General features: G+C 44.4%; 49 protein-coding genes, 5 tRNA genes, 1 pseudogene and 1 riboswitch (1 of these 56 running past the window's edge). Of the genes and pseudogenes, 25 read left to right on the top strand and 30 right to left on the bottom strand.

All coding sequences use genetic code 11. From position 1 onward, the window contains the following. From thrC to xerD, 4 genes are all read right to left on the bottom strand, one after another. Positions 1-1,070: the 5' portion of a threonine synthase gene (thrC, locus tag B3Q46_RS00330; protein ID WP_286712754.1), read on the bottom strand. 70 nt of this gene lie to the left of the window's left edge; 1,070 of the gene's 1,140 nt are visible here — the first part of the coding sequence; its start codon is at positions 1,068-1,070; its stop codon lies beyond the left edge, outside the window. A 57-nt stretch (positions 1,071-1,127) separates the two neighbouring features. Beyond that, the gene (locus B3Q46_RS00325; RefSeq protein WP_286712752.1) at positions 1,128-2,432 is read right to left on the bottom strand and encodes a homoserine dehydrogenase; all 1,305 of its coding nucleotides are present in this window, start codon (positions 2,430-2,432) and stop codon (positions 1,128-1,130) included. Between the two features lie 127 nt (positions 2,433-2,559). Beyond that, positions 2,560-3,372 carry a DsbC family protein gene (locus B3Q46_RS00320; protein WP_034169775.1) on the bottom strand — a complete coding sequence of 271 codons (813 nt, stop codon included), beginning with the start codon at positions 3,370-3,372 and terminating at the stop codon, positions 2,560-2,562. A 98-nt stretch (positions 3,373-3,470) separates the two neighbouring features. Further along, a complete protein-coding gene (gene xerD / locus B3Q46_RS00315) occupies positions 3,471-4,388 on the bottom strand; it encodes a site-specific tyrosine recombinase XerD (RefSeq protein ID WP_005233484.1) in 918 nt (305 codons plus the stop codon). 176 nt (positions 4,389-4,564) lie between these two features. On the opposite strand from xerD, the gene B3Q46_RS00310 reads away from it, so the two are divergent. The 5 genes from B3Q46_RS00310 (at position 4,565) to ftsW (ending at position 9,931) form a co-directional block, all read left to right on the top strand. Then, positions 4,565-4,825, top strand: a complete 261-nt coding sequence (locus B3Q46_RS00310; protein WP_004787267.1) for a FeoA family protein — start codon at positions 4,565-4,567, stop codon at positions 4,823-4,825. Then, a complete protein-coding gene (feoB, locus tag B3Q46_RS00305) occupies positions 4,822-6,678 on the top strand; it encodes a ferrous iron transporter B (RefSeq protein WP_125279504.1) in 1,857 nt (618 codons plus the stop codon). The genes B3Q46_RS00310 and feoB overlap by 4 nt, the downstream gene beginning before the upstream one ends. Before the next feature lie 57 nt (positions 6,679-6,735). Further along, positions 6,736-6,987 carry a DUF6587 family protein gene (locus B3Q46_RS00300; protein ID WP_286712746.1) on the top strand — a complete coding sequence of 84 codons (252 nt, stop codon included), beginning with the start codon at positions 6,736-6,738 and terminating at the stop codon, positions 6,985-6,987. Positions 6,988-7,367: 380 nt separating this feature from the next. Beyond that, positions 7,368-8,714: a UDP-N-acetylmuramoyl-L-alanine--D-glutamate ligase gene (gene murD, locus B3Q46_RS00295; protein WP_286712744.1), complete on the top strand. Its 1,347-nt coding sequence runs from the start codon at positions 7,368-7,370 to the stop codon at positions 8,712-8,714. A 20-nt stretch (positions 8,715-8,734) separates the two neighbouring features. Then, entirely contained in the window at positions 8,735-9,931 is a 1,197-nt protein-coding gene (ftsW, locus tag B3Q46_RS00290) for a putative lipid II flippase FtsW (protein WP_286712742.1), read from the top strand. Here the strand turns inward: ftsW and B3Q46_RS00285 are convergent. The 7 genes and pseudogenes from B3Q46_RS00285 to B3Q46_RS00255 all read right to left on the bottom strand — a co-directional run bounded on the left by B3Q46_RS00285 (position 9,920) and on the right by B3Q46_RS00255 (position 16,666). After that, a pseudogene (locus B3Q46_RS00285) lies at positions 9,920-10,178 on the bottom strand (zinc ribbon domain-containing protein). The gene ftsW and the pseudogene B3Q46_RS00285 overlap by 12 nt on opposite strands. 56 nt (positions 10,179-10,234) lie before the next feature. Beyond that, the gene (gene gluQRS, locus B3Q46_RS00280; protein ID WP_286712740.1) at positions 10,235-11,155 is read right to left on the bottom strand and encodes a tRNA glutamyl-Q(34) synthetase GluQRS; all 921 of its coding nucleotides are present in this window, start codon (positions 11,153-11,155) and stop codon (positions 10,235-10,237) included. Between the two features lie 2 nt (positions 11,156-11,157). Beyond that, positions 11,158-11,685 (bottom strand): RNA polymerase-binding protein DksA, encoded by a 528-nt coding sequence (gene dksA / locus B3Q46_RS00275; protein ID WP_004787252.1) that lies wholly within the window; start codon positions 11,683-11,685, stop codon positions 11,158-11,160. 208 nt (positions 11,686-11,893) lie between these two features. Continuing rightward, a complete protein-coding gene (locus B3Q46_RS00270) occupies positions 11,894-12,706 on the bottom strand; it encodes a metallophosphoesterase (RefSeq protein ID WP_286712738.1) in 813 nt (270 codons plus the stop codon). Beyond that, positions 12,703-13,338: an NUDIX domain-containing protein gene (locus B3Q46_RS00265; RefSeq protein ID WP_286712736.1), complete on the bottom strand. Its 636-nt coding sequence runs from the start codon at positions 13,336-13,338 to the stop codon at positions 12,703-12,705. The genes B3Q46_RS00270 and B3Q46_RS00265 overlap by 4 nt, the downstream gene beginning before the upstream one ends. A gap of 79 nt (positions 13,339-13,417) precedes the next feature. Beyond that, positions 13,418-15,313, bottom strand: a complete 1,896-nt coding sequence (gene thiC / locus B3Q46_RS00260; protein WP_286712735.1) for a phosphomethylpyrimidine synthase ThiC — start codon at positions 15,311-15,313, stop codon at positions 13,418-13,420. Positions 15,314-15,403: 90 nt separating this feature from the next. Further along, positions 15,404-15,532: riboswitch (TPP riboswitch) on the bottom strand. 96 nt (positions 15,533-15,628) lie between these two features. Next, positions 15,629-16,666 carry a hypothetical protein gene (locus B3Q46_RS00255; RefSeq protein ID WP_349677413.1) on the bottom strand — a complete coding sequence of 346 codons (1,038 nt, stop codon included), beginning with the start codon at positions 16,664-16,666 and terminating at the stop codon, positions 15,629-15,631. 290 nt (positions 16,667-16,956) lie between these two features. Here B3Q46_RS00255 and B3Q46_RS00250 point away from each other — a divergent pair, with 290 nt between their 5' ends. The 4 genes from B3Q46_RS00250 to B3Q46_RS00235 all read left to right on the top strand — a co-directional run bounded on the left by B3Q46_RS00250 (position 16,957) and on the right by B3Q46_RS00235 (position 21,814). Beyond that, a complete protein-coding gene (locus B3Q46_RS00250) occupies positions 16,957-18,306 on the top strand; it encodes a TolC family outer membrane protein (protein ID WP_286712731.1) in 1,350 nt (449 codons plus the stop codon). Positions 18,307-18,404: 98 nt separating this feature from the next. Then, positions 18,405-19,124: a phosphate signaling complex protein PhoU gene (phoU, locus tag B3Q46_RS00245; RefSeq protein WP_034705351.1), complete on the top strand. Its 720-nt coding sequence runs from the start codon at positions 18,405-18,407 to the stop codon at positions 19,122-19,124. Between the two features lie 402 nt (positions 19,125-19,526). Continuing rightward, entirely contained in the window at positions 19,527-20,864 is a 1,338-nt protein-coding gene (locus B3Q46_RS00240; protein WP_286712728.1) for a glycosyltransferase, read from the top strand. Beyond that, positions 20,861-21,814 (top strand): hypothetical protein, encoded by a 954-nt coding sequence (locus tag B3Q46_RS00235; RefSeq protein WP_286712726.1) that lies wholly within the window; start codon positions 20,861-20,863, stop codon positions 21,812-21,814. Before B3Q46_RS00240 ends, B3Q46_RS00235 begins: the two co-directional genes overlap by 4 nt. 75 nt (positions 21,815-21,889) lie before the next feature. On the opposite strand, the gene B3Q46_RS00230 is transcribed toward B3Q46_RS00235, so the two are convergent. Then, entirely contained in the window at positions 21,890-23,692 is a 1,803-nt protein-coding gene (locus tag B3Q46_RS00230) for an ABC transporter ATP-binding protein (RefSeq protein ID WP_286712724.1), read from the bottom strand. A gap of 160 nt (positions 23,693-23,852) precedes the next feature. Between B3Q46_RS00230 and B3Q46_RS00225 the strand changes: the two genes are divergently transcribed. Continuing rightward, on the top strand, positions 23,853-24,473 hold the full coding sequence (locus B3Q46_RS00225) for an alpha-ketoglutarate-dependent dioxygenase AlkB family protein (RefSeq protein ID WP_286712722.1): 621 nt from the start codon (positions 23,853-23,855) through the stop codon (positions 24,471-24,473). 240 nt (positions 24,474-24,713) lie between these two features. On the opposite strand, the gene ruvX is transcribed toward B3Q46_RS00225, so the two are convergent. The 3 genes from ruvX to recN form a co-directional block, all read right to left on the bottom strand. Beyond that, entirely contained in the window at positions 24,714-25,157 is a 444-nt protein-coding gene (gene ruvX, locus B3Q46_RS00220; RefSeq protein ID WP_034169762.1) for a Holliday junction resolvase RuvX, read from the bottom strand. Beyond that, positions 25,150-25,704, bottom strand: a complete 555-nt coding sequence (locus tag B3Q46_RS00215; RefSeq protein ID WP_004787233.1) for a YqgE/AlgH family protein — start codon at positions 25,702-25,704, stop codon at positions 25,150-25,152. The genes ruvX and B3Q46_RS00215 overlap by 8 nt, the downstream gene beginning before the upstream one ends. Positions 25,705-26,172: 468 nt before the next feature. After that, complete coding sequence (gene recN / locus B3Q46_RS00210; RefSeq protein ID WP_180002783.1) at positions 26,173-27,834, bottom strand: DNA repair protein RecN; 1,662 nt, start codon at positions 27,832-27,834, stop codon at positions 26,173-26,175. Between the two features lie 437 nt (positions 27,835-28,271). Here recN and B3Q46_RS00205 point away from each other — a divergent pair, with 437 nt between their 5' ends. The 3 genes from B3Q46_RS00205 (at position 28,272) to B3Q46_RS00195 (ending at position 30,448) form a co-directional block, all read left to right on the top strand. Then, positions 28,272-28,595 carry a pyrimidine/purine nucleoside phosphorylase gene (locus tag B3Q46_RS00205; RefSeq protein ID WP_004787221.1) on the top strand — a complete coding sequence of 108 codons (324 nt, stop codon included), beginning with the start codon at positions 28,272-28,274 and terminating at the stop codon, positions 28,593-28,595. Positions 28,596-28,737: 142 nt separating this feature from the next. Further along, a complete protein-coding gene (rlmB, locus tag B3Q46_RS00200; RefSeq protein WP_005233526.1) occupies positions 28,738-29,487 on the top strand; it encodes a 23S rRNA (guanosine(2251)-2'-O)-methyltransferase RlmB in 750 nt (249 codons plus the stop codon). Between the two features lie 43 nt (positions 29,488-29,530). Next, positions 29,531-30,448, top strand: a complete 918-nt coding sequence (locus tag B3Q46_RS00195) for a DMT family transporter (protein ID WP_180031292.1) — start codon at positions 29,531-29,533, stop codon at positions 30,446-30,448. A gap of 38 nt (positions 30,449-30,486) precedes the next feature. Here B3Q46_RS00195 and coaE read toward each other — a convergent pair whose 3' ends face one another. Genes coaE through pilB form a run of 4 tightly spaced genes read right to left on the bottom strand, consistent with a single transcriptional unit; the run spans position 30,487 to position 34,947 of the window. Continuing rightward, the gene (coaE, locus tag B3Q46_RS00190; protein WP_286712714.1) at positions 30,487-31,092 is read right to left on the bottom strand and encodes a dephospho-CoA kinase; all 606 of its coding nucleotides are present in this window, start codon (positions 31,090-31,092) and stop codon (positions 30,487-30,489) included. 1 nt (position 31,093) lies between these two features. Continuing rightward, the gene (locus B3Q46_RS00185) at positions 31,094-31,957 is read right to left on the bottom strand and encodes a prepilin peptidase (RefSeq protein ID WP_286712712.1); all 864 of its coding nucleotides are present in this window, start codon (positions 31,955-31,957) and stop codon (positions 31,094-31,096) included. A gap of 17 nt (positions 31,958-31,974) precedes the next feature. Beyond that, a complete protein-coding gene (locus B3Q46_RS00180) occupies positions 31,975-33,207 on the bottom strand; it encodes a type II secretion system F family protein (RefSeq protein WP_286712710.1) in 1,233 nt (410 codons plus the stop codon). Between the two features lie 30 nt (positions 33,208-33,237). After that, on the bottom strand, positions 33,238-34,947 hold the full coding sequence (gene pilB, locus B3Q46_RS00175) for a type IV-A pilus assembly ATPase PilB (RefSeq protein WP_159122714.1): 1,710 nt from the start codon (positions 34,945-34,947) through the stop codon (positions 33,238-33,240). Positions 34,948-35,225: 278 nt separating this feature from the next. Here pilB and tpiA point away from each other — a divergent pair, with 278 nt between their 5' ends. From tpiA to B3Q46_RS00120, 11 genes are all read left to right on the top strand, one after another. Next, complete coding sequence (gene tpiA / locus B3Q46_RS00170) at positions 35,226-36,017, top strand: triose-phosphate isomerase (protein WP_159122713.1); 792 nt, start codon at positions 35,226-35,228, stop codon at positions 36,015-36,017. Between the two features lie 13 nt (positions 36,018-36,030). Then, positions 36,031-36,360 (top strand): preprotein translocase subunit SecG, encoded by a 330-nt coding sequence (secG, locus tag B3Q46_RS00165; RefSeq protein WP_159122712.1) that lies wholly within the window; start codon positions 36,031-36,033, stop codon positions 36,358-36,360. Between the two features lie 53 nt (positions 36,361-36,413). After that, positions 36,414-36,498: transfer RNA gene (locus B3Q46_RS00160), tRNA-Leu, on the top strand. A gap of 53 nt (positions 36,499-36,551) precedes the next feature. Next, positions 36,552-36,628: transfer RNA gene (locus tag B3Q46_RS00155), tRNA-Met, on the top strand. An 81-nt stretch (positions 36,629-36,709) separates the two neighbouring features. Continuing rightward, positions 36,710-36,786, top strand: a tRNA-Met gene (locus tag B3Q46_RS00150). 72 nt (positions 36,787-36,858) lie between these two features. Then, positions 36,859-36,935: transfer RNA gene (locus tag B3Q46_RS00145), tRNA-Met, on the top strand. Positions 36,936-37,023: 88 nt separating this feature from the next. Then, a tRNA-Met gene (locus B3Q46_RS00140) sits at positions 37,024-37,100 on the top strand. Positions 37,101-37,324: 224 nt separating this feature from the next. Continuing rightward, on the top strand, positions 37,325-37,849 hold the full coding sequence (rimP, locus tag B3Q46_RS00135; protein WP_179992192.1) for a ribosome maturation factor RimP: 525 nt from the start codon (positions 37,325-37,327) through the stop codon (positions 37,847-37,849). Between the two features lie 35 nt (positions 37,850-37,884). Beyond that, positions 37,885-39,369 carry a transcription termination factor NusA gene (gene nusA / locus B3Q46_RS00130; protein WP_004787201.1) on the top strand — a complete coding sequence of 495 codons (1,485 nt, stop codon included), beginning with the start codon at positions 37,885-37,887 and terminating at the stop codon, positions 39,367-39,369. Between the two features lie 10 nt (positions 39,370-39,379). After that, positions 39,380-42,091, top strand: a complete 2,712-nt coding sequence (gene infB / locus B3Q46_RS00125) for a translation initiation factor IF-2 (protein WP_286712705.1) — start codon at positions 39,380-39,382, stop codon at positions 42,089-42,091. After that, entirely contained in the window at positions 42,091-42,495 is a 405-nt protein-coding gene (locus B3Q46_RS00120; protein ID WP_004810065.1) for a ribosome-binding factor A, read from the top strand. Before infB ends, B3Q46_RS00120 begins: the two co-directional genes overlap by 1 nt. Before the next feature lie 79 nt (positions 42,496-42,574). Here B3Q46_RS00120 and B3Q46_RS00115 read toward each other — a convergent pair whose 3' ends face one another. The 11 genes from B3Q46_RS00115 to B3Q46_RS00065 form a co-directional block, all read right to left on the bottom strand. Next, positions 42,575-42,973 (bottom strand): Na+/H+ antiporter subunit G, encoded by a 399-nt coding sequence (locus tag B3Q46_RS00115; RefSeq protein ID WP_005233541.1) that lies wholly within the window; start codon positions 42,971-42,973, stop codon positions 42,575-42,577. A 10-nt stretch (positions 42,974-42,983) separates the two neighbouring features. Then, the gene (locus B3Q46_RS00110) at positions 42,984-43,259 is read right to left on the bottom strand and encodes a monovalent cation/H+ antiporter subunit F (protein WP_004787192.1); all 276 of its coding nucleotides are present in this window, start codon (positions 43,257-43,259) and stop codon (positions 42,984-42,986) included. Further along, positions 43,256-43,774, bottom strand: coding sequence for a Na+/H+ antiporter subunit E (locus B3Q46_RS00105; RefSeq protein ID WP_125278899.1), 519 nt, complete (start codon positions 43,772-43,774; stop codon positions 43,256-43,258). The genes B3Q46_RS00110 and B3Q46_RS00105 overlap by 4 nt, the downstream gene beginning before the upstream one ends. Then, positions 43,774-45,582, bottom strand: a complete 1,809-nt coding sequence (locus B3Q46_RS00100) for a monovalent cation/H+ antiporter subunit D (protein ID WP_286712698.1) — start codon at positions 45,580-45,582, stop codon at positions 43,774-43,776. Before B3Q46_RS00100 ends, B3Q46_RS00105 begins: the two co-directional genes overlap by 1 nt. Then, the gene (locus tag B3Q46_RS00095) at positions 45,582-45,947 is read right to left on the bottom strand and encodes a Na+/H+ antiporter subunit C (protein WP_004787185.1); all 366 of its coding nucleotides are present in this window, start codon (positions 45,945-45,947) and stop codon (positions 45,582-45,584) included. The genes B3Q46_RS00100 and B3Q46_RS00095 overlap by 1 nt, the downstream gene beginning before the upstream one ends. Before the next feature lie 4 nt (positions 45,948-45,951). Beyond that, complete coding sequence (locus B3Q46_RS00090) at positions 45,952-48,789, bottom strand: monovalent cation/H+ antiporter subunit A (protein WP_286712695.1); 2,838 nt, start codon at positions 48,787-48,789, stop codon at positions 45,952-45,954. Positions 48,790-49,226: 437 nt separating this feature from the next. Continuing rightward, positions 49,227-50,621 (bottom strand): AAA family ATPase, encoded by a 1,395-nt coding sequence (locus B3Q46_RS00085; protein ID WP_286712693.1) that lies wholly within the window; start codon positions 50,619-50,621, stop codon positions 49,227-49,229. Between the two features lie 39 nt (positions 50,622-50,660). Beyond that, positions 50,661-52,163: an AAA family ATPase gene (locus B3Q46_RS00080; RefSeq protein ID WP_034590271.1), complete on the bottom strand. Its 1,503-nt coding sequence runs from the start codon at positions 52,161-52,163 to the stop codon at positions 50,661-50,663. Positions 52,164-52,182: 19 nt separating this feature from the next. After that, positions 52,183-52,965, bottom strand: coding sequence for a bifunctional phosphoribosyl-AMP cyclohydrolase/phosphoribosyl-ATP diphosphatase HisIE (gene hisIE, locus B3Q46_RS00075; RefSeq protein WP_286712690.1), 783 nt, complete (start codon positions 52,963-52,965; stop codon positions 52,183-52,185). A gap of 215 nt (positions 52,966-53,180) precedes the next feature. Beyond that, positions 53,181-54,068, bottom strand: a complete 888-nt coding sequence (locus B3Q46_RS00070; RefSeq protein WP_166136366.1) for an SDR family NAD(P)-dependent oxidoreductase — start codon at positions 54,066-54,068, stop codon at positions 53,181-53,183. Between the two features lie 295 nt (positions 54,069-54,363). Beyond that, a complete protein-coding gene (locus tag B3Q46_RS00065; RefSeq protein ID WP_286712687.1) occupies positions 54,364-55,641 on the bottom strand; it encodes an O-acetylhomoserine aminocarboxypropyltransferase/cysteine synthase family protein in 1,278 nt (425 codons plus the stop codon). Positions 55,642-55,959: 318 nt separating this feature from the next. On the opposite strand from B3Q46_RS00065, the gene ettA reads away from it, so the two are divergent. Then, positions 55,960-57,621 carry an energy-dependent translational throttle protein EttA gene (gene ettA / locus B3Q46_RS00060; RefSeq protein WP_005233568.1) on the top strand — a complete coding sequence of 554 codons (1,662 nt, stop codon included), beginning with the start codon at positions 55,960-55,962 and terminating at the stop codon, positions 57,619-57,621. Positions 57,622-57,671: the final 50 nt, after the last annotated feature.

The following is a 57,671-nucleotide window of genomic DNA, read 5'->3' as shown; positions in this document are numbered from 1 at the left end:
GAACATTGTTTGATCGCAGTATCCGGATCTTTCAGACCGTTACCAGTTACAGTACACACGATCACAGAACCTTCAGCAATTTTACCTGCTTTAATATCACGGATTGCGCCACCGATAGACGCTGCAGATGCAGGTTCTACGAATACGCCTTCATACATAGAAAGAAGACGTTGAGCTTCCAGAATCTCGGCATCAGTCAGTTCATCGAACCAGCCTTTAGAATCACGAACAACGGCTTTCGCATGGTTCCAGCTTTGTGGATTACCAATACGAATTGCAGTTGCAACAGTCTCAGGGTTTTCAACAGGTGCACCACGAAGGAAAGGTGCAGCACCAGAAGCCTGGTAACCTACCATTGTTGGCAGACCTTCAGGTTTAGGACCAGTGAAGGCATCAGTGGCAGCATCGTAAACCACTTGTTCAAACTCGCCAGCAGGCTGATTCGCAACAGCTTCGGTATAACCCATCCAGTGTGCAGTGATGTTACCTGCATTACCCACTGGCAGGCAGTGGTAATCCGGTGCACGGCCCAATTCATCCACGATTTCGTAAGCAATGGTTTTTTGACCTTGCAGACGGTATGGGTTGATTGAGTTCACGATAGTGACAGGTGCTTTGTCAGCGATTTCTTTTACCAGACGCATACCGTCATCGAAGTTACCGCGGATTTGCATGGTGATTGCACCGTACATCATCGCTTGTGCCATTTTACCCATCGCAATTTTGCCTTCAGGGATTAACACAAACGCTTTGATACCTGCACGCGCAGCATAAGCTGCTGCAGCTGCTGAAGTATTACCTGTAGAAGCACAGATAATCGCTTTAGAGCCTTCTTCAACTGCTTTTGTTACCGCCATGGTCATACCACGGTCTTTAAATGAACCAGTCGGGTTTAAGCCCTCGTACTTCACATAAATTTCAACATTTTTGCCAATAATGCGCGGAATATTCGCAAGCTTAATCAGTGGCGTGTTACCTTCACCCAGAGAAACGGCTTTAGTAGTTTCAGACACTGGTAAACGGTCGCGATAGCGGTCAACTAAACCAGTATAACGATTGGCATTCGACATGATGATGTTCCAATTGTGTGTAGAGCTTGGCAAGGGGAGAGTGTCCCCTCGACCCGATTAATTATCAAGCGATTCTAAACGAATTCGTACAATTTCGCCATGAATGACAGGAAGAGCTTGAATTTGTTTTAACGCTTCATCCATTTTCGCTTCCTTGACAGGATCAGTCAGGATCACGATAGGAATAAGATCTTTCAGACGTGACTGCTGCAGAATTGCATCAATACTGATGCCTTCGCGGCTTAGAATAGAGGTTACTTCAGCCAGTACTCCGGTTTGATCTTCAGCATTGATCCGGATGTAGTATCCAGTCGTCATTTCTTCACGTGGCAGGATTGGCAGGTCACTTAAGCTTTCAAAAGCCAGTTGTGGAATTGTACCAGCACCGTCTTCAGTATAAGAAATATCACGTACGATATCCACGACATCTGCAACTACTGCAGAAGCTGTAGGGCCCGCGCCAGCACCCGCACCGTAATACAGTGTAGGACCAACCGCATTGGCTTGAACTAGAACTGCATTTTTCACACCATTGACATTAGCGATCAATTGCTCTTCAGGAATCAGGGTAGGATGCACGCGGAGTTCGATACCGGTTTCAGCACGACGCGCAATACCGAGGTGTTTGATACGGAAGCCCAAGTCTTCAGCATATTTCACGTCTTGTGCAGTAATTTTGCTGATGCCTTCAGTAAAGACTTTATCAAACTGCAACGGAATACCAAAAGCAATAGAGGCCAGTAATGTCAGTTTATGTGCTGCATCGATGCCTTCTACATCGAAGGTTGGATCGGCTTCTGCATAACCCAGTTCCTGCGCTTCTTTCAGTACATCAGCAAAGGCACGGCCTTTATCTCGCATTTCAGTCAGAATGAAGTTGCCTGTACCGTTGATGATGCCAGCCAGCCAGTCAATCTTGTTGGCTGCCAGACCTTCACGCATTACTTTAATAATTGGAATGCCGCCAGCCACCGCTGCCTCGTAAGCAATTTGCACAGCGTTGTCATCGGCAAGTTTGAACAGTTCATTCCCATGTTCAGCCAATAAGGCCTTGTTGGCAGTCACGACCTGTTTGCCATGCAGAATGGCTTCTTTAATCACTTCATAAGCAGGGTGAATACCGCCCATGACTTCAACCACCACATCTACATCAGGTTGACGTACGATGTCGAGCAGATCTGCACTTTGTTTAACTGATTCAGGTAGATCCAGATCAGGACGCAGACGACGCGTACCAACATGGGTAATTAGAATTTCACGACCGGTGCGACGTTTAATCTCAGCAGCATTTTCTTTTAATAGTTTAAGGGCACCACCACCCACAGTACCAAGACCGAGGATTGCCAGACGAACTGGTTTCACGTCACACTCCAAATATAAACAGTTTTTTACGAGAGCCTAGATCATAGCTAAAAAAGCGGCCTGACTCTAGGGTCATTTCAGAATATCTTTATCTATAAAATAAAGTTAAATAACTAATTAAAATGAGTTATTTAAGTCGATCCAATAATTCTGATGTGCTCATATAGCCACCGAGATAAAGTCCTTCAGAACTGTATACACCCGGGGTGCCATTCACACCAATATTAAGACCCATTTGATATTGATCTTTCACAGGATTTTTACAAGTAGTCGGCGTGATAGATCCACCGGCAATGGCTTGGTCGAAGGCTGCACGACGGTCGGAATTACACCAGATGGCTTCCATGGCAGGCATATGCTGCTCGCCACGTGGCCAGGCAATATAACGTACTTCGATACCTTTGCTGTTCATCTCATCCATCTGCTCATGGAATTTGTGACAATACGGACAGCTGACATCGGTAAACACATAGATCACATGCTTGGTTTTACCTTTGGCTGGATAGATCAACAGGTCTTCCGCTTTAAGGTTTGCAAAGATTTTCTTGTTCACGTCAGATTGCAGGGTTTCGCTGACATTATGCAGCTCTTTGTCTCCAAGACGGATGACATCACCCTGAATCAGATATTTGCCATCATTTGTCACATAGACGGGTGCCATACCTTCCAGGCTGACCCAAGACATGTTTGGTACTTCTGTAGATTTAATACCAGTGATTTTTGCGTTAATCCCCGCTTTTTTGAAATGACCTTCGAGCGTTGAAATCAGGCGTTGCTGTGCATTGCGTTCGCTAAGGTTAGAGGCTTCACCCGTCGCTGGTGCACTTGCTGTAAGCGTATCTTGCTTTTTATCTGAATTATTGGAATTGGAACATGCGCTTAGTCCCAGACCGGTAGCAAGCAGACAAGCGATAAAAATTTTGGTGCGGGCAAATGTCATAATAACCCTTTTTTCTTGGACTAAAAACAGAGCATTAGCATAGCAAAAAAAGATAGAGCTACGTCAAACTTCTCAGTTTATTCTATTTGAATCAGCTCTTAAGCCCGTGGATGATGGGTTGCGTGCAGTTGCTGCATTCTGACTTGTGCCACATGGGTATAGATCTGTGTGGTGGATAAATCACTATGACCTAGCAACATTTGTACTACCCGTAAGTCAGCGCCATGATTAAGTAAATGCGTGGCGAAGGCATGACGCAAAGTATGCGGAGACAGTTCAGCCTGAATTCCGGCTTGTAGTGCATAGCGTTTAATGGCATACCAGAAATTCTGCCGGCTCATGATGCTGCCATGCTGGGTGAGGAACAGATAATCAGTCGCTGTTTTATACAGTTGCGGACGTGCCTCTTGCAGGTATTTTTCTACCCATTCACAGGCCATCTGTCCCATTGGTACCAGACGTTCTTTATTGCCTTTACCGACAATACGCAAATAGCCTTGTTTTAAATTAATCAGATCGAGACGCAGGTTAATCAGTTCCGTCACCCGTAAACCACAGGCATAAAGCACTTCGAACATGGCACGATCACGTAAACCGAGGGCAGTATTGATATCGGGTACATGAATCAATGCTTCGACATCAGCTTCAGACAGGTCTTTGGGCAGGGCACGGCCCAGTTTTGGTGTTTTATGGGCAGCGACCGGATTGTCACTCCGCAGTTTTTGTTCCCGCAGGAATTTATAAAAAGAACGTAAGGCGGACAAACATCGTGCAATTGAACGTGGACTTTTTTGCTGTTTGGTCAGTTCAATCAGCACATCGGAAATATCATCATGATCCCATTCCGGTAAAGGTTTAACCAGACATTCGGCACACTGGATCAGATCAGACAAATAGGCATTCCGGGTATGGGGACTCACTGTCTGGGCAATCAGATAATCACGAAAACCCTGTAAGTAACTGAAAGCTTCAGGAATCTGAACTGGACTAGGAATGCGAGGTTTTTTATTCAGCATGATGTTTAATGAAGATAATTTTTAAAAGCGAGAAGCCTGATTGCTATTCTCCACTCTAGTTTAATTTTACGAACATGTCGATGTGCTATACAGCCAAGAAGAAATGTAATTAATACTTATTTGTTAATTATTCTCATTTGTTTGTATACTGTACAAAAGTCTTAGGAATTTTCACGGTGCGTTTGTCTGATTTGAAAGCAAAACAAACTGCCATCATTCGAAAAGTTAATCGAACTACTGATGGTAAAGGCGCTTCCCACGATGTTGTGGCCAGTCGCTTGGAAACTTTAGGTTTTGTACCAGGGACTCAGGTACAAGTCATTACCAAAGGTATTTTTGGTGGGGATCCGATTCTTATTCAGGTGGGGTTTACGCGTTTTGCTTTACGAAAATCGGAAGCGGCCAAGATTGAAATTGAACAGGGAGCGGCGGCATGAGTGATACCTTACGTATTGCCCTTGTCGGTAACCCAAACTGCGGTAAAACCTCTTTATTCAACCATTTAACCGGCTCCCGTCAAAAAGTCGGCAACTATGCCGGGGTTACGGTTGAGCGTAAAGTCGGGAATTTTACACTGCCTTCAGGCAAACCGGTACGTGTACTGGATCTGCCAGGAACTTATAGTCTGGATGCGACCAGCCCGGACGAAGAAATTACCCGTAATGTGGTTCAGGGTAAAATTGCAGAAGAAGGCCAGCAGGATACTTTCCTGTGCGTGGTAGATGCAACCAACCTAAAACTGCATCTGGGACTGGTACTGGAAATGATTCAACTGGGTCGTCCAATGCTGGTGGTGCTGAACATGATGGATGAAGCACGCCGTCGCGGGATGCAGATCAACACCCAGAAACTGTCTGAACGTCTGGGTGTACCTGTGGTTGAAACTGTTGCCGTGCGTACTTCAGGCGTTGAAAACCTGAAAAATGCACTGGATAAAAACAAGTTTTCTGCTCCGCAAACTGAACTCAGCGGTTTGAGTGGCGATCACCATCATCAGATTGCCAGTATTCTGAAAGATGTGGTGAATTATGCCGATCAGGAAGATAAACGTACTGATTTCCTGGACAAGATATTCCTGCATCCGGTATTGGGCCTGCTTAGCCTAGCCATCATGATGTTTGTGGTGTTTCAGGCGGTCTTTGCCTGGGCTGCACCATTTATGGACGGAATTGAAACTTTCTTCGGCTGGCTGGGCGAGTACATGGGTGGACTGATCGCTCATCCTTTATTAAACAGCTTGGTGGTTGACGGGATTATTGCCGGTGCGGGTGGGGTCGTGGTCTTCCTGCCGCAGATTCTGATTCTGTTCTTCTTTATTCTGGTTTTGGAAGAGTCCGGGTATTTACCACGTGCCGCCTTCCTGCTAGATAAATTGATGTTTAAGGCAGGTCTTTCGGGTCGTGCTTTCATCCCTCTATTGTCCAGCTTTGCCTGTGCCGTGCCGGGGATTATGGCTTCAAGAACGATTAGTGATCCACGTGACCGTCTGACCACAATTTTTGTAGCACCACTGATGACCTGTTCTGCACGTCTGCCAGTATATGCGTTGCTGATTGCAGCCTTCATTCCTGAGCAAACCGTGTGGGGCTTCATGAACCTGCAAGGTCTAGTGTTATTTGGTCTGTATATGGCCGGTATTCTAAGTGCACTGATTGTTTCCTTTATCCTGAAATTTTTCCATAAAGACAAGTCTCAGCACATGCTGTTGATGGAGCTGCCAAGTTACCGTTTCCCGGATGTTAAAAACGTCTGGATTGGTTTGCTTGATCGCGGCAGAATCTTCTTGAAGCGTGTCGGTGGCATCATCTTTGCGTTATCTATCCTGCTTTGGTTCCTGTGTACGTTCCCGCAGCCGCCAGAAGGTGCAACTTTACCGGATATCGATTATTCCTTTGCCGGGATGCTCGGCCATGTGATGCAACCTATTTTTGCACCATTAGGCTTTAACTGGCAGATCTGTATTGCACTGATTCCGGCGATGGCAGCGCGTGAAGTTGTCGTGGCAGCATTGGGTACGGTTTATGCCTTGTCTGCAGTTGATGAAGATGCCATGTCTGAGGGTCTGGCGGCACTGATTAGTGGCGGCGGTGATTTGGGCTGGTCGATCGCGACCGGCTTGTCTCTACTGGTCTGGTTTATTTATGCACCACATTGTCTGGCGACCTTAGCCACTGTGAAGCGTGAAACCGGTTCATGGAAAACGGTCAGCTTTATGACCTTCTACCTGTTTGGTTTGGCATATTTCATGTCATTCCTGACTTATCAAATTGCATCACATTATTTGGGTTAAACTGGCTGAAGGGAAACCTTGGCTAGATCTGAATGATCATGTGAATGGGAGATTGAGATGATTGAAATTCTGATTGTAGCGGTACTGGTTGTCTGGAGTGCACTAGTGGTATTTAAAAAGGTATTTCCGAATACTTCACGCTCAGTCTTCCAGAAGTTGTCTGGTGCCTGTGCAGCCAAGGACTGGCATACGCTGGCGAAATGGTTAAAACCGGCTATGGCCAGTGGCTGTGGTGGTAACTGTGCCTGCCCGGCATCGGAACAAAGTTCGGATGCTAAGCCTAAAGCTCAGGCAGTGAAATGGAAGTAAATTTTCATTCTGTTTGAGAATAAAAACTGAGCATGCAAATGAGTAGGGGGAGTTTAGAAATAAGCTCCCTCATTTTTTTATTTTTTAGAAACTTATTGATTTATCTGGGTGAGAAGAATCCACTATTTTTCTATATATGAATGGAAACGTTATCTGATTTTCCTTTCAAGTTATGGATAGCATGGTCTTAACTTTTATTCCCATAATGACGCCAATAAAAATTTATTAATTATTAAATCGATTAAAGATGAAGATTGAACGATATTTTTTTACGCCCTGACACAAAAAATGCCAGAGAAAGTCAAAACAGAAAAAGCATTCAAAACAGCAAAGTGCTACCATTTCGTCAGTTTTAAAATAGACCAGAAAATGGGGCGAAAATGTTAATACAACGTGGTGGATTAAAAGTCGTTGCAGGACTCGGAATTTCAGGTGTTGCAGCGGTCAACTTCTTACATGACCAGGGCTACCGCGTTGCAGTAACGGACTCAAGAGCTACCCCACCGGGACATGACCAGATTCCTGCGGAAGTACAGACCAGTTTTGGCAAGTTTGACCAGAATCTGTTGCTCTCTGCCGAAGAAATTATCATCAGTCCGGGACTCGATCCAAAACTGCCTGAGATTCAAGCAGCACTGGCACAAGGTATTCCTGTGGTAAGTGAAATCCAGATTTTACGTCGTGCGACGGATAAGCCGATTGTAGCCATTACCGGTTCAAATGCCAAAAGTACCGTAACGACTTTAATCGGTCTTATGGCAGCGAATGCGGGTAAAAAAGTGGCAGTTGGGGGGAATCTTGGTCGTCCAGCACTGGATCTGACCAAAGATGATCCTGAACTGTATATTTTGGAATTGTCGAGCTTCCAGTTAGAAACCACATCAAACTTGCAGGCTGAAGTGGCTGTTGTTCTGAATATGAGTGAAGACCATCTGGATCGTCATGGCGACATGATGGGTTATCACACCGCCAAACACCGTATTTTCCAAGGTGTAAAAAAAGTGGTGTTTAACCGTGATGATTCACTGACCCGTCCACTGGTTCCAGATGCAATACCGATGCAGAGCTTTGGTTTGAATGCACCGGACATCAACCAGTACGGTATTCTCAAAGATACAGACGGCACAATCTGGCTGGCACGTGGTCGTGAACGTCTGCTCAAAAGTTCTGACATGTATATTCAAGGTACCCATAATGTGGCAAATGCCTTGGCTTGCTTAGCTTTAGGTGAAGCGATTGGCCTACCAATGGACATTATGCTGGACACTTTAAAAACCTTTAAAGGTCTGGAACACCGCTGTGAATTCGTTAAAGAAGTCAATGGGGTACGTTATTATAATGACTCCAAAGGAACCAACATTGGTGCAACACTGGCAGCACTTGATGGTCTAGGCATGGCGATCGAAGCTCAAGGTGGCAAGGTTGCTATTATTCTTGGCGGTCAAGGTAAAGGCCAAGACTTTACTGCTTTACGTGACTCATTATCTAAGTATGCGAAAGTAGCCGTATTGATTGGTGTGGACCGCCCAATTGTTGAAGAAGCGATTGCGGGTACGACTGAATTGATTCATGCGGAAAGCCTGCAGGAAGCAGTAGAAATTTGCCAGAAGCGCACTCAGGCACATGATGTCGTGTTATTGTCTCCTGCATGTGCAAGTTTTGACATGTTCTCCGGTTATCCGGAACGTGGTCGCAAGTTTGTGGCCTATGTGAATGAACTCAATTAAGAATAACAAGGATTCGTGATATGGCTGAGTTTGCTCAGACTGCGATCAATAAAATTAATCAATTTTATCAGCAGTGGGTACCTAAGCTGCCCGCTGAAGTTAATCCGCGTAATGTGCTGATTTTTTGTGTACTGGCTTTGCTGTGCATCGGTTCGATCATGGTGGCATCGGCTTCGATGCCTTATGCGGAACGGATGCATGAAAATGCTTTCCACTATGTAACCCGACATGCGATCTCGATTCTGGTTGCGGCGGGTGCAGCCTTTTTAGCCTATAAAGTTCCATTAAAAGTCTGGTTCAATAACACCTTCTTTTTATGGCTTATTACCATTGTTTTACTGGTCGCCGTACTCTTTGTCGGGACTGAAGTAAACGGCTCCAAGCGCTGGATCCGGGTAGCCGGTTTTACCTTGCAGGCTTCTGAAGTCGCCAAGGTCATGATGGCGATTTTTACCGCTGACTACGTCGTGCGCCGTGCTGAAGAGGTTCGTAATAATATCAAGGGCTTGGTACGTTTAAGCGCCATCATGGGTGCAACGGTTGGTCTGATTATTCTTGAGCCTGACTTGGGTGCAACGGTGGTAATTACCCTGACCATGCTCGGTGTATTCTTTCTGGCAGGTGCTCCCTGGATTCAGTTCGGTGTCGCTTTTATTACTTTATTGGGTGCATTTGCTGCTGCGATTGCTCTGGAACCTTATCGTTTACAACGTTTAATGTCTTTCTCGAATCCTTGGGAAGATCCGCTTGGTACAGGTTATCAGCTTTCCAATGCCTTGATGGCGTTTGGTCGTGGTGAATGGACGGGAGTAGGGCTAGGTCACAGTATCCAGAAAATGTCATATCTTCCTGAAGCGCATACTGACTTTATGTTGGCGATCTTAGGGGAAGAATTTGGTTTCTTGGGTATTTCTACTATTCTGATTCTGTCCTTTACTGTGATGGTCTGCTGTATCCGGATTGGGCATCGTGCCTTGCAGCATCAATACTTGCGCGCAGGTTATCTGGCTTATGGGATCAGTATCATTTTCCTGTTACAGATTCTGGTAAACGCTGGTATGAATATGGGCCTATTGCCAACCAAAGGTTTGACCCTGCCATTTATTAGTTATGGCGGTTCATCACTAATTGTCTGTGCGGTGATGATCAGTTTGATTCTGAAAATTGATTCGACGACTCAACAAGTTAATCCAAGTCGGGAAGAATCAAGCTTCTAGATTAGACGAGCGCTGTGGATCAGGGAGCATGGTCAAGTACTGTGCTCGGCATGACGGTTCCACAATTCAGGCAACGCACAAAAGTACTTTTCGCCTTGGAAAGTGGAACTAGTGGAATAAAAAATAAAGAAAAATAATTACGCTGCTGTTTTAGTTCATACCCAGAACGGGTTCGGCAAACTGGACAAAGAAACTGGCTTTTTTCAATGACCTTAGTTTTCGGTCCTACACCAAAAATAAAAAACATTGTTATGGTTCTCACTCGCCTTTGTTATTGCTTTTAGCTTAAGTGAAAACCCGTTTTTATAAATAGTGACCTTGTAGCTCAGTTGTATGCGGGATTCGGGAGATGTCCCATTGTGCGACGGCTTGTTTGAGCATACGAGCAGGGCGATCCAGTTCTACGGGCACCTGACATAGGGCTTGAAGTGCTTGTTGCAAGAGCAGGGGAGCCTGATTAAGATCCAGTGCTTGCGCCAAGTTTTGTTTGGACAGTTTCTGGCCCTCATCATTCATTGCCAGTGGTAAATGCATATAGCTTAAACGCGGATAATCCAACAATTGACCCAGATAAATCTGACGTTCGGTATTATCTAAAAGATCTGCACCGCGAACTACATGGGTCATGCCTTGCAGATAGTCATCGACTACGACTGCCAACTGATAATTGATGATGCCATCACGGCGTTTCAGTACAAAGTCACCCAAGTCCTTTTTTAACTGTGAACAGTGTTGACCTTGCAGACGGTCTTCAAAACAGATTTCAACATCTTCAACCTTGACCCGAATTGCTTGATGTTCAAAAGGCAAACCTAAGTCACGACAGGTGTCTTGGTAAATATGATTGGAGCCCAGCATTTTGCGGGTACATTGACAGGCATAAACCAGACCCTGCTGGCGCAGTTGCTGAATGACATTTTCGTAAATATCCAGACGCTCTTTCTGGTAGATGATTTCGCCATATGGCTCGAATTCAAAAGCATCCATTGCATGTAGAATATGTTCTTCGCTGCCGGGATAAATTCGCGGGATGTCTGTATCTTCAATACGGACTAGCCAGCGCCCCTGATGGGCTTTGGCATCGCAGTAACTAGCGACTGCGGTAATGAGGGAACCAAAATGCAAAGGGCCGGTTGGCGATGGCGCGAACCGGCCCACGTAATTCTCTTCAGCTTTCCCTCCCTTTGATAAAGGGAGGGTCAGGGAGGGATTACTTAAAGACATGCTTAACCGTTATTTTGCTTCTCTTTGATCTCTGCCAAAGTCTTGCAGTCGATACATAAAGTTGCAGTTGGACGTGCTTCCAGACGGCGCAGACCAATCTCGATACCACAAGTTTCACAGAAACCGTAGTCATCATTTTTAATTGCTTCGATAGATTGCTCGATTTTGCGGATCAGTTTACGTTCACGGTCACGAGTACGAAGTTCGATGGCAAATTCTTCTTCCTGAGTCGCACGGTCGTTTACATCAGGGAGCGCAGTGTTTTCGTCTTGCATCGTATTTAAAGTACGATCAACTTCTGACATCAGTTCAGCTTTCCATGCCATCAAAATTTGGCGGAAGTGTTCAAGCTGCCCTTCAGACATGTATTCTTCATTTTTTTTAGGTTGATAAGGTTCAATACCAAATAAGCTAGCAGTAGAACCACCCTCAGTCGTTTTCGGCTTAGATTTGCGCACACGTTTTGTAGGTTTTTCCTCTACAACATCAGTTTGTTCGTCTAAGACTTGATTTTGGTTGTCATTCGCCATTTAGGGCATTCCTCATCATATGCGTATGTAATACGCAAAAAATATGGTGATATGCAATTTTTATCCACCCTGTAGAAAGATTATCCTCCTACGGGGGTCGTCATCATATAGACTTTTTATGCTTTTTGATAGTCTTTGATGTCTGGATTATAGATATCACATTTCCTTTGGTTGCAATAAAGTAATTCAAAAAAAATAAAATGCAAAGTTAATAACCTGAAATTTCGGTATTAATATTTTGCTGGCTTAAGGTCACACGTTCGATATGTGTATCGAACTCCCCATTTTGTTTCAAATGTAATACACGATAGCCAGGTGCTGCCTGGTCTAGCGCGAATTCGTCACTCTTGGGTTTGAACTGTACGCTGGTCGATGGCGTCGATAAAAACTGGATACCGTGCCATTCATTGCAGGAATCCTGATGTACATGACCAAACAGAACCAGCTTCACATTCTGGTGCCGGGCCAGTATATCTTTCAGGTCTTCAGCATTCTTTAGCCGGTGCTGATCAATCCAGTGCGACTTCATCGCAAAAGGATGATGATGGCAAGCTACCATCACATACTGATTACGATATTCAAGCAATAATTGGTCCAGCTGTGCCAGTTGAGCCTGTTCTACCCAACCATCTATCCGATCCTGGACTGCACTATTCAGTAAAATCAGGGTCCAGTTGCCAAAATGAATCGCATGAGCCTGATCTCGATCCTGATAAAAAGGAAAGACCTTAATATCATCATGATTGCCCGGAATCTGATAATAGGGTACTTGGCAAGACTGGATATATTTTAAATAACGCGTATAGGTTTCTGCGACCGGAACCTGTGCCAGATCACCAGTATGTACTAAGGCATCCATTTCTGGAAAATTGTGCTGAATATGCTGCATGACTTCATGGAAGCTCTGTTCCGGATTCATATTCGCGAATTCCAGATTAGGCTGATTCATCAAGTGGGTGTCAGAAATCTGGATAATGGTCCATTCTTGTGGTGATGCAGGATTGAATTGTTCCGATGTCATGTCTGCTCCCTTAAACCTGACGGGACAGCCTGCTGATGCTGCTGTAGCCATTGCAGTGCCATAATCACAGGTGCATTTCTAAGGCGACCATTACTCAGCAGGGTCGGAATATCGGCATAATCCAGAATGTGCAGCTGGATATTTTCCCCTTCATCCGGCATGCCAAAAACACTGCCTTCTTCAGGCAGTTCAGTCTGGGCGACATAAAGATGAAACAGTTCCGAGCAGGCACCGGCAGAAGGATAGAAACTGAAAAGATGCTGCAAGGAATCAATGGTACAACCTGACTCTTCGAAAGCTTCGCGGCGAATACATGTCTCAGGCGTTTCATTGCCATCCAGTACACCGGCAATGACTTCTAGTTGCCATGGCGTATCCTGATCATCCAGTCCCCCAATACGGAACTGTTCAATCAAGCCGAATTTTTGCTGCTGATCGTTATACAGCAGTACCCCAGCGGCTTCAGGACGATGGATGAGCTCACGCTGCAATGCAGGTGTATAAGATTCCTGATGGAAGACACGGTGACGTAACGTGACTTTTTCCACCTGAATAAATCCCCGATATAAAAACTCACGGGCCTCTATCCTAAAATCTTTTTTATTATAAGAGGCTTGTTTAATAATATTCATAACTCAGAAAAGGATGAAATAACTTATTTTTTTCATCCTATCTGAGATTTTTATGAAAACAACTGTTTTTTTTACAGTTTTACACCTTGTGGTACAATTTTTGACCAGAGTTGTGGAAATCGTTTTTCATCTGGTTGAGGCCGGCTTCAATCTCTGCCTGCGTTACAGCCGGGGTCTCATCAGCAGATAACTGGCTGGCATAATCCCGCACATTCTGGGTGATTTTCATTGAACAGAACTTCGGTCCGCACATCGAGCAGAAGTGAGCTGATTTATGCGCCGCTTTTGGCATGGTTTCATCATGCATGCTGCGTGCTGTGTCAGGATCCAGGCTCAGGTTAAACTGGTCTTCCCAGCGGAACTCAAAACGGGCTTTAGACAGGGCATTGTCACGGGCTTGAGCACCTGGATGACCTTTGGCCAAGTCGGCAGCATGTGCGGCAATCTTGTAGGTAATGATGCCGTCTTTCACATCTTTCTTGTTCGGCAAGCCTAAATGTTCTTTCGGTGTCACGTAGCAAAGCATCGCGGTACCGTACCAGCCAATCATCGCGGCACCAATCGCCGAAGTAATGTGGTCATAACCCGGTGCGATATCTGTGGTTAATGGCCCAAGTGTATAAAAAGGGGCTTCTTTACAGACTTCCAGCTGCAGATCCATATTTTCCTTAATCATATGCATTGGCACATGCCCCGGACCTTCGATCATCACCTGTACATCATGTTCCCAGGCACGATGCGTTAGTTCACCCAAAGTGCGTAGCTCGGCAAATTGCGCTTCGTCATTGGCATCTTGAATACAGCCCGGACGTAAGCCATCCCCGAGACTGAAAGACACATCATAGGCTTTCATGATTTCGCAGATTTCATCGAAATGGGTATAGAGGAAGTTTTCCTGATGAAGTGCCAGACACCACTGGGCCATGATCGAACCACCACGTGACACAATACCAGTCAGACGATTCGCGGTCAGCGGTACATAACGCAATAACACACCGGCATGAATCGTGAAGTAATCCACGCCCTGTTCAGCCTGTTCAATCAAGGTATCTTTAAAGATTTCCCAGGTCAGGTCTTCAGCTACACCGTTGACTTTTTCTAGAGCCTGATAAATTGGGACTGTACCAATTGGCACTGGTGAGTTACGGATAATCCATTCACGGGTTTCATGGATGTTTTGACCAGTCGAAAGATCCATAATGGTGTCGGCACCCCAGCGGGTCGCCCAAGTCATTTTTGACACTTCTTCTTCAATACTTGAACCCAGCGCAGAGTTTCCGATATTGGCATTAATTTTTACCAGGAAATTGCGACCAATAATCATTGGTTCCAGTTCAGGGTGATTGATATTGGCAGGAATAATGGCACGGCCTGCAGCGACTTCCTGACGGACAAATTCAGGCGTAATTTCCTGTAAATTTTTGGCACCAAAATTCTGTCCCGGATGCTGGCGCATATCGGTACCTTCCAGCTGACGCAGGTTTTCCCGGATCGCGATATATTCCATTTCCGGCGTAATAATGCCCTGTTTGGCATAATGCATCTGGGTCACATTCTGGCCATGTTTAGCCCGGCGTGGTTTCTGAATATGGGCAAAGCGGATGTTGGCAGTACGGATATCACGTAAGCGTTGGCGACCGAACTCAGAGCTTAAATCATCCAGCATTTCTGTGTCATTACGCTGTTCAATCCAGCCTTCACGTAGGTTTGGCAGGCCTTTATTCAGATCAATTTCAACGTTTGGATCGGTATAAACCCCTGAAGTGTCATAGACCATCAGCGGTGCATTATATTCACCACCTAGGCCAGTCGGGGTTTCGCTAAGAGAAATTTCCCGCATGGGTACCTGAATATCAGGACGTGAGCCTTGCAGATAGACTTTACGCGAAGCCGGCAGAATGCGGGTCAGATCACGCGCTTCCTGTTTGTGTGGAGTAAGGGGAGTTTCAGAAGAAAGATTCGTTAACTGGCTCATTGCAATGATCCTTATGAATGACATCAACGAATCAAGCACGACCAAAAACGTGGACTGAATTATCTGGGAGTAGATAAAACAAGGGTAGTCGTTTTTAGATGGCTTGATTCCTACGCAGGTATTAACCTGATCAGGTTCAACGGTACTCACTATCAAATGGCCGAAAAGGCTGATTTAAGTGATCTCAGCGAGTTATTACTCGCGCTCCGTCAAGCGAGGCTAAATCTTAGCTTAGTTGGTATTTAAAAAGTAGCTTTAAATTGGAAGGGGATGCTGATTTTTGGCTATCTCATCGATTTTTAAGAAAAGATTGTTTTAAAGACAGATGGCATCCTTAAAGCAGTCTTTACCGTAGTTCTGTGAGGGTGGGGTGACTTGGGCATAATATAAAATCTGTTCAGTGCTGGAACGGTTACGATAATCCGCAGCTAAGGCACGCTGACGCTGTTCAGGATTCATGTCCAGAAACTCTAAAAATAATTGTGCCTGTGTCGATAACTTGGATTTCTGACCACGCGCCAGACCGATGATAGTTTCCAGATGGCTGGTTTCTACCGAATAACGGTCACGATAATCCTCAGAGATTGGCGATTGCTCGCTGCCTCTAAACAGGAAATAAGTATATTGTTTCAGCAGATATTCGGCATCGCGCTGATAGCTACTTTTCGGATAGGTTTGCAGATAATCTTCCCAGAACAGAGCGCGAGCGGCAATATTGGCGGCTTCAAGCTGCAAGCGTTTTTCGACCAAAACCGGTTCCATATTCTGCTCAGCCAGATTTTCAATAAATACCTTTTCGGCAGCCGGTAAATACGGTGCAAAGATACGCGCCAAGTATTCTGGGCTACGACGATATTGCAGCGTGCCATTGCCCTGATCCAGCAGTTCTACATAGGCCTGACCTTTATGCTTCAATAAATACTGGTCGCGTGTGGTCAACTGTTCAAAGTGGCTTTGCTGAATAGTAGGATGCTGAGCCATATCTAAAGCATACTGTTCGAAAGCACGTTGCTGGAATTCGGTACGTTCCACATGCAGAAAGCGTTGATACATTTCGGTGGAACGCTGCATCAGGTGTTTCTGCTCGGCCAGTTCCATGAGCGGCAGACACACTTTAAGATCCTGATTAATCTGTTCCAGTGCAAAAGTGGTGCGCTGTTCATTAATCTGGGACATGTTTTTTTCAATATTTTCACACATGAGGGTGAAATCGTTCGCGGGAGATTGAACGGTTTTAACCTCGGCCTGTTCCATTTCAACCTGCGGTTCTGAGGATTGCTCGCATCCGCCTACGAACAGCAAACTGCTGAAAACAAAACAAACTTTGAATATCGAATGAATTCGCGTTAACACTATGTTTCAGGACTCTATATAGATGAAATCAGAAATAACTGCCTTACCGGGAGCTATATTGTATAGATCTAATTCAAGTTCTATGTGTAGTATTGTGAATGGCTTTGTTAAGCTAGGATGCGGGATGGGGAAAATAGTAGGAATATTGAATAAAATCGTGGATCTATAAGAGAAAAGTAATAAAAGTCATAAAAGTCATACGTAAAAAATCAAAAGAAATCTTTAGTATTGCTGGGTTTAAAGCGCCTTGATCTGATGATTTAAATGGCTGTAGGGGTGAAAACTATAAAATGAAATTAAAACTCATCGTCAGTGCCTGTTTATTGGGTGCCAGTCCGACACTGTTTGCGCTGGATCTGCTTGAAGCTTATCAGCGTGCCCAGCAGAATGATCCGAACTGGCAGGCGAATCTATTGCAATACCAGTCGGATCAGCTCAATCTGGGTATTGCCAGCGGAAATTTATTGCCGACTGTGACTTTATCTGGAAATGTGACCCGTAAAAACCAGTCTGCCGATAATTCATCGATAGAAGGCCTGCCTGCCGAGTTTGGGGAATTACAAGGTTCGAGTACGACCACACGTCAGATTGCAGTCACTGCACGTCAGCCACTATTTCGTTGGGATGCCTGGCAAGGTTATAAGCAGGTCAAAACCTCAGTAGAACTCAGCGAAGTTAACCTACGTCTGCAAAAGCAGCAGCATATTTTGCAGGTGGCAGAAGCCTATTTTAATGTTTTACGCCAGCAGTCTTTAACTACGGCTTATCTGCAAGAAGAGCAGGCTTTATCAGAACAGTTAAGGATGATGAATGCCAAACTTCGAGAAGGGCTCGTGGCGAGAAGTGATGTCAGTGAAGCCAATGCCCAATATCAGAGTGCTCAGGCCAACCGGATTTCTACTCAGGTGCAGTTGGTTCTAGCTCAGGAACAGTTGGCTCAGTTGATTGGACCTTATCAGGAAAATCTGGCGGTTCTACGTGAGGATTTCCAGTTCCAGAAACCTGTTCCGAGTAATATCGGTTCCTGGACCGAACTGGCACAAAACCAGAATCTGGAAATTTTGCAGGCACGTTTGCAGAAACGCTATTCTGAAGATGCCAAACGGGTGGAGCAGGCGGCTCTCTATCCTCAGGTTGAAGCTGTCGGAACCTATGGCTATTTAAAGCAGACCCCTGAAACAGTGTTATCAACCAATGGGGAGTTTGACCAGATTGGTGTCGAGGTTAACTGGAATCTGTTTACCGGTGGTCGAACCCAAAAAAGTATTCGTCAGGCGGGCGTGAACGTACAGAGAAGCGAAGCCCAACTGGATGCCGCGATTCGCAAAGCCAACACTGATGTCAAACAGTCTTATCTGCAAGTGGAAACGGATGAGGCCAAACTGAATGCACGTAAAGCAGCGATGCAGTCTTCAGATATTGTGTCTCAAGCTTCCAGAGCTCAATATCAGGAAGGTTTAAAAACCATGGTGGATGTATTGCTGGCGCAGCGCAATGCCTTCTCTGCCAAGACCGACTATCTGAATGCTAAATATGATTATTTGCTGCATGTACTGCAATTACAGGCTTCGGTAGGACAATTGACAGAAAAAGAACTGGCAGAGATGAATGCCTGGCTCATTGAATATGACCGTTCTTAAAGAAGGCTAACAAGTTGTCATCAAACTTTCATGATGGTCATGCTTTAATGATATTTCATGATGTGTTCTTGCCTTTTCCTGTTCAGGAGTAGATTTCCTTGAGTCCCAATAATCCTGTGCTCAGTCATCACATTTCTTCGCAATTTAATGAGGAATTGCAGGATGTAAATACCAAGTTCATGACCATGGGTGGCATGGTAGAACAGCAGGTAGCCAATGCCATTCATGCGCTGCTGGATACAGATGCTGCCATGGCGGTCGATGTGCAGTTTCAGGACAATATTGTGAACCGCCTGGAAGGTGAAATTGATGAGGCACTCACCCTGATTTTGGCTCGCCGTCATCCTGCTGCTATTGATCTGCGCATGGTGCTTGCCATGTCCAAGGCCAATACCGATCTGGAACGGATTGGAGATGAAGCATCGAAAATTGCCCGTATTGCCCAGACTTTGTGTGAAGAGGGTGGTTCACCACGCGGTTATATGGAAACCCGACATATTGGTAACCAAGTTCGAGTGATGATTCATGATGCATTGGATGCCTTTGCTCGTCTGGATGTAGACCAAGCGCTGCGCGTGATGCAGGCCGATGCCGACATTGACCGGGAATATCAGTCCGCTACCCGTACTTTAATGACCTATATGATTGAAGATCCACGGCATATTAGTCGGGTGATTAATGTACTTTGGGTACTACGTTCGCTGGAACGCATTGGAGATCATGCACGTAATATTTCGGAACAGGTCATTTATATGGTCAAGGGCCTGGATGTACGGCATAGCAGTGTCGAAGAAATTGAGCAAAAATTTCAGCGTTAATTAAAACTAAATAATAGTAAAAAGCCTGCATTGTGTAGGCTTTTTTTATTTCAAAAATATGTTCTTGATATTGTGAAAGCTAGACAGGATAGGCGTTCCCTAATATTACTATGAGAAAAATCACATAAATAACAATTACTAATAAGCTTTATAAATTTAATTAAAAGAAATGTGAACTATTTATCAAAAAACATACAAAAGTTGTATATAATTTAGCAAAATGCGGGTTGATTTATGAAAATGGAATTATTTTCAGAAAGTGAAAAGATTTTTTCATGTGCTCATCAAACCAATAGATAAGAAAGAAAAACGAAGCTCTTTTGTTATCAGTCACATACTTCTGGTCTAAACCTAACCCTGCATTCATTTACTCAGTGAAATTATATATTTAAGAGAAAATTCATGATCATTGATGAAAGTCAAAGAGAATCTTCCCGAATTTACTTTTCTGTGCAGTTAAAGTTTGTGATCGCGTTAATGGGTGCGTGTTTTTGGACCGTATTTTCCATCTGGATTGCTCAGGACTGGATGCATGATTTGAGCACTTATGTTGGTTACTTTTGGGCTATTTTTCTGATTTATGGTATTGCCATTATTCCAGGATTTATGAACTCATTTGCGGCATTAAGCCTGATGATGGACAGACGCCCTAAACGCCAGCCATTAGCAGTTTATCCAGGGATTACCATGTTGGTGGCTGCTTACAATGAAGCCGCGTCAATTGAAGACACTTTGGTCAGTATTAACAAGCAAAAATATCCGGGAAAATTACAGGTTATTGTGATTAATGATGGTTCTCAGGATGAAACCGCAGAGATTGTCCGCAAAGCAGAATCAAGATTTCCCTGGCTGACTTTACTGGATTTAAAGCAAAATGCAGGGAAGGCGCATGCCTTAAATGAAGGCCTGAAACTTGCCGAACATGATCTGGTGATTACCGTTGATGCGGATTCTTATCTCCATCGTATTGCTCTGATTAATATTGTTGAGCGCTATGTGGCAGATCCTCCAAATACACGTGCGGTTGCAGGTAAAATTCTGGTACGTAATTCGCGTACCAATCTGCTGACCAAAACTCAGGAATGGGATTATTTTCTGGGTATCTCGGCAACCAAACGCCTGCAATCTCTTTATCAGGGAACTCTGGTAGCGCAAGGAGCTTTCTCTATTTATGACCGTAATGCCCTGATTGAAGTCGGCGGCTGGCCTGAATGTGTAGGTGAAGATATTGTGCTGACCTGGGCCTTGTTAAATGCAGGTTATCGGATTGGCCATTGTGAGGATGCCTGCCTGTTTACCAATGCACCGACGACGCTTAAAGTATTTGTTAAACAGCGTCAGCGTTGGGCTCGTGGCATGATTGAAGCATTTATTAAGCATCCCAGTATTTTAATCAAGCCAAGACTCTCTACATTTTTTATTTACTGGAACCTGTTTTTCCCGTGGCTGGATATTGCCTTTACCTTTGGCTTTATTCCGGGAATCATTCTGGCATGTTTTGGACATTACTGGATTGTCGGAATCATGACTTTGGTGCTACTACCAATGGCATTCCTGTTGGGTTTCTTAAATTATTCGATTGAACGCAGAATGTTTAATGACCTGGAGCTTAAGGTCCGCAAAAACTTCAGTGGTTTTTTATTGTATGTATTGGCCTATAGTTTCCTGCTTCAACCTGCCAGTATTTTAGGCTATATGGATGAAGTGTTGAGAACACGAAAAACCTGGGGAACAAAATGAATACTATGAAAATCGGATATGTATGTGTTCCTCTGCTCATGAGTTTGAGTACTGCCAGCCTGGCCAATGGATTAGATGAAAATCAGACATCAAGTGAAAGAGCGGCTGGAACAGAATTCTTTTTGAGTGACGATAGCGAAGGTTTTCAAACCCGTAAATTGTCAGCGGAATTCTTGCCTCAATATGAAGATGCCGATCATTATGTGGGTATCCGTGGCAGTGCCTATCAATATAGGGCAGATGACTGGAAACAAGATGGTCAGAAAGTCTCATTTATTGGGCGTGATATTGAGTCCGCTACAGCCAATGGCTGGAACTTGGAAGCAGGATTATTTGAGCAAGGTGATCATACTTTATTGACCTTTGATGGCAGTTACCGTACAGCACTTGCAGAAAAGACAGCAGTAGAACTTTTTGCCAATCGTGACTGGGTTGAAACCCAGCCTGCACTTGATGCAGGAACGAACTTTACTTTTGTCGGTGCGGCACTGGATCAGGGGCTGGGAGAACATGTCACTCTCGTGGGGTTAGCGGGAACACAGTTTTTCTCGGATGATAACCGCCGTGATCATGGCCGCCTTAGACTGATTTATCAGCCTTCACTAGATCTAGGTCTAACGCTTCAGGCTCGTTATCGTATGTATCGCAGCAGTGAAGAAGATGTGGGTAGAGAGTACTTCAACCCAGAAGATTATCAAGAATCGATGCTCGCTCTTGGCTGGCGTCAGCGTTTTGCTGGCTGGTCTGCAGGCTTAACGGCAGGCTTTGGCCGAGAAAAAATCAATCAGGATCCGAGTCAGTCTACCCGATTATTCGAACTTAACTTACAAAGTCCTGTTCGTGGCTCGCAATTTCTGCGGATGAATGCCGGATATAATCGTAGTGCTTCGTTCTATGGTCCTAATTACGATTACCGCTATATTAAGGGTGAATGGATTATGCGGTTTTAATACTGGATGATAAATCTTGATTTTAAGCGGTCATTAAAGACCGCTTTTATTTTTTAGGGGCAGCCTAATGAAGAGCTAACTATGGGTCTCTTCCTCTGCATCATCTTCAAAAGTCTTGGCAATTTTTTCAATATTCAGGCTCTTCGCCATTGCATCAAAAATTTCCTTATATACGCCGTCCTGATGATAAAGCACATCATGTTCACCGTGTTCGGCAATACAACCTTCTTTCATTACATAGGTATAGTCCGCATCAATAATTTGAGACAGGCTATGTGAAATGATAATCACGGTACGGCCTTGCTTGATCTGATCCAGACTCTGTTTAATCTGTTCGGTTGCAATGGCATCCAGGCTTGCCGTTGGTTCATCCAGAAAAATAATCGGCGGGTTTTTCAGGAACATCCGTGCGATGGCAATCCGCTGTTGCTGACCACCGGACAGTTGCAGGGCATCGGAATCATAACCATCCGGTAGCTGTAAAATCTGTTCATGAATTGAGGCTTTTTGAGCAGCTGCAATCACCTCATCCATACTGGCATTGGTTTTGCCATAACGGATATTGTCAAAAATTGTGCCCTGGAAAATATGGTTTTTCTGTAGTACCAATCCGATATGATCACGTAAATATTGAGTGTCATAATCTTTTAAATCAATCCCATCCAGCTTGATCTGGCCTTCCTGTGGTTCATAAAATTTATCTAGCAGACTGATCAAGGTTGATTTTCCGGCTCCCGATAATCCTACCAGTGCGGTAATGGTATTGGGGCGGATTTCCATATTGATATCTTTTAAAGCATGATGCCCATTCGGATAATAAAAATTCACGCCACTTAGCTCAAATCGGCCTTGGACAGGTGGTTTTTGCTGGCCACTCTGTTCAATTTCAGCATCCGCTTCCAGAATATTAAAGAAGCTTTCTGAATAGATCATGGCATCATTCACTTCATCATAAATCCGGTGCAACGAGCGAATCGGGGCAGAGACGTTATTAAAGAGCAGCACATGGTACATGATCATGCCGATACTCATCTGGCCATCCAGTACAAAATAGGAGGTCAGAATAATAATCAGGACTATGCCGATCTGTTCAATAAAGGTTTTTAAGCCATCAAACAGGAAGCTGGTTTGCCGGGTTTTCATCTGGTTATCGGTCAGTTCACGCTGCAAGCTCAGCTGCTTGTCTGATTCAATTGATTCCCGGTTAAAGGATTTGATGACTGTAATTGAATTGATGATACTGAGAATCCCTTGGCTCTTTTTTTCCCGGCCATCTCTCAGACTACGGCGCCATCCACCAAGTTTTTGTGCCTGTTTATAGGTGAGCCAGAAGTAGATCGGTACAATCGCTGTGGCGACCAGCCCGACATAAAAATTGGCATAGTACATCAATCCGAGCGCGACAATTGCACTGGTAAATAGAGGAAAAATATCAATGAAAAAGATCTGGACCAGTCGGGTGAGGGAGCCAATTCCGCGGTCGATCCGGGTCTGCAATTTTCCGGCCTGATTATTATCCTGATTAAAAAATGCCAGCCGATACTTTAAAAACTTTTCAATAATGCCTTGAGCCAGATCTTGGGAAATAAAAATCCGCAGCTTTTCTCCATAAAACTTCTGCCCAAACTGTACCAGCGCATTCACCACTTCCTTACCGAGTAAAATGGCAGAGATAGTGATCAGGATATGCCAGCCTTCATCTAGCCCTTGTCCTTGTTCCAGCAGTGCATTGATGCTATCGACTGCATATTGCAGGGTCAGTGCATTGACCTGAGCAGTAAAGGAACCGATCAGGGTCAGAATGAGGGTCGCAATCACCAGGAGCCGATAAGGGCTGACAAAGGGACGAAGTTTAAAAAACAGCTGCCATAAATTCATAAGCAATTATTTTTATTGTCAAAGTTGAATTTAGTCTAGGCAGGAATAAAGGTACTCACAAGATTAAATGTTGTATTTATTTGTGAAATTAGATTGTAATTTCTCTGGATAAGTCTCAATCTTTTCAGCAAGATACTGAAATTTTTAGACTGATTTTAAAATGACTTTGGACCTGTTTGCGCCAGAACCTCAAATGAATTTATTACCCTTTGATGGGGTGGCAGAGGATTATGGGCAGATTTTAAATGAGCAGCAGAGCCAGCAATATTTACAGCATTTTTTAGCTCATCTGGCCTGGCAAGCGGATGAAGTCACTTTATTTGGCAAGCATTATATTACTGGGCGAAAAGTCGTCTGGTATGGCGATGAACACTATCAATATCATTATTCCGGAAGTTTCAAACAAGCTCATATCTGGACACCGGGGCTATTTCGGTTAAAGCAGCATATTGAGAAACTGGTGGGTCATTCCTTTAATTCCTGTCTGGCTAATTTATATGAAGATGGTTCGCAGGGTCTGGGCTGGCATAGTGATGATGAAGCGGCTTTATATCAAGGGGCGTCCCGCGAAAATGTGATCGCATCCCTCAGTCTGGGGGCAACCCGCAAGATGAGCTTTAAACATAAGACAGAAAATAAAACAGTAGATCTGCTTTTGCAAAGTGGTCAATTGATTGTGATGCGTGGACAGACTCAACACTACTGGAAACATTGTATCCGGAAAACGACTCGGGTTTTGGAACCCAGAATTAACCTGACTTTTCGTTATTTTTTTCCTTAATTAAATTATCTTTGATAAAACAAAAAATATTAGTTCATTAGTATTTAAAATTCTTTCTCCCTCAGGGAGAAAGTGAGGATGAGGAAATTTCTTTGGTCATTGTTTTATGATTAAAAAATGATTGATGAAGGCACTCTATTCTTTTAGATTGAAAGTATCCCAATGAACTAAAAAAGAGATTCTTTAATTCAAAAAAAATAGCATCTCGAAAGATGCTATGGCTGATATTCAAAAAGAAATTTAAGGTTGTAGTCCAACCGGATGCCGATACCAGCTTTCAATCAAGAGGGCAGCAGCAATACTGTCCGCTGACAATTTTTTGCCGCGACCTTGAGCCTGATAATGATCCAGTTCATCCCGTGCTTCACGAGTGGTCAGGCGTTCATCCACCATCAAGGTTTCAATATTGGTCTGATGACGTAAACGGCGGGCAAATTTACGTGCCCGTGTCGACAGTTCAGATTCACTATCATCCATATTCAGTGGCAGACCAACTAAAAATAAGCCTGGCTGATGGCTTTTTACGATTTTCAGTAACTCATCCCAGTTCGGGATCCCATCTTTCATGGGAAATAAAGGGAGGGGATTGGCACTTTCAATCAGGGATTGACCGACTGCCATTCCCATTTTCTGTGTACCAAAATCAAACGCCATAATAGTGTTTGGCGCGTTTACATCAGGCATGTCCAATCTCGGAAGATAACCAGGTTCGGTCTACGCCCATTTTTTTATAGGCAGCATCCCAGCGGTCGTTATAAGGTAAGTTAAAAATCAGGTCCATATCGGATTCACAGATTAGCCAGTCACCCCGGGCAATCTCTTCTTCAAGCTGATGTTTGCCCCAGCTGGCATAACCCAATGCGATCTGATAGCGGCCTACACCTTCATTATGCGCAATCGCATCCAGAATATCTTTAGATGTGGTAATACAAACATTTTCACCCACAGCAATAGAAGAATGCCAGGTCGGCTGACCGGTATGCAGGACAAAACCGGCCTCAGGTCGCAAAGGTCCACCTTGCAACACTTCATGGGGATTGACATTATCCGCCTCAATATCCAGATCATTCAGCAATTCTTTAATTTGAATACCAGCAGGGCGGTTAATAATGATCCCTTGAGCACCATCTTCATCATGACGGGCCAAATAAATGACCGTATGCGCAAAAAAATCGTCACTTGCATGGGGTGGCGCAATCAGACAACGATGAGTCAGATATTGTTTAGTCACCTGAGCGGCTCTCCAAAAGTCTATATCGTTTGTGATCGTGGTAGATGATTTATCAGGGCAAAAGACTGGATTTTCAATTTGCAAATTGTCTATTCCTTTATTTACTTATCCCACAAAAATGTATCACTGACAACTTAGCTTTGTAGATACTGGGTATAAAAAAACTACAAGTAGGTATTTTTTTTATTTTTTCAATAAATCAATAAAATTAGTTTTATTTTATTGAATGGTAAATTCTCGGGCTTATTTATTATCGACTAAGAATATAAAATAAATTTAAGAAGGAATAAGTTTATATATTTTTAATTGTTTAATAATCAAACTAAATAATTAAATAGAAGAAAATATTAAATTTTATATTTAAAGCGGAGTGCTTTATTTTTTATTAATTTTTTATAAGTTGTTTTAAACTAAAAGCTGTTCATAAAAAATCCCTGCACTAGTCAGGGATTTTTTATTAAGCATAATTCATGCTTGCTGAAACTTTAACTGTCTTAACTGACGTGCATGCTGCAAGGTGGTTTCATTAATTTCCACGCCACCCGTCATACGTGCAAGTTCCTGTACAATTTCACTTTCTTCCAGATTAATAATGGTACTGCTGGCTGGATCAGTCTGGCGTTTTTTCACTAATAAATGCTGGTCGGACTGTGCAGCCACCTGCGCCTGATGGGTAATACAAAGAATTTGTACATGCTGTGCCAGATCAGCCAATAAGCGACCCACGATTTCCGCAGTTCCGCCACTGATCCCGACGTCGATTTCATCAAAGACCAATACTTCAGCTTCGGTTTTTTCTGCATTCATCACCTGCATCACCAAGGCGATACGGGATAATTCACCGCCTGAAGCCACGCGTGCCAGAGGTTGTGCTGGTATGCCCTTGTTGGCAGTAAACAGAAGCTGAATAAAACTCAAACCTTCACTTGATGGATGTTCCAAAGGCTCAAATTTAAATTCAAAATGCGCTTCAGGTAGGGCAAGCTGTTTCACCTGTTCGGTCAGTTTTTTCGCCAGCGGTTCGGCTGCATCACGGCGAATCTGGTCCAGATGTTGAGCTTTGCTTAGAAACTCCTGATAAGAGACCTCGACCTGTTCAGCCAGAGTTTCTGGGTCTTCTAGCTGATGCAATTGTTCAAGTTCAGTCTGCCAGGCCTCATATTCTTCTTTCAGCAATTCTGGCTGGGTGCGGTATTTGCGTGCTAAACGGTGAAATACTTCCAGTTTGGAATTCAGTTCTTCCATACGCTCTGGATCAAAGCTTTGCCGATCCATAAACTGACGTAAGGTTGCCGTTGCATCTTCGAGTTCGCTTTGGGCATTCAGTAAAGAGGTATAAATCTGGGAAAGCTGTTCGCTACGACCGGCATGCGATTCCATGCGGCGCAAGATTGAAGCCAGTTCCTGCGAAATATTCTGTTCACCTTCATCCAGGCCATTCAGGCTATAAACACAATCCTGCATGATGGCTTCATGATGTGAAAGGCGGTCAAATTCCTGCTCAATTTCCTGATAATCCGTCTGGACGACTTCTTCCAGTTCTTCAAGTTGCAGCTCCAGAGTTTCCATACGTTGCTTACGGGTTGCTTGTGCATCCAGCGCGGCCTGATGCTGGCGAATATTTTTATGCCAGGTGCTATAAGCGTCACGTACTTCCTGAGCCGGTGCATAAAAATTGCTATAGCGATCCAGCCAGTGTTTGGGATAAGGTGGTTCTAGAAGTTGCTGCTGACTATGCTGGCTATAAAGCTGAACCAGTAGTCGGCCAATTTCTTTCAGTTCAGACAGACTACTGGGACGACCATTGATCCAGGCCTTACTGCGGCCAGTGGCAAAGATCACCCGGCGTAAATGAATCTCCCCCGACTCATCATCCAGTTCATGCTCTTTTAACCAGCTCGCTTCAGGGCTGTCTTCCTGATAACTAAAGGTTGCTGTTACATCGGCTTTTTCGGTGCCATAACGCACATAATTGGTATCGGTTCGCTCCCCCAGACAGGCAGACAGAGCATCCAGTAACAGGGATTTACCTGCACCGGTTTCACCAGTAAGAACGTTAAAACCTTTATCAATATCAATAGCAAGATGCTCGGCCAAAGCAAAATTGATCAGAGTTAAATGTGTCAGCATAAACGCATCCGGGCTGCGAAAAGTTTGAATGAAATAGCATGTCAGTTGCTTCAGTCTAGCAACGCGGCTGTTATTATAAATCAGGATAAATCGATTTCATTCTATCTTAAATTTCAGGGATTAATACACGCTTATTTGAATGTTGTGTCACAGGAACCAAGATCAGGCCACTGAAGTTGCAAAAGATATTTTCATTTTTCTGACATGCTTGAAAGTTAAATTAAATCAGGTCGGAATATATTTTGCTTATAAATGACGGGAAAAATCACGGCATTTTCCAGGATCTGTCGAAATCACTTAAACAGGCTCAAATCAAGGCAAGCAGGGGGCACAAATAATTTCATTCAAGTCCGATAAACTTCGATTGATTAGTTGTGGGTGCACATTTAAACTACAGCAATCAAAATATTACAAAATGCTTTATCTGGAGAAATGGCATGTCAGCTCAGTTTGATCATGTATCAGTACTTAAAAAATCGAATGTGTATTTTGGCGGGTTATGCATTAGCCATGTGGTGCAATTTGAAGATGGCACTAAAAAAACCTTAGGGGTAATTTTACCTTCAGAAAATGCATTAACTTTTGAAACACATGTGCCTGAGCGTATGGAAATCATCTCAGGTGAATGCCGTGTGCAAATCGCTGACAGCGAAGAAAAAGAACTGTTCCGTGCTGGTCAGTCTTTCTATGTGCCAGGCAATAGCCGTTTCAAAATTGAAACTGATGATGTGCTGGACTATGTTTGCCATTTTGAAGGCTAAACAGACCTACAGATGAGCTGTAACCGATCAAGAAATTTTGTTCTGAATCGGTTAAACTAAGCTTAATACAGAATCCTGTGAAGTTGGCTTTGCAGGATTTTTCTTTTGCTGCCTATTTCCCAATTTATTTTCGAGGTCGTTCATGGCTAAACCTGAGTATTATTATGGCGTCCATTCAGTAGAATCACTGCTGGAGCTTGAGCCTGAACGTGTCTTGACTCTTTTTACCCTGAAAGGCCGTGATGATCAGCGCCTGAAACGTGTGCTGGAATTGGCTGAGCCTTTTGGCATTAGTGTCCAGCAGGCTAGTCGTGACAAGCTGGAAAAACTGGCTGGTTTGCCTTTTCACCAAGGCGTTGTAGCGGCAGTTCGCCCGCATCCAACCTTAAATGAAAAGGATCTGGAAGATCTATTGAAACAAGATTCTCAAGTACTTCTATTAGCACTCGATCAGGTAACGGATCCACATAACCTGGGTGCTTGTATTCGTACTGCCGCAGCGATGGGTGTAGCGGCTGTGATTGTACCGCGTGACCGTTCAGCAAGCCTGACGCCGACTGCACGTAAAGTGGCAGCAGGTGGTGCAGAAAAAGTGAAGTTTATTCAGGTGACCAATCTGGCGCGTACTTTGGGTCAAATCAAAGATGAATTTAATGTACGTGTGGTTGGTACGATGCTGGATGAAAAAGCTTTACCTATCCAGAAATTTGATTTTACTGGTACAGGTGTATGCGTGGTGATGGGTGCGGAAGATACCGGTTTGCGTCCAATTACCCAAAGCCAATGTGATCAGACGGTTTATATTCCGATGGCAGGAAATCTGCAAAGTCTGAATGTGAGCGTGGCAACAGGGATGGCTCTTTATGAAGCCTGTCGTCAGCGTCAAGCTTAAGTCCTTTTTATTATTTACCTAAATACTGTTAAAGAAGAAGTCTATGTCTCCCCGAACGCAAGGTTATGCCTTTGTCTTAATTACCATGTGTATTTGGGGAGGTTTTACCTTAAGCACGCGCTTAAGTGCCCAGTGGGGGATTAGTGCCTGGGATCTGGTGGGATTACGTTTTCTATTGGCTTTTCTGATTCTGATGCCAGTCCTGATTTATAAAAAGGACACAGCCTTTTTGTGGAGTAAGGAATCCTTTCTCTTAGCCATGATTGGCGGGGTAGGGTATTGCCTGACTGCTTATACTGCTTTCCATTATGCACCTGCAGCTCATGCTGCCGTATTTCTAAATGGCTGTATTCCACTTTGTACCGCAGTGGCTGCTTTTGTGTTATTTAAACAGGGATTTGACCGACATACTTGGATCAGTATGGCGATTATGCTGCTTGCGATTGGCAGTATGAGTTGGCTGATGTTCCGAGAGTCCGGTGTGGCCTTGGGATTAGGCGATCTGCTATTTTTCATCAGTGCAATGTGGTGGGGTGTATTCACTGTACTGCTACGTCAATGGAAGCTATCTGCCTGGCATTCTATGGCCAGTGTAGCGATCTGGTCAGCCATCATTTATGTGCCAATTTATCTGCTATTCTTCCCCAAACATCTGGATGCTGCTGAACCTTGGCAAATGGCTTCCCAGGTACTCTTTCACGGTGTTTTTGTGGTGATTGTAGCGACACTAACTTATGTGGAAGCGATTAAGCGTTTAGGTGCATTTAAAGCGGGCAGTATCGTGACCCTCGCACCATTCATTGCTGCCATACTGGCTGTACCGTTATTAAATGAACCTCTAAGTCTCGCGATTGTCTCTGGTTTGGTAGGTATGGCCATTGGTGCCATACAGCCTTGGCGCTGGTTAATGCATCAAGACAGTCTCAGCCAAAAACTGAAACAACAAAAAAAGCAGTCCTAACAGGGCTGCTTTTTATTTGAACTCTGACTGAGTTCGGGTTAATGATTTTGAGCAGCCATCTGAAGATACTTTTCATGTAATGGTGTGAGATGAGCATAGAGATGTTCTAGCTCACCATCATTCAGTACAATATCATCAGCCATGGCACACTTTTGTTCACGCGGCATTTGTGCGGCAATGATCTTCTGAATTTGCTCTACATTTTGTCCATCGCGCTGTGAAGCCCGTTGAATTTGCAGTTCAATAGCAGCATCAATTAATAACGTATGTTGTGTTAGTTCATGCTGATTTGTTTCAAACAATAAAGGAGAAACTAAAATCGCATAAGGACTTTGTGCTGCATGTAACTGTTGAATAATTGAATTGCGAATAGCAGGGTGGGTGATATTTTCCAGCATTTTTCGTGCTTCAGGAGACTGGAAAATATGTTCGCGCAAAACACGGCGATTCAATGAACCATCCTTGAGTAAAACCCAATCGCCGAAAGCTTGCTGAATCTGCTGTAGGGCTGGTTGACCGATATCAACGACTTCACGGGCGACAATATCCGCATCTACGACAGCAATCCCTTGAGCTTCAAACCATTGGCTGGCAGCAGACTTGCCACTACCAATTCCACCAGTTAAACCGAGTACAAATTTCACTTTACTGACCTAAATAGATTTTCATGATCTGCTCACCCCATAAAAAGGCAATCCAGCCGGCAATGGCAATATAAGGGCCAAAGGCAAAGGGCTGATTTTCTTTACGGACTTTAAGCAGGATAATCCCAATAATCGCGCCCACCAATGATGACAATAATACAATGAGTGGTAGGAGCATAGGCCCCATCCAGGCACCTAAGGCAGCTAGTAATTTGAAATCTCCATAGCCCATACCTTCCTTGCCGGTCACCAGCTTAAACAGATAGTACACCACCCACAAGCATAAGAAGCCAATGATATAGCCCCAGATGGCAGAATCAGGGGTAGTATAAATCGCATAACTATTAATGCCCAGGCCGAGTGCAGCCAGCGGCATGGTATAGCGATCGGGTAATAACTGGGTATCGAAATCAATAAAGGTGAGGGCAATCAGGACATAGGTAAAAACCAGACCAAACAGCATCTGTATGGTAGGCCCAAATACTGCCACCACTATCAGCGCACAAGCAGCTGTGAGAAGTTCAATAAATGGATAGCGGATACTGATTGGATTCTGACAGTTACCACATTTACCACGTAATAATATCCAGCTAATCACTGGAATATTTTGATACCAGCGAATAGGAGTCTGACATTTCGGGCAGGTTGAAGCTGGCTTGCTTAAAGTAATTTTGTTCTCATCAATGATGGGCTGGTCTGGATGCAAAAACAGCTGGCAATCTGTACGCCATTCCTGTTCCATCATTTTAGGGGTGCGGTAAATGACAACGTTTAAAAAGCTACCAATACAGAGACTAAAAAGCCCAACTGCGAGAGAAAGCGCAGTTGGGTTTGAAATAAAATAAGAAATAACATTAATAAACAAAATATTTAACCTGTAAATTAGCCAACCACGGAACCCATTTGGAAAATTGGAAGGTACATTGCGATAACAAGGCCACCAACAAGGACACCAAGAATTGCCATAATCAAGGGTTCCATCATGGAAGTTAAACCGTCGACCGCATTGTCGACTTCGTTTTCATAATGCGTCGCAACTTTATCCAGCATAGCATCCAATGCACCTGATTCTTCACCAATCGCAACCATCTGTACAGCCATAGAAGGAAATTTATTCGTGACACGCATGGCAAATTGAAGCTGTTGACCGGTTGCAACATCTTCCTTGATTTTCAATACGGCCTCTTCATAAACCACATTATTGGTCGCACCAGCTGTAGATTCAAGGGCATCAATTAATGGTACACCGGCAGCAAAAGTCGTCGCTAGGGTACGGCTATAGCGGGCAATAATTGCTTTATAGACCAGATCACCAAAAATGGGAGCTTTAAGTGCAGCTCTATCAAGCAAGTCTCGAAATTTTTTACTACGTTTTTTACTTTCAAGAAATATAGTAATAATAATTCCAATGCCAAGAATAAATAAGAACCAGTATTGCTGGAACCAATTTGACAAGTTAACAACAAACTGCGTAAAGGCTGGTAGGTCTGCACCAAATCCTTGAAAAAGTTCTTGAAATACGGGTACCACTTTCACCATCAAAATAATCGTCACAATAATTGCAACCACAATTACTGATATAGGATATTTCATGGCTTTTTTAATTTTTTGCTTTAACAACTCACTTTTTTCTTTGTAAATCGCGACACGATCCAGCATGGTTTCCAGAGCACCAGATTGCTCGCCAGATTCGACCAAAGAACAGAATAGGTTGTCAAAATATTGTGGGTATTTTCGTAATGCTCCGGCAAAAGTATTCCCCCCTTCAACTTCACCTTTGATTCCCAGTACAACCTCGCGCATAGATGGATTTTCTAAACCTTCTGCAACAATTTCAAAGCCTTGTACTAAAGGCACCCCTGCTTTCATCATGGTGGCTAACTGACGGGTGAAGATGGTGATATCCAGCGTGGAAACTTTTTTCTTCATCAAACCTTCGAGAATATTTTTTTTCTTTTCCCGGATGGTTTTGATCGTAATGCCTTGTTTGCGCAAGTTCACTTTTGCCAAGGCCATATTTCGTGCCGGCAATTCCCCCTTGATCTTGGCGCCTTTGCGATCAACCCCTTCATAACTGAAGATCGGTGTCATCTGGCCTTTTTTTACTGCTGCCATAGCTTTATCCTTATTTTATATTCAGCACGATCATTCGCTGGTTACACGATTGACTTCCTGTAAAGAAGTCACCCCCTGCATAACCTTCACTAACCCTGATCGGCGTAAATTGTTAAATCCTGCACGTGCGGAAGCTTCAGCAATTTCAATGGCATTGCCATCTTCCATAATAATTCTTGAAATCTCAGGTGTTACCTTCATAACTTCATAAATACCGACCCGGCCCTTATAACCTTCACGACATTCATTACAGCCGACTGGCTCATAAATCTGAAATTCAGGGCTTTGTAAATCTGCTTCGGTAAAGCCCATCTCCAGTAAGCTTTGCTTTGGAATGTCAGCCGGTTTTTTACATTGTGAGCACAAGCGACGGGCCAGACGCTGCGCAATCACCAGATTGACTGAAGTCGCGATATTGAAAGAAGGTACGCCCATATTACGTAAACGGGTCAAAGTTTCCGGAGCACTGTTGGTGTGCAGAGTTGACATCACCATATGACCTGTTTGCGCTGCTTTGATTGCAATTTCAGCTGTTTCCAGATCACGGATCTCACCGACCATGACAATATCAGGATCCTGACGCAGAAAGGATTTTAAAGCAGCTGCAAACGTCAGGCCAACTTTATTATTGACGTTCACCTGATTAATCCCTTGCAGGTTAATCTCGACTGGGTCTTCCGCAGTAGAAATATTGGTATCTTCACGATTTAAGATGTTTAAGCCCGTATAAAGGGATACTGTTTTACCGGAACCAGTAGGACCGGTAATCAGTAACATCCCTTGCGGTTTATCTAAGGCTTCCATAAATAATTCTTTCTGCTCAGGTTCATAACCTAAAGCATCAATTCCCAGCATGGCACTAGACGGATCTAAAATACGTAGAACCAGTTTTTCGCCAAACAGGGTAGGGAGCGAGTTAACACGGAAGTCGATGGCTTTGTTTTTTGAGAGCTTTAATTTAATACGGCCGTCTTGAGGCACGCGTTTCTCAGAAATGTCCATCTGCGACATGACTTTCAAACGCGACGCCAAACGGTTTGCCAGTTGTAGGGGCGGGGTTGCAATCTGACGTAAAACCCCATCGACACGATAGCGCACCCGATACATTTTTTCATAAGGTTCAAAATGTAGATCCGAAGCGCCCATACGAATAGCATCAATCAGTAACTTATTAATATATTTAACAATAGGGGCTTCTTCACCCTTGTCTTTTTCGTCTTCTTCTTGAGTCGGATCGGCTGTATCGACATTTACATCCAGATCGAAATCATCATCAAAATCAAAAGTACTTTCTTCAGTAAAGTTTTGCTCAATCAGTTTTTCGAGTTTATTGTGTTCAACAATAACAGTTTCAATATTCAGTTTGGTTGCAAAGCGGATGGCATCCGTTGCTTCGATATTGGTCGGATTGCTCGTGGCGACATAAAGAATATTGGCGTTTTTATAAATTGGCAGAATACGATGCTTGGTAATCAGCTTTTCATCAATATCTTCACGCAGGATTTGTCCCGGATCATAAGCACCAATATCAAATAGAGGCTCACCAAATTCTACTGAGATCGTTTCAGCAATGGTAGTAGGGGAAAGATTATGATGACTGACCAAATAGGCCACGATATCTGTTTTTTCCTGTTTGGCATTGGCTAAAGCAGTCCGCATATCTTCAGCTGATAATACCCCTTCATCGACCAGGCGACGAATAAACCCCGTAAATCTTGGTGACCCCTGCAATGCTGTCATGCTTCAAATGCCTATCAATTCAATTTTTTTAATTTGCTATTCTAAAATTATACGTTTGTTATACAAAAATACCATAGCTGAGAATGCTGCAATCTTCGTGATATTCAGTAAAAGCTTGAACTGGTCGGAAGAACCGGGCATTTTTTTCAGTGATAACAAAAAATAACCATTTTGAATAGTCTAAACTGAGAAATAGGATGAATAAAACTATTCTTTAAATTTTACAATTCCGTGTAGAATGTGCCCAATTCAAGATATGTCAGTGAAATAGGTTATTTATGTCGGTTTCGACGATTACCCCTTGGGTGGTGGGCAACTGGAAAATGAATCCAATGCAGGCAGATGCCCAAGCTTTGGTTCAGAATTTAAAAGACTTGCTTGAGTCTGCACCAGTTTCAACAGAGAAATGTCATTTGGGTGTGGCGCCGACAACCCTTGCCTTAACTCAAATTCAAACTGCATTTGCTTCTGCTAATCGCCCTGTATATACCGTAGCACAAGATGTATCACGTATTGCAGGGACAGGCGCTTATACCGGGGAAGTGAGTGCTGAATTATTGGCTGATAGCCAGATTCACTATGTATTGATTGGGCACTCTGAACGTCGTGAAATTTTTGCTGAAAGTTCACAGATTTTAAATACTAAAATCAAGAATGCCTTAAATGCCGGTTTAACCGTAATTTACTGTGTGGGCGAAAGTCTGGAACAGCGTGAAGCAGGGCAGGCAGAAGCGGTGGTTCTCCAACAGATTTGCGATATCGCGACTGTGGTAGAAGATGAACAGTGGAAAAATATTGTGATTGCTTATGAGCCAATCTGGGCCATTGGTACCGGTAAAACAGCTTCTCCAGAAGATGCGCAGGCCATGCATGCCCAGATCCGTCAGGGTTTGAGCCAGATTACAGGTTATGCTGCGACTATGGCGATTTTATATGGTGGTAGTGTAAAACCGGAAAATGCAGTAGAGTTAGCAGCCTGCCCTGACATTAACGGGGCATTGGTGGGTGGTGCATCACTCAATGCTGAGTCGTTCCATCAAATTGCTCAAGCATTTGCAAATACACAATAATTAGGAGTTCAGCATGCAAACTTTTGTGCTGGTAGTACATATTATCTTAGCGATTTTGATGATTGTCTTGATTTTAGTTCAGCATGGTAAAGGTGCGGATGCAGGTGCATCATTTGGCGGCGGCGGTGCGGCAACGATCTTTGGTGCCTCAGGTTCGGGTAATTTCATGACCCGTTTGACGGCAGTTTTTACCGCATTGTTCTTTGTGACCAGTATTACTTTGGCGATTCTTGCCAAGAAACAAACCACGAATGCGTACAGTTTATCGTCAATTCAATCAGCACCAACTGCGCCTGCGCAACCGGTTGAAACTTCACCAACTGCACCACAAACGACCGAATAATTTTAATTAAACCTTTCTTTTTTTCAGTGATGCGACTAGAATGCGTCACAGCTGCGGTGGTGGTGGAATTGGTAGACACGCTACCTTGAGGTGGTAGTGCTTTCGGGCGTGGGGGTTCAAGTCCCCCCTTCCGCACCAACTTATAATCCAGAATATAAGTTGGTGTATGCAGCTAAAAAAACTTCTGTTGATGCGGGATGGAGCAGTCTGGTAGCTCGTCGGGCTCATAACCCGAAGGTCGTTGGTTCAAATCCAGCTCCCGCTACCAATCAATCCTTTTTTAAAGACGCAAACTTTTAAAAGGCAACTTAAATCAGATTTAAGTTGAGAAGGATTATTTGCATGTTGTTGCGGGGTGGAGCAGTCTGGTAGCTCGTCGGGCTCATAACCCGAAGGTCGTTGGTTCAAATCCAGCCCCCGCTACCAATCCTTTAAAGATGCAAACTTTAAAGGCAGTTTAATGATAGAATGTTAAGCTGAATGTTATTTGTATGCTGATGCGGGATGGAGCAGTCTGGTAGCTCGTCGGGCTCATAACCCGAAGGTCGTTGGTTCAAATCCAGCTCCCGCTACCAATTTTTCAGTAACAGATAACAAATATGCAGAATGATGTGGTTGTGATTGAAAAGTTCGCATCTTTTGTATATAATTTTTGCACGTTGATGCGGGATGGAGCAGTCTGGTAGCTCGTCGGGCTCATAACCCGAAGGTCGTTGGTTCAAATCCAGCTCCCGCTACCAAGTTTCTTAAAAGAGGCTCACAACTATGGTGGGCCTTTTTGCACAGTGGGATTTGAAAAAAGTTCAAATTGTGCATTAATTGGGGCGATTTACGCCCTTTTTTATTGGCTATCGTGTAGTGTCGACAATATTTGGTCAAATCTCCATGTTTCACTACTACTATAGTTTGTATTGGTTTGTAGTGGTCAAATAGATCATAAAATCGCACCAGATGACGAGAGTAAATGAAGCTATCAAATAAAACTCAAGCACTTCAGGACTTGATTGCACCAGCAGTTGAAGCCTGTGATGTAAATCTGTGGGGGATTGAATTCCTGCCACAAGGCAAACGTTCATTATTACGGATCTATATCGACAAACCGGTCGATGAAAATGCAGCACCTGTTGTCAATGAAGATGGCGAAGAAGAGCAGGGTCGTGGTATTGGGGTTCAGGACTGTGTACGTGTCACACAGCAAGTCGGCGCGATCTTGGATGTACATGATCCAATCTCAGGTGAATATTCGCTTGAAGTGTCTTCACCAGGTTGGGATCGTCCATTCTTCCAGCTGGAGCAGATGGCTCATTATATCGGACAAACGGTTGCGCTGCGTTTGATCAGTGCCGTCGATAACCGTCGTAAATTCCAGGCAAAACTGGTTGCAGTCGACCTTGAAAATGAAATGATTCAAGTTGAAGTAGAAAAGCAACAGATTTTGGATATCGACAGTCACAATATCGATAAAGCAAACTTGGTCTATCAAGATTAATTCAATTAATAAGAATCTGAACGAATAGGTGACTTATGGCACGTGAAATTCTTACCGTCGTTGAAACGGTTAGTAACGAAAAAGGTGTAAGTCGTGAAGCAATTTTTGAAGCGCTAGAACAAGCTTTGGTTGCAGCGACTAAGAAGAAATTCTACGAGGGGACTCACTCGGAAGAAGCTCGTCTTCGTGTAGAAATTGACCGTAAAACTGGTGATTATCGTACTTTCCGTCAATGGGAAGTAGTGGCTGATGAAGATCATGAAATGCCTGCTTGTCAGGATGCGATCTCTGATGTCGATCCAGCGCAGTGGTCGATTGGCGATATCCGTGAACTGGAAGTAGAATCAATCGATTTCGGTCGTATTGCTGCCCAGATCGCAAAACAGGTAATTGTACAGAAGATCCGTGAAGCAGAACGTGCACTGGTTGCCGATGCTTATGAATCTAAAGTCGGTGAGCTGATCTACGGTGAAGTGAAAAAACAAACCAAAGATGGTTTTATCATTGACTTGGGTGACAACGCAGAAGCGTATCTAGCACGCGAAGAGATGATTCCGAAGGAAATCCTTCGTCCGAAACAACGCGTAAATGCGATTTTATATAGCGTTAACCGTGAAGGCCGTGGTGCACAATTATTGTTGTCACGTGCTAAACCGGAAATGCTGATTGCATTGATGAAAAAAGAAATTCCTGAAATTTCTGAAGAAATCATTGAAATTAAGGCCGCAGCTCGTCAACCGGGCGTTCGTGCTAAAATTGCAGTGAAAACCAACGACCACCGTATTGACCCGGTGGGTGCTTGTATTGGTATGCGTGGTACACGTATCCAGGCTGTACAGCAAGAGCTCAATGGCGAGCGTATTGATGTAGTGGTTTGGTCGGATGATCCTGCGCAATATATCGCAAGCGCATTAGAACCAGCAGATGTATCTAGTATTGTCATCGATGAAGATGCACGTACTGCAGACATCATTTTCGCGACTAGTGATCAGCTAGCTCGTGCAATTGGTTCACAAGGTCAAAACGTTCGTCTGGCATCTGAATTGACTGGCTACAAGCTGGACATGATGTTGGAAGAAGAGTACTACGCACGTCAGCAAAGCGAAGCGCAAAAATACCTGGATATGTTTGTTACACGTCTGGATATTGCTGAAGATTTGGCGATGGCGTTAGTAGAAATGGGCTTCACCTCGCTTGAAGAAATTGCTTACGTACCGCCAGAAACGTTTGATGAAATCGAACTGGATGCGGAACTGGTTGAACTATTGCAAAGCCGTGCAAAAGAAATTGCACTTGCTGATGCATTACAACAGCAAGAAAACGTACAAGCGCCAAGTGAAGAACTTGTTGCAATGGAAGGCATGACAGCAGAGATCGCGCAAGCTCTCGCAGCTCGTGGTGTGGTAACCGTAGATGACTTAGCTGACCAAGCGACTGATGATATCGAAGATATCGAAGGTCTCGGTGCTGAGAAGGCCGGTCAACTTATTATGAAAGCGCGCGAATCATGGTTTAACTAGGAGGTAGTATATGACGGACAAGTCGATTAAAGAGTTAGCACTCAGCGTGGGTCGCCATGTTGATAAGCTCCTAGAGCAGGTTCGTGAGGCAGGTTTACCACAGCGTAAAGCTGACGATATTATTACCACCGAACAACAAGATCGCTTAATGAATCATGTGAAAAAGACACAAGGTTCTGATGGCCATGCAGGACAAATCACGTTGAAACGTAAAACGACCAGTACTGCTAAAGTGGCAAGTACTTCAGGTAAGGCGAAAACGATTAATGTAGAAGTTCGCAAGAAACATACATTCGTTAAGCCAGACCCGGAACAAATTAAAGCAGAAGCTTTAGCGAAGGCTCAAGCTGAACAGCAAGCGAAAGCAGAAGCTGAACAGAAGTCAGCACCAGCTAAAAAACCTGCTGATGCACCTGAATCAGGTACAAACAATGCAAGCAAAGCCCTAGAAGCAATGCGTGCAGCTCAGAAACAAGAAACTGAGAAACAGGAAACACCTAAAGCAGCTGTTGTGGTAAAACGCAAATCAACTAATAAACCGATTGTGAAAGCAGCGGTTAAACAAGTTGAAACAGCAGAACAGAAAAAAGCGCGTGAAGCTCAAGCCGCTCAATTAAAAGCAGCTGAAGAAGCAGCACGTCGTAAGGCAGCTGAAGAAGCACAACAACGCACCCTTGAGCAAATGCGCAAGATGGCGTCGAAATATTCTTCTGAAGATACCACTGCAACTATTCGTGTGATTGATGATTCTCCACTTGCTGCTGGTCTGGTTGGCCAGGCATATGAAGATTCATTTGCGAAAGAAGACCGCGAAATTAAACGTGGTACTAACACTTCAAATACACGTTCACCGAAAAAAGGTGGTCGTCGTGGTGAAGAGCAGTCTTTCCGTGATAACTCACACAAACGTGGTTTGAAATCTAGCCAAGCGAACAAGCATGGTTTTGAAAAGCCAGTGAAAAAACAGGTTTATGACGTTGAAATCGGTGAAACGATTGTCGTTGCTGACCTTGCTGCGAAAATGGCGGTTAAGGTTCGTGAAGTCATCAAGTCACTGATGAAAATGGGTGAACTGGTTACTCAAAACCAGGCAATCGATCAGGAAATCGCGGCACTTGTGGTTGAAGAAATGGGTCATAACCCGGTACTGGTTTCTGAAACTGCAGTCGAAGATAACCTGCTTGAACAGGCTGAAGAAGCACGTGGTGCGCAAACTACTCGTGCGCCAGTTGTGACTATCATGGGTCACGTTGACCATGGTAAAACATCGCTTCTGGACCGTATTCGTCGTGCTAAAGTGGCGCAAGGCGAAGCAGGGGGTATTACCCAGCATATCGGTGCTTACCATGTAACCACGGATAAAGGTATTATCACATTCCTTGATACTCCGGGACACGCAGCGTTTACTGCAATGCGTTCACGTGGTGCCAAAGCGACTGATATCGTAGTTCTGGTTGTTGCAGCAGATGATGGCGTGATGCCACAAACTGCAGAGGCAATCGATCACGCACGTGCAGCGGGTACACCGATCATTGTTGCAATCAACAAGATGGATAAAGACTCAGCTGATCCAGATCGTGTATTGAACGAATTGACCACCAAAGAAATCGTACCTGAAGAATGGGGCGGTGACGTTCCTGTAGCGAAAGTATCTGCACATACTGGTGCCGGTATTGATGAACTTCTTGACCTGATTTTAATTCAGTCTGAATTGCTTGAATTGAAGGCGTCTGAAGAAGGTGCGGCACAAGGTGTTGTGATTGAAGCGCGTGTTGATAAAGGCCGCGGTGCAGTGACTTCTATTCTGGTTCAAAACGGTACGCTGAAAGTGGGTGACCTGGTACTTGCTGGTTCATCTTATGGCCGCGTTCGTGCCATGACCGATGAAAACGGTAAACGTATCAAGTCTGCAGGTCCTTCGATTCCAGTTGAAATTCTGGGTCTTCCAGAAGCGCCGATGGCAGGTGACGAAGTTCTTGTTGTGAATGACGAGAAGAAAGCACGTGAAGTTGCCGATGCGCGTATGGATCGTGAACGTCAAAAACGTCTTGAACGTCAATCTGCAATGCGTCTTGAAAACATCATGGCGTCTATGGGCAAAAAAGATGTGCCGATCGTCAATGTGGTATTAAAAACTGATGTACGCGGTACATTGGAAGCGCTGCATGTTGCATTGGCTGAGCTTTCAACGGATGAAGTAAAAGTACGTATCATCGGTTCTGGTGTTGGTGCGATTACTGAATCTGACGTCACACTTGCTGAATCTTCAGAAGCGGTTCTTCTTGGCTTTAACGTACGTGCCGACAATACTGCACGTCAAAAAGCAGATGCAGACAGTATCGACATTCGTTACTACTCAGTGATCTATCAATTGATTGATGACGTGAAAGCAGCGATGAGCGGTAAGCTTGCTCCTGAACACCGTGAAACCATCTTGGGTGTTGCTCAAGTACGTGAAGTGTTCCATTCAAGCAAATTTGGTGCTGCAGCAGGCTGTATGGTACTTGAAGGCGTATTACACCGTAACAAACCGATTCGCGTATTACGTGATGACGTGGTGATCTTCCAGGGCGAGCTAGAATCTCTTCGTCGCTATAAAGAAGTGGTGGAAGAAGTTCGTGCCGGTATGGAATGTGGTCTTGCGGTGAAAGGCTATAAAGACATCAAACCTCTCGATAAAATCGAAGTGTATGATGTGCAATTGATTAAACGGAGTCTTTAATGGCGGGTAGTCAACGTCTGAAGCGTATGGCGGATACGGTACAACGCGAGTTGTCTGAACTGATTCGTCAGGAGCTGAAAGATCCACGTCTGGGTGGTCTGGTGACCATCTCAGCCGTGAAGGTGAGCCCAGACTTAGGATATGCAGAAGTTTATGTCACAGTAATGGGTCGTGAACTTGGTGATGAGCAAAGTGAAGCCGCTAATAAAGAAACACTCGATGTCCTGAATAAGGCATCAGGGTTCCTGCGCCATGAACTGAGCCGTCGAATCAAGACACGTATTACACCTCGTCTACGTTTCCATTACGACAAAACCAATGCATATGGTAACTATATGTTTGGTCTGATTGCTGAAGCAGTGAAGGATTTACCTCCTGCTGAAGACAAGAAAGATGAAGAATAAGCTTTTATAAAGCGCAATAAAAAAGCCACCTTAGGGTGGCTTTTTTATGGTTGAACTTTTAAGTAGAACTGGCTAACTATTACTTTGAATCCTGGTCATTCATTTTCTTTTCATAAAATGCACGACGGCGGGTTTTCTGCCAAGGCAATGGACGTTCTAGTGTTTCTGGCACTTCACCACTCATCGAGCGCAAACGTAAATGCAAGGCCGCTTGCGCCATCAGGTTGGCAGATACCGGTGCAGTAATGAAGGCAAACAGGGTAATCAGTACTTCAGCAAAACCTAAACGACCATAGATAGCCGAAAAAATAATAGAAGCAATCAGAAAGCTTCCTAAGCCTAGGGTACTGGATTTAGTCGGTGCATGCAGACGCATAAACAGGTCGGGTAGACGTATCATCCCAATACCACCCACCAGCATAAAGAAAGCACCAATCAATAAAAAAATCGAAACTAGTATTTCTAAAATCAAAGGCATTTAAAAACTCCTAGTCGATGACATGGCCGGTGGTGAAATAGCGGGCAAGGGCAGCGGTAGAAACAAAGCCCAGCATGGCCACCAGTAGGGCACCTTCAAACATGAAAGTGCTGCTCCAGTAGATTCCCAGAATCACCACCAGACAGGTTGCATTTAAAAATAGGGTATCCAGTGCCAGCAGACGGTCAACGATTGATGGGCCCATAACCAGCCGGATCAGACACAGTAACATGGAGATCGTGACAGCACCCAGACAAATCAGCAATGCATATGGCAGAATGGTCATGCTTCAGCTCCTGATTGTGCGCTAAAAATTTTAATCAATGGTTGTTCATAGCGCTGTTTAATAGTTTCAATTTCGGCCTCTTCATCATCCGTGCTTAAGGCATGCACCAGAATATCGCCACGATCCTGATCAATCCCCGCAGAGACTGTACCTGGTGTTGTGGTAATAATCATTGCCAGCAACGTATTTACTTCTTCATGCTCGGTATCTAGAGGAACACGAAACCATTTTGGATGCAGATTTTTAGTTGGCCCTAGCACCAGAATCGCGACTTTAATATTGGCGACAATGATGTCCCAAACAACGACCCAGAATAAGCGCATCGCCGGGATCCATCGGATATTCGGTGTGTAATCAATAAAAGGAGCGACCATTCGCGGAATCAAGATGGCCAGAAATATTGCCATAAGGAGTGTGCCGGCTTCCATATTATGGGCCAGCATGACCCAGCTCATCGCCACAATTACTGACACGAAAGGATGAGGGAACCAGCGTTGAAGTAATGATTCAGCCATTAAAGTCCCTCCGCCGGTTTAAGTTGATTGTCGTCGTATTTGTTCTGTTCAATATACTGTTTATCAATCTGACGCTGTTTAAATTCAGAAATATGATCGCCATTTAAGGTGTTTTCTGAAATGACATAAGGAATCAGATGTGCATTTGGATCAGGCGTTTCACCACCGTATTTAGTTTCTGGTAAATAACCCGGATCAAATGGCTGTACACTGATGAACTTACCTTCAGCATCACGTTTTAATAATGCTGCTTCATAAATCGGATTGGTCTTAATCTGTGCTGCGGTCTGATAATTATATTGATAAATCGGTGCAGCAAAAACAACGTAGGCTGTCAGACTGAGCAATAATAGATAAATGACCCGGTCATTTCGTGCTGGTGCCTTGCTTGGTAAGGCTTCATATTTGCTGAATTCTTCAGAATTTTCATCCTGTTCCGGTCGGCTTGAACGCCAGAACAGAATAAAACCGACCCGGGTAAAAGCCAGAATACTCAGTAAGCTGACCAGTAGAACCGTGAAGATAATCAGCATTTGATGCTCAGACTGTCCTGAAGCTTGCAGGATAAACACTTTACCGAAGAAGCCACTGAAAGGCGGCAAGCCGGCCATCATCAAGGCAATGATGAAATATACAATGGAAACCAGCTTATTCTGTTTCATCTGTGGGGCAATTTTAAAATGGTCTTTAAACTCGCCACGCTGTGAGGTAATCCAGCCACACAGGATATAAAAGGCTGCGCCAATCAGGGTACTGTGCACCATATAGTACAAGGCACCTGCCCAAGCCTGGGTGCTGTTCATGGCAATCGCAATAAGAATAGTCCCGACTGAAGACAGGATCATAAAGCCGACAAAACGACGTAGACGTTCAGTTCCAATTGCACCAAATGCGCCATACAGTGAGGTAATCACCCCAATTATCAGCAGACAGTTCATCAGGATCTGATGACTGTATTCATCATCAAATACAGTACCATTGACCCGGATAATCGCGTAGATCCCGACTTTGGTCATGATGGTAAACAGGGCAGCCACCGGAGTAGTTGCCACAGCATACGTTTTAGGAAGCCACAGGCCTACCGGTAACATGGCTGCCTTGATCCCGAACACCACAAATAGCATCAGTCCGCCCGCAACGGCCAGCTTATGCTCATCTCCTGCCAAAGTTGGCATTAGGCGGGCAACATCAGCCATATTCAGACTGCCGACACTGCCATAAATCATCCCGAGTCCGATCAGGAACATGGCAGAAGCAAGCAGGTTAATAGCCACATAATGCACACCGAGCTGAAAGCGTGCCTTGCCTTGCCCATGCAAAAGCAGGACATAGGATGCCATTAACAGGATCTCGAAGAACACGAACAGGTTAAACAAGTCACCGGTCAGGAAGGCACCACTAAGCCCCATTAATAGAAAATGGACCATGGCATGGAAATAACGCCCGCGAATATCCCATTCTCTGCTGGCATACCAAACGATTGGCAAAGCGAGTGTATAGGTCAGTACCAGCATCAAGGCAGAGAGCTGGTCCAGGACCAGCACAATACCAAAAGGGGCGGCCCATTCACTTAAAGTGTAGACACTAATTTGCCCTTGGCTGCTATTGATCAGATAGCCAATCGCCATAATCAAACCCAATAGGGTCGAAATATGACTCACGCCACGACGCCAAGGCTGACGCCAGTCGGTAATCAGAGAACCGGAACCTGGGTTACCTAACAGTACTAAAATAAAGGCAGTAAACGCCGGTAAAAGAATACTGAAAATAGGGGTGTGTTGATTCAAGAAGTTGAGAAGATCAGTCATTACGGCTCATCCTCACGTGGGTCATGTTGCGGTATCTCTTCTTTGGAATCAACGTGGTCTGTTCCTGATTCATAACGGCTACGTAAGGCCAGCTGTACAATAAAGGCGGTGGTAGCAAAACCGATTACAATGGCGGTCAGCACTAACGCCTGAGGTAAAGGATCGGTGACCTGCGTGGCTTCGGTGAGCACTGCAGGCGAATTCATCTGAATACGGCCCATGGCAAATAAAAACAGGTTCACTGCATAACCAATCATGGCCAGCCCAAGGACGACCGGAAAGGTACGTGCTCGCAGAATCAGATAGATCCCGGTGGCAGTGAGTAGGCCAATTGCTGAGGCTAATAAAAGTTCTAAACTAATCATTCTATTATCCTCTTGGTACTGGGCCAGTCATACTTGAGTGACGGGAGTCACCCAGAACGGAAATCATCAACATGGTCGCCCCGACTACGGTGACATAGACACCGACATCAAATAGCGCGGCAGAAGCCAGATGCATATCGCCAAGTAATGGCGGATGGACATGAATATGGGCACTGGTCAGGAATGGACGTGACCAGAACCAGGCTGCGATACCGGTTAGGCCTGCAATAGTCAGACCGATACCAATCCAGATTTCATAGAGACGTCCAGATTTAGCTCCCAGCATTTTTTCTGCATGATCCTGACCAATGGCAACGTATTGAATGATCAAGGCCAATGAGGTGACCAGACCGGCAATAAAACCGCCACCCGGAAGATTATGGCCGCGCATAAAGATATACAGACTCACCACCAGTGCTACCGGTAAAATCCATGATGCAGTAATTCGTAGCATCAAAGGGGAGGGGTTAAAACGGTAAGTCAGGCCTTGGGTAATAGTGGTGCCATGAGCACGCATACCGTCCATTAGACTCAGTACCCCAATGGCAGCAATCCCAAGTACGGTAATCTCGCCGAAGGTATCGAAACCACGGAAATCGACCAGAATTACGTTGACGACGTTTGTACCGCCACCAAGCGGAATCGATTGTTGGATGAAGAACCAGGAAATTGAATTATGGTCACGTGTCATAACTAGCCAAGCAACCGTTGCAATTCCTAGACCCCCGCAGACCGCAATCACTGCATCTCGCCAGCGTCGGGTCGGGCTGGATTCATAAGGTGTGAGTTGTGGCAGGAGTGACAGGCTCATTAGTAGCAGAACCGTCGTTACTACATCGACTGTAATCTGGGTCAAAGCCAGATCGGGTGCCGAAAAACCAATGAAAACCATGGTAACTACCAGACCGACTGCACCGCTGATCAGGATGGCTTTAATCCGTTCATGATGGAACCACAGCATCATCCAGCAGGCAGAGAACAGTAATAACCATAGAACGATGGCAAGCACTGGAGCATGGGTCAGTTCGCGGCTACCGGTGTCGATCCCATTGACTACAAGTGGATAGCCCACCAGGCCAATCGTAAACAGCACAATCCACAAAATATAACTTTGCAGTTTGCCATTTTCAGTCGCACGGCGGAAACGTCTTGAATTCAGTAATAGATTTTTCAGGAACAGATCAAACAGTACACGACCCTGCAATTTGCCGAGTTTTGGATCCAGATCAATTTCCCGAATTGCACCGCCTTTGGCCAGTGCAAAATAGAAAATTGCACCGCCGAATATCGCAATAATACTCATCACCAAAGGCAGATTAATACCGTGCCAAAGGGCGAGGTGAGTACCTTCAAAGGCGAAATTCTGGGTTGACGCTTGTGTAGTGCTATTTACAATCTTTTCGACCAGTAATCCTGGTAACAAACCAACTGCGATACACAGGAAAGCCAGTAAAATAGCCGGTGCACGCATACCAAATGGCGGCTCATGCGCATCCTTATTTGGGACTTGCTGGCCTAATGGACCATCAAAAAATACGCCATGTACCAGACGAATTGAATAGGCGACAGCGAAAATCCCGGCCAATGTTCCTGCAATGGCTGCACCCACCAGGACTGGGCCACTTAAGTTTGCGACCAGTTCGGTAAAGAACATCTCTTTGGACAAGAAACCATTGGTGAATGGAATACCAGCCATGGAGGCGGCGGTGATCATGGTCAGTGTTGCGGTGAAAGGCAGCATTTGCCAAAGACCAGACAATTTTCGCAGATCACGAGTACCGGATTCATGATCAATGATCCCGGCAATCATGAACAAGGCAGCTTTAAAGGTTGCATGGTTGATGATATGGAAAATTGCTGCTGCGACCGCCAGTGGTGAGCCAATACCCAGCAGACACATGATCAGGCCTAAATGGCTAATAGTTGAATAGGCCAACAGACCTTTCAGATCTTCTTTAAAGATGGCAAAGAACGCTGCCACACACAGGGTAAATAACCCGATAAAAGTAACAATATTATGGAACAGTGCCGCGCCTGCAAAAATCGGCAATAAACGTGCAACTAAAAACAGGCCTGCTTTAACCATAGTTGCAGAGTGCAGATAGGCAGACACCGGCGTCGGTGCAGCCATGGCATTTGGTAACCAGAAGTGAAACGGGAACTGCGCACTTTTGGTAAAAGCACCGAGTAAAATTAATAATAATGTCGGTACAAATAGAGCATGCGCCTGAATCTGTTCACCCATCATCAGAATCTGGTCAATCTGATAGGTACCCGTCATCTGTCCGAGCAGAATAAAACCACCCAGCATAGATAAGCCGCCCATCCCGGTAATGGTCAGAGCCATGCGTGAGCCGCGTTGAGCCGCTTCATAATTGCTCCAGTAACCGACCAGCAGGAAGGAAGAAATACTGGTGAGTTCCCAAAAGATCAGGAGAATCAGAAGATTATTAGACAATGAAATGCCGAGCATCGCTGCCATAAACAGCATCAGCAGGAAATACAGTTTACTCAGGGAGTTTTTAGGGCTGAGATAGTAATAGGCATAGATATAAATCAGGGTACCAATCCCACTAATCAGCAGAGCAAACAGCATGCCCAAAGCATCCAGCCGGAAACTGAAATCGATTCCAAGCTGAGGTAGCCAGGACCAGGTCTGGGTAATTACCGTTCCATTAAATACAGCAGGCGCCTGACTCAACAGTAATAAGAAACTGCTGAGGCTGACGGCAATTGCTCCTAAAGCCGTTACCCCGCGTGAAAATTGCTTCAGCCACGAGACAAGGGTTGTGCCTAATACTAACGGTAACAATATAATAATTGGCAGCACACTCGTATCCATTGTCGTGATATAGGTTAAGGTCAACCTAGGGTGAATCTTTATCTTTCAAGGATTACAGGACCGCAAAGAGCGACCCAAAACTTCTCGATCTTGAAAGCCAGAATGATATTCAAACAGAATAAAACAGTTGTATTGCGCAACTTATAAACGATAGCAAATTCCGATTTTACAACGAAAATTGCAAGTAAAACCGATCATATTACAGGATAACCACAACATCAATGTTTTTATGTAGAACTTGTAGATTATACGTAAGCTTGGTTTTGATATGGGGTGCATGCTTGAACATCTCGTACAAATTTGACCGAAAATAAAGATCAAACTCCCTGCATTTATTGATAAAAATTTATAACTTCTTGATCAGGAATGCAGAAAATCAAAACCTATTCTTGCATCCTGATTTTAATTTTTAAATTGCATTATCGTTTCAGCACTATTTAAGAAGATTGAGGCAGGCTTTGTGAATTATCCTGACTCAACAGTTGTAAAAGTTCTTGCTGCTGTTCTGTGCTTAACTGATCCTGAATCAGTTGCAAAACAGATTGAGCCGTCAGGTTGACTGTTTCTGGTTCCTGAAGTGCATCTTCAACTTTTTCTATATCTGAATGATTTTGGCTAATCTCAAGCGGCAACTCTGCATAGAAATGATCATAATGAACCTGCATTGGATTCAGATGGATGGGGTGCAGCTGTTTATTTTCCAGTTTTAGACACTGAAAATTCTGCGCCTGTTCCAGCAATTCCGGTCGGTTTCCGGTCACAATAATCTGCAAGTTAGGAAACGCCTGATGCAGACGCGGTAAAATGATGGCAGCCATGTCCTGATCCAGTTGATGATCAATTTCATCAATCAGCAAAATGCCAGTACCTTCCTGACAGGGAAATAAACTGTGCGGATTAAGCAGACAAAGGCGCCGTACAACATCTCCCACCAGCGCAATCCAGTTCCGGATGCTGCTCGACAACTGCTGAAAGCTAAAGGTGTGATCCTGATAACGCACCATGAATTGCAGTTTGGGCTGATAGTCCAGATAAATCTGGCTAAGTTCCGGCAGTACAATTGATAAAGCTTCACGCAAGGCAGTCAGGCTCGGTGTATGCATATGCGCTTTGGCTTTTTCAATTTGCTGGGCCAGCTGATCTGCCTGTATATCATCCGATTGCTGTAGCGCCTGATCTAGAATCTGGTCAATGATCTTGGCACTTTGTGCATTTTCAATATCACTGATTTCACGAAACCATTCAAAGAAACGTGCAAAAGTCGTAAAGGGAATGGCGGTAATTTCATAGGCATGCGCAGTCTGAAAAATGGCCTGATTATTTTTGCTGAGTAAATTGATTTCATTGACGAAGCGTTCAGCCGGATAGTAGGCAACCATAGGCAGACCGAGCAAAGGGTCATGTTGTCTTGCCTTTTGATAGAGACTCACCATGGTATCGAGTTGCTGGGTCTCTGCTTTGGCAAAGCCAATGCCCTGACTATTTAAAGTTTTGTATAACTGCCAAGAACAGGATTGGGCAGGGGCCGCTTCTCCCTGTGCCGATTCAGGCAATGATCCCAAATCATCAGGAAAACGCACCAGAATATCAATTTTGGATTGCAGGCGGTTTTGCAGGATATCCTGATCCAGCATACTTAAACCTGCGGTACGCAAGTCACGAAAACGTGCAGAAAACCAGGTCAAAGCCTGATAACTTAAGCGCAGCAAGGTGGTTTTACCCGAACCCTGATCACCCAGAATTAAAGTCACAGGTGATTTTTGCAGATCAAAATCGAGCTGGATATTAGAAAAGTGCAGAGCATGTTTGAGTTGTATTTTTTCGATGTGCATGGATCACCTGTAGCGTGATTTTTACATCTATGTTTTACCTTAGCCGACGGCTTGGCGCAGTGACTGTGGCATCCTGATTTTCAGTTGTTGAATGAGGTCATAAATGTGATGAATATTTAAGCTTACTTTAGCACGAGTACAGGCCACGTACAGCAGACGTAACTCTTCGTCACTAATTTTATGGTCTTTCTCATTCAGCTTGAACTGGTAGTCATCTTCAATATGAACGCGATCCCATTCCAGACCTTTGGCCTTATGTGCGGTAGAGATGATGTAGTCCGCTTGCCCGATTGGGGTGATTTTGGCGAGGGCAGTTTTCAGGGGATCAGTACCATGTTCATCGACCAGTTTGACTAAAGGCTTGATATCACTGCCTTCATTGGTCTCACAGTATTCGTGTACATCATGCCATGAGTTAAACCAGGCCAGTTCAGGCACATCAACTACACGCTTGCCCTGTTTCAGCATCGCAGCGGCATCAACAAAACGGTTCAGTTTGACATGATCCGCTTGCAGGCTGACTTTATCGCCACGTACTAAACCGGCAAGTAATAGTTCCATAGCACGCGCATTGGTCCGGCATAGAATCGCATCGCGTAATTTAGTGTGCGGTTTATTGACGACTTTGGAGTTTAAGTGCGGATTACCGAGTAGGGGCACGGTTTCATTCAATGCTCCCAAAATCGCATTGGCATTTAACGCAATTTCAGGCCCGAAACGGAATGAAGTGGTCAGACGAGATTCGGGTAGCGGCAGCTGCTGCATGGCATTCACTGCGCCACGCCAGGCATAAATCTGCTGATGCGCATCGCCGACATAGATGACCTGAGTGCTACGCTGTTTCAGCAAAATTCCCAGCATCAGTGGGTCGGCATCCTGTGCTTCATCAAACAGCACATAGTCGGCAGGAATATTGGGCTCAGACAATGCCCAAAGTTTCAGGTAAATATCATGCCCAATCCCGGCCTGATGATTGGGATCAATTGACTCTAACCAACGCCGTTCAACTGCTGGATAAAGTTTCTTTTGCAATGCTTCAATATCATCTGGGTGTAGCCAGCTCGGTGCCTGAATATGTCGCGGGGCGGGATATTGCGAACTGGTCGAGCAGAAATAGCCGACTGCGTTCGCAACCAGACTGGCCAGACGCGAAGGCATCAGCACATATTTTTCATAACGTCCGCCCATCATCCGGCGCAAGGTCATGGGCTCAAGACGATATTCCTTGGCAATAAAGCTTGGACTTAAACGCGGTAGGCGTAGCTTATCCGTGACTCCACGTGGAACACTGCGAAAAGCCAGGGAGTGAAACGTTCGGCAGTCCACACCACGATGAAATTTATTCTGTGCTTCAGAAGCAATCGATTTATTAAACGCCAGATACATGCCGCGCCGTTCTGGCATGGCATCACTGATCATTTGCAGGGTCGTAGTTTTACCTGTGCCCGCATAGGCAATGACTTTAAAAGATTTTCCCAGACGTGCGTTATCAATGGCAGTGGCCTGCTCATAGGTTGCTTTGGGTTTTTGCAGATCAGACACAGGTAGATTCATTCACGATTTAATGTTGGCGATTGGCTTTTTCAACCAGACCGGATAGACCCTGACGGCGTGCCAGTTCATTCAGGACCAGTTGCGGATCCAGGTCGAAGTAACCGAGCATCACAATGGTATGAAACCACAGATCAGCTACTTCATAGATCAGGTCATTCTTGTTGTCTTCAGAGGCTTCAGTTTTGAAATCTTTAGCCGCGATCACGGTTTCAAAGCTTTCTTCACCGACTTTTTCCAGAATCTTGTTTAAACCTTTATGGTACAGCTTGGCCACATAAGAGGATTCCGGATCAGCTTTCTTACGCTCTGCCATCATCTCGCCCAAGTATGACAATACTTCAACTTGTTCAGACTGAGCAGTTGAGGCATCCATAGCAAGCGTATGTGGATTTGTTGATTTTTCACCGTAAATTGCAGCAGGATCTTTGATTTGTGCATCCACAATTTCCCAGCCATTTGGTGTCAGTTTACGATAGAAACATGACTCACGGCCGGTATGGCAGGCAATACCACCATGCTGTTCAATCTGTAAAATAATCACGTCCGCATCACAGTCCAGACGGATTTCATGCACAGTCTGGAAATGGCCAGATTCTTCGCCCTTATGCCATAACTTGTTGCGCGAACGGGAGAAATATACCGCCTGATTTTTTTCGGCAGTTAAAGCCAGCGCTTCACGGTTCATCCAGGCGACCATCAATACACGACCAGTTTGATGGTGCTGGGCAATGGCAGGGATCAGACCTTGTTCGTTAAATTTTACTTCATCGAGCCATTGCACGTTGTTCATAAGGGTTTCCATTAATTGAATCAGAATATAAAAAGATGGATAGGAAATATCCGTCCATAGTGTACGTGATCTCGTCGCATTTGCGGCAAAAATCTGTGCCTGAAAAGACAGGATGTGTCGTTAGGCGCATTCAGATTATAAACCTGAGCGATTAAATCTCTAAAGTGTAGAAATAAAATAGCCGCCCTTAGGCGGCCAGAAAATTTGTGAAGAAATTACCAGTGCTCGCCCGGGAAGATCCGCGCATAGGCCTTTTGTACCCAGTTCAGTTTTTGTGGCTGACCCACTGATGCTGAAGAGCTTGGGAACAGGTTATAACCGATCGACATCAGGACATTGTTGATGTCTGGTGCAATCGCATAGGTAATCGAAGCCAGACGTCCCAGATTGGTTGCGACTTTCTTCGGACGTTTCACAATCGCATAAGCAATCAGTTCGGCTGCCTGTTCCGGAGACAGTGTAGGCACATATTTATAAATTTTGGTTGGTGCAATCATTGGCGTACGAACCAAAGGCATATAAATCGAAGTGATCGCAATTTTATGTGAATGGACTTCTGCAGATAGACAGCGGCTGAAAGCATCCAGTGCAGCTTTAGATGCGACATAAGCCGAGAAGCGGGTGGCATTCGCCAATACACCAATCGAGCTGATATTGATGATATGACCTGCACGGCGAATCATCATTTGCGGCAAGATATTCATCACCAGACGTACTGCACCAAAATAATTTAGCTGCATGGTACGTTCAAAATCATGAAAACGATCTACTGATTCATGCACCGCACGGCGAATCGAGCGGCCCGCATTGTTAATCAGGATGTCGATATGATCGACTGAAGCAATAATCTGTTTGGACACTTCATCAATGGATTCCATATTGTTGAGATCACATGGAAATACCGAAGCTTTACCGCCTTTGGATTCAATTTCTTTTTTTACTTGTTCTAGGGTGTCTTTGGTACGCGCGACCAGTAAAACATGTGCGCCAGCATCTGCCAGCTGATGTGCCGTCGTTAAACCTATACCACTGGATGCGCCTGTAATAAGGACAGTTTTACCTGCAATACGTTTTTCCAATTGTTTCTGTAGTCTAGTTTTCACGTTTGTTATCCCTAATTTGAAGACTGCCTTCAAATTATTTTTATTAAAAAATCAAAGATGGCTCTAACAGAGATAAGAGCGAAGATGAGTACTAATATGATAACTAATTATTTAAGAAAATCTATACATTAAACTATTGAAAATAAAATAAAAATTAGAGTAATTGCTCTATTTGTGTTCACCGTTTCAATTGATTTTTATCATGAAAATAAATCACAAAGCAAGTGATTGTATTCAAAAAATAAATAAAAAAACTCCAGCATTTTTGCTGGAGTTTTCTGCTTTAAAATGGCGCTTAAACTGCTGCAAGAGATTGTTCCAGATCCGCAATCAGGTCATCAATATGTTCAATTCCGATCGATAAACGAACCATATCTTCACTCACACCTGCTGATTTGAGCTCTTCAGGATTAAGCTGGCGGTGGGTGGTGGTTGCAGGATGACAGGCGAGACTCTTAGCATCCCCAATATTGACCAGACGGGTGAACAGTTGCAGGGCATCGATAAAACGGGCACCGCCTTCACGGCCACCTTCTACACCAAAAGTCAGAATGGCAGATGGTTTACCTTTCACATATTTTTGTGCCAAAGCATGCTGCGGGTGATCTTTCAGACCGGCATAATTGACCCATTTTACTTTTAGATGCTGTTGCAAATATTCTGCAACCTTCAGCGCATTTTCAGTATGACGTTCCATACGCAGGCTCAAAGTTTCCAAGCCTTGCAGAATTAAAAATACATTTTGCGGGCTGATCGCTGCCCCTGTATTACGCAGAGGTACGACGCGAGCACGCGCGATATACGCCGCTTCACCTAAAGCTTCAACATAATTCACACCATGATAACTCGGATCAGGTGTATTCAGAGCAGGGAAACGTTCAGCATGTTGCCCCCATGGGAACTTGCCACTATCCACGATAATGCCGCCAATCGAATTCCCATGACCACCAATATATTTGGTCAGTGAATGCACCACGATGTCGGCACCGAAATCAAAAGATTTCTGTAGGACTGGGGTGGCAACCGTATTATCAACGATGACTGGTACGCCATATTCATGGGCAATCTTGGAAATCGCTTCGAGGTCAATAATATTGCCCAGTGGGTTTCCAATTGATTCCACAAAAACCAGTTTGGTTTTGTCATCAATCAGATTACGTAGAGCTTCCGGATCTTGATAGTCAAAGAAACGAACTTCGATCCCTTGTTTAGGCAGGGTATGTGCAAACAGGTTATAAGTGCCGCCATATAAAGTAGACACCGAAGCAATATTGTCACCCGCTTCAGCAATGGTCTGAATCGCATAGGTAATCGCAGCCATACCTGAAGCTAAAGCCAGCGCACCAATACCACCTTCCAGAGCTGCAATACGTTGTTCTAGCACCGCTGTGGTAGGGTTCATGATGCGGGTATAAATATTGCCCTGAACTTTCAGGTCAAACAGGTCTGCACCGTGCTGAGTATTGTCAAAGGCATATGAGGTGGTTTGATAAATTGGCACTGCTACAGCTTTAGTAGTAGGTTCCGGGCTATAGCCTGCGTGAATCGCTAAAGTTTCTGCTTTATGAGTCATGATCGTTGGTCTTCTTGTGTTTTTAGCTGTAATGAAACTGCTCAAATATTAGCACTTGAAATATGAAGAAAAGTGCATATTTATTCAAATGAATATCTTAATTAACGATATAGCATCAATAAAATAATGCAAGTTTAGGCGTCAGAAATACTGTTTGAAAAATAAACAGGATTAAACTTGTAACAAGGCATTAACTTCACGTGAATGGCTTATGTTTTGAAGACTTTCTGCGTATAATAGCCGATTATTTTTTCGCTCATGATTGAGCAGGGGAAGTTTGTTTCTTCCCCATTTGGTTTTTCAATTGAGGAGTCCTACGTGGCCCAATATATTTATACGATGAACCGAGTGTCCAAGATGGTTCCGCCAAAGCGCGAAATCCTCAAGGATATCTCCTTATCATTTTTCCCAGGCGCAAAAATTGGTGTGCTTGGTCTGAACGGTGCAGGTAAATCTACTTTGCTTCGTATTATGGCGGGCGTAGATAAAGATTTCTCTGGTGAAGCACGTGCGCAACCGGGTATCAAAATCGGTTACCTCGAGCAAGAGCCACCACTTGATCCAACCAAAGACGTTCGCGGCAACGTTGAAGACGGCGTACGTGAAGCACTTGATGCACTTGAACGCCTTGATCAGGTATTTGCAGACTATGCAGATCCGGATGCAGACTTCGATGCTTTGGCGAAAGAACAGGAAAAACTGGAAGCAATTATCCAGACTTGGGATGCGCATAACCTGAATAACCAGCTGGAACAGGCTGCTGCGGCATTGAACCTGCCAGCATGGGATGCAGATGTAACCATGCTTTCAGGTGGTGAACGCCGTCGTGTTGCATTGTGCCGTTTACTGCTGTCTAAACCAGACATGCTGCTTCTCGACGAACCAACTAACCACTTGGATGCAGAATCTGTATCTTGGCTGGAACGCTTCCTGAAAGATTTCCCGGGCACTATCGTGGCGATTACACACGACCGTTACTTCCTGGATAACGTGGCCGAGTGGATTCTGGAGCTTGACCGCGGACATGGTATTCCTTATCAAGGTAACTATTCTTCTTGGTTGGAACAGAAAAATGCGCGTTTAGAACAAGAGAACAAGCAGGAAGAATCTTTTGCTAAAGCATTGAAAAAAGAACTTGAATGGGTTCGTTCAAATGCGAAAGGCCAGCAGAAGAAAAACAAAGCACGTATGGAGCGTTTCGAAGAGCTTAACTCTCGTGAATTCCAGCAACGTAACGAAACATCTGAAATCTATATTCCACCTGGTCCGCGTCTGGGCAACAAGGTGGTTGAAGTTGAAGGGATTAGCAAATCGTTTGGTGACAAACTGCTGTATAAAGACTTGTCTTTCACAGTACCACCAACAGCGATTGTCGGTATCGTAGGTCCAAATGGTGCAGGTAAAACTACACTGTTCCGTATGATGACTGGCGAACAGCAACCCGATACCGGTACGGTGACTTTGGGTGATTCTGTAAAAGTTGCTTATGTGGGTCAGATCCGTGACACCCTGGATGACAATAAAACCGTTTGGGAAGAAGTGTCTGGCGGTCTGGATATCCTTAAAGTGGGTGATTATGAAATTGCATCTCGTGCTTATATTGGACGCTTTAACTTTAAAGGCCAAGATCAGCAAAAACGCGTAGGTGAATTGTCAGGTGGTGAGCGTAACCGTTTACAACTTGCGAAAATCCTGCAACAAGGTGCGAACGTTATCCTGCTCGATGAACCATCAAACGACTTGGACGTAGAAACTTTACGTGCGTTAGAAGATGCGATTTTGGTCTTCCCGGGCTGTGTGATGGTGGTATCGCATGACCGCTGGTTCCTGGACCGTATTGCGACTCATATCCTGTCATTTGAAGATGAAACTCCAGAATTCTTCACCGGTAACTATACCGAGTTTGAAGAGTATCGCCGTAAGAAATATGGTGATGATCTGGCAGCTAAGCGTCAGAAATACCGCAAAATTGGTGCTTAATCAAAGCGCATAAAAAAACCAGCCTTTGGGCCATTGCTGTCCCACAATTT

Source organism: Acinetobacter sp. UBA2581 (assembly GCF_002339435.1).
GTDB classification, from domain to species: Bacteria; Pseudomonadota; Gammaproteobacteria; order Pseudomonadales; family Moraxellaceae; genus Acinetobacter; species Acinetobacter variabilis.
The sequence above is the reverse complement of the archived record's forward strand: the minus strand, read 5'-3'. Positions and strand labels throughout refer to the sequence as shown.

What these genes read in the sequence shown, in the direction of transcription:
- B3Q46_RS00320 (WP_034169775.1), bottom strand. Translation starts at nt 3,372, where the DNA reads ATGACATTTGCCCGCACCAAAATTTTTATCGCTTGTCTGCTTGCTACC.
- xerD (WP_005233484.1), bottom strand. Translation starts at nt 4,388, where the DNA reads ATGCTGAATAAAAAACCTCGCATTCCTAGTCCAGTTCAGATTCCTGAA.
- feoB (WP_125279504.1), top strand. Translation starts at nt 4,822, where the DNA reads ATGAGTGATACCTTACGTATTGCCCTTGTCGGTAACCCAAACTGCGGT.
- B3Q46_RS00300 (WP_286712746.1), top strand. Translation starts at nt 6,736, where the DNA reads ATGATTGAAATTCTGATTGTAGCGGTACTGGTTGTCTGGAGTGCACTA.
- murD (WP_286712744.1), top strand. Translation starts at nt 7,368, where the DNA reads ATGTTAATACAACGTGGTGGATTAAAAGTCGTTGCAGGACTCGGAATT.
- ftsW (WP_286712742.1), top strand. Translation starts at nt 8,735, where the DNA reads ATGGCTGAGTTTGCTCAGACTGCGATCAATAAAATTAATCAATTTTAT.
- gluQRS (WP_286712740.1), bottom strand. Translation starts at nt 11,155, where the DNA reads ATGTCTTTAAGTAATCCCTCCCTGACCCTCCCTTTATCAAAGGGAGGG.
- dksA (WP_004787252.1), bottom strand. Translation starts at nt 11,685, where the DNA reads ATGGCGAATGACAACCAAAATCAAGTCTTAGACGAACAAACTGATGTT.
- B3Q46_RS00270 (WP_286712738.1), bottom strand. Translation starts at nt 12,706, where the DNA reads ATGACATCGGAACAATTCAATCCTGCATCACCACAAGAATGGACCATT.
- B3Q46_RS00265 (WP_286712736.1), bottom strand. Translation starts at nt 13,338, where the DNA reads ATGAATATTATTAAACAAGCCTCTTATAATAAAAAAGATTTTAGGATA.
- thiC (WP_286712735.1), bottom strand. Translation starts at nt 15,313, where the DNA reads ATGAGCCAGTTAACGAATCTTTCTTCTGAAACTCCCCTTACTCCACAC.
- B3Q46_RS00250 (WP_286712731.1), top strand. Translation starts at nt 16,957, where the DNA reads ATGAAATTAAAACTCATCGTCAGTGCCTGTTTATTGGGTGCCAGTCCG.
- B3Q46_RS00240 (WP_286712728.1), top strand. Translation starts at nt 19,527, where the DNA reads ATGATCATTGATGAAAGTCAAAGAGAATCTTCCCGAATTTACTTTTCT.
- B3Q46_RS00235 (WP_286712726.1), top strand. Translation starts at nt 20,861, where the DNA reads ATGAATACTATGAAAATCGGATATGTATGTGTTCCTCTGCTCATGAGT.
- B3Q46_RS00230 (WP_286712724.1), bottom strand. Translation starts at nt 23,692, where the DNA reads ATGAATTTATGGCAGCTGTTTTTTAAACTTCGTCCCTTTGTCAGCCCT.
- B3Q46_RS00225 (WP_286712722.1), top strand. Translation starts at nt 23,853, where the DNA reads ATGACTTTGGACCTGTTTGCGCCAGAACCTCAAATGAATTTATTACCC.
- ruvX (WP_034169762.1), bottom strand. Translation starts at nt 25,157, where the DNA reads ATGCCTGATGTAAACGCGCCAAACACTATTATGGCGTTTGATTTTGGT.
- recN (WP_180002783.1), bottom strand. Translation starts at nt 27,834, where the DNA reads ATGCTGACACATTTAACTCTGATCAATTTTGCTTTGGCCGAGCATCTT.
- B3Q46_RS00205 (WP_004787221.1), top strand. Translation starts at nt 28,272, where the DNA reads ATGTCAGCTCAGTTTGATCATGTATCAGTACTTAAAAAATCGAATGTG.
- rlmB (WP_005233526.1), top strand. Translation starts at nt 28,738, where the DNA reads ATGGCTAAACCTGAGTATTATTATGGCGTCCATTCAGTAGAATCACTG.
- B3Q46_RS00195 (WP_180031292.1), top strand. Translation starts at nt 29,531, where the DNA reads ATGTCTCCCCGAACGCAAGGTTATGCCTTTGTCTTAATTACCATGTGT.
- B3Q46_RS00180 (WP_286712710.1), bottom strand. Translation starts at nt 33,207, where the DNA reads ATGGCAGCAGTAAAAAAAGGCCAGATGACACCGATCTTCAGTTATGAA.
- pilB (WP_159122714.1), bottom strand. Translation starts at nt 34,947, where the DNA reads ATGACAGCATTGCAGGGGTCACCAAGATTTACGGGGTTTATTCGTCGC.
- tpiA (WP_159122713.1), top strand. Translation starts at nt 35,226, where the DNA reads ATGTCGGTTTCGACGATTACCCCTTGGGTGGTGGGCAACTGGAAAATG.
- secG (WP_159122712.1), top strand. Translation starts at nt 36,031, where the DNA reads ATGCAAACTTTTGTGCTGGTAGTACATATTATCTTAGCGATTTTGATG.
- rimP (WP_179992192.1), top strand. Translation starts at nt 37,325, where the DNA reads ATGAAGCTATCAAATAAAACTCAAGCACTTCAGGACTTGATTGCACCA.
- nusA (WP_004787201.1), top strand. Translation starts at nt 37,885, where the DNA reads ATGGCACGTGAAATTCTTACCGTCGTTGAAACGGTTAGTAACGAAAAA.
- infB (WP_286712705.1), top strand. Translation starts at nt 39,380, where the DNA reads ATGACGGACAAGTCGATTAAAGAGTTAGCACTCAGCGTGGGTCGCCAT.
- B3Q46_RS00120 (WP_004810065.1), top strand. Translation starts at nt 42,091, where the DNA reads ATGGCGGGTAGTCAACGTCTGAAGCGTATGGCGGATACGGTACAACGC.
- B3Q46_RS00115 (WP_005233541.1), bottom strand. Translation starts at nt 42,973, where the DNA reads ATGCCTTTGATTTTAGAAATACTAGTTTCGATTTTTTTATTGATTGGT.
- B3Q46_RS00110 (WP_004787192.1), bottom strand. Translation starts at nt 43,259, where the DNA reads ATGACCATTCTGCCATATGCATTGCTGATTTGTCTGGGTGCTGTCACG.
- B3Q46_RS00105 (WP_125278899.1), bottom strand. Translation starts at nt 43,774, where the DNA reads ATGGCTGAATCATTACTTCAACGCTGGTTCCCTCATCCTTTCGTGTCA.
- B3Q46_RS00100 (WP_286712698.1), bottom strand. Translation starts at nt 45,582, where the DNA reads ATGACTGATCTTCTCAACTTCTTGAATCAACACACCCCTATTTTCAGT.
- B3Q46_RS00095 (WP_004787185.1), bottom strand. Translation starts at nt 45,947, where the DNA reads ATGATTAGTTTAGAACTTTTATTAGCCTCAGCAATTGGCCTACTCACT.
- B3Q46_RS00090 (WP_286712695.1), bottom strand. Translation starts at nt 48,789, where the DNA reads ATGGATACGAGTGTGCTGCCAATTATTATATTGTTACCGTTAGTATTA.
- B3Q46_RS00085 (WP_286712693.1), bottom strand. Translation starts at nt 50,621, where the DNA reads ATGCACATCGAAAAAATACAACTCAAACATGCTCTGCACTTTTCTAAT.
- hisIE (WP_286712690.1), bottom strand. Translation starts at nt 52,965, where the DNA reads ATGAACAACGTGCAATGGCTCGATGAAGTAAAATTTAACGAACAAGGT.
- B3Q46_RS00065 (WP_286712687.1), bottom strand. Translation starts at nt 55,641, where the DNA reads ATGACTCATAAAGCAGAAACTTTAGCGATTCACGCAGGCTATAGCCCG.